This window comes from Streptomyces sp. 5-10, assembly GCF_014712245.1.
Taxonomy (GTDB): domain Bacteria; phylum Actinomycetota; class Actinomycetes; order Streptomycetales; family Streptomycetaceae; genus Streptomyces; species Streptomyces violaceusniger.
Genome location: NZ_JACVYG010000048.1, coordinates 1 through 57,671, shown reverse-complemented (window position 1 = coordinate 57,671; position 57,671 = coordinate 1). Strand labels below are relative to the sequence as shown.

The 57,671-nt window shown below is 71.3% G+C and carries 43 protein-coding genes and 1 pseudogene (1 of these 44 running past the window's edge); 21 read left to right on the top strand and 23 right to left on the bottom strand.

Translation table 11 applies throughout. From position 1 onward, the window contains the following. The 6 genes from IEJ02_RS37220 to IEJ02_RS37195 all read left to right on the top strand — a co-directional run. Positions 1-366: the end of a carbohydrate ABC transporter permease gene (locus tag IEJ02_RS37220; RefSeq protein WP_037953065.1), read on the top strand. Its footprint begins 507 nt before the window's first position; 366 of the gene's 873 nt are visible here — the last part of the coding sequence; the start codon falls outside the window, past its left edge; its stop codon occupies positions 364-366. 2 nt (positions 367-368) lie between these two features. Beyond that, entirely contained in the window at positions 369-953 is a 585-nt protein-coding gene (locus IEJ02_RS37215; protein ID WP_191068832.1) for a hypothetical protein, read from the top strand. Continuing rightward, positions 950-2,764 carry a hypothetical protein gene (locus IEJ02_RS37210; RefSeq protein ID WP_191068831.1) on the top strand — a complete coding sequence of 605 codons (1,815 nt, stop codon included), beginning with the start codon at positions 950-952 and terminating at the stop codon, positions 2,762-2,764. Before IEJ02_RS37215 ends, IEJ02_RS37210 begins: the two co-directional genes overlap by 4 nt. Before the next feature lie 114 nt (positions 2,765-2,878). Next, positions 2,879-4,039, top strand: a complete 1,161-nt coding sequence (locus tag IEJ02_RS37205; RefSeq protein WP_191068830.1) for a Gfo/Idh/MocA family protein — start codon at positions 2,879-2,881, stop codon at positions 4,037-4,039. A gap of 352 nt (positions 4,040-4,391) precedes the next feature. Beyond that, positions 4,392-5,555 (top strand): dihydrodipicolinate synthase family protein, encoded by a 1,164-nt coding sequence (locus IEJ02_RS37200; protein WP_191068829.1) that lies wholly within the window; start codon positions 4,392-4,394, stop codon positions 5,553-5,555. Continuing rightward, positions 5,555-6,385 (top strand): sugar phosphate isomerase/epimerase family protein, encoded by an 831-nt coding sequence (locus tag IEJ02_RS37195; protein ID WP_191068828.1) that lies wholly within the window; start codon positions 5,555-5,557, stop codon positions 6,383-6,385. Before IEJ02_RS37200 ends, IEJ02_RS37195 begins: the two co-directional genes overlap by 1 nt. Positions 6,386-6,547: 162 nt before the next feature. Here the strand turns inward: IEJ02_RS37195 and IEJ02_RS37190 are convergent, their stop codons facing one another. From IEJ02_RS37190 to IEJ02_RS37150, 9 genes are all read right to left on the bottom strand, one after another. Beyond that, the gene (locus tag IEJ02_RS37190; protein ID WP_191068827.1) at positions 6,548-7,111 is read right to left on the bottom strand and encodes a maleylpyruvate isomerase N-terminal domain-containing protein; all 564 of its coding nucleotides are present in this window, start codon (positions 7,109-7,111) and stop codon (positions 6,548-6,550) included. A 196-nt stretch (positions 7,112-7,307) separates the two neighbouring features. Then, positions 7,308-7,667, bottom strand: coding sequence for a hypothetical protein (locus tag IEJ02_RS37185; RefSeq protein ID WP_191068826.1), 360 nt, complete (start codon positions 7,665-7,667; stop codon positions 7,308-7,310). Beyond that, a complete protein-coding gene (locus IEJ02_RS37180) occupies positions 7,664-8,314 on the bottom strand; it encodes a sigma-70 family RNA polymerase sigma factor (protein ID WP_191068825.1) in 651 nt (216 codons plus the stop codon). The genes IEJ02_RS37185 and IEJ02_RS37180 overlap by 4 nt, the downstream gene beginning before the upstream one ends. 71 nt (positions 8,315-8,385) lie before the next feature. Continuing rightward, complete coding sequence (locus IEJ02_RS37175) at positions 8,386-8,802, bottom strand: hypothetical protein (RefSeq protein WP_191068824.1); 417 nt, start codon at positions 8,800-8,802, stop codon at positions 8,386-8,388. Positions 8,803-9,164: 362 nt separating this feature from the next. Further along, entirely contained in the window at positions 9,165-9,560 is a 396-nt protein-coding gene (rbsD, locus tag IEJ02_RS37170) for a D-ribose pyranase (protein ID WP_137978030.1), read from the bottom strand. Continuing rightward, positions 9,557-10,483, bottom strand: a complete 927-nt coding sequence (gene rbsK / locus IEJ02_RS37165) for a ribokinase (RefSeq protein WP_191068823.1) — start codon at positions 10,481-10,483, stop codon at positions 9,557-9,559. The genes rbsD and rbsK overlap by 4 nt, the downstream gene beginning before the upstream one ends. A gap of 19 nt (positions 10,484-10,502) precedes the next feature. Continuing rightward, the gene (locus IEJ02_RS37160) at positions 10,503-12,452 is read right to left on the bottom strand and encodes an ABC transporter permease/substrate-binding protein (RefSeq protein WP_191068822.1); all 1,950 of its coding nucleotides are present in this window, start codon (positions 12,450-12,452) and stop codon (positions 10,503-10,505) included. Then, the gene (locus tag IEJ02_RS37155) at positions 12,442-14,097 is read right to left on the bottom strand and encodes a sugar ABC transporter ATP-binding protein (protein WP_223865086.1); all 1,656 of its coding nucleotides are present in this window, start codon (positions 14,095-14,097) and stop codon (positions 12,442-12,444) included. Before IEJ02_RS37155 ends, IEJ02_RS37160 begins: the two co-directional genes overlap by 11 nt. Continuing rightward, positions 14,094-15,110: a LacI family DNA-binding transcriptional regulator gene (locus IEJ02_RS37150; RefSeq protein WP_191068821.1), complete on the bottom strand. Its 1,017-nt coding sequence runs from the start codon at positions 15,108-15,110 to the stop codon at positions 14,094-14,096. Before IEJ02_RS37150 ends, IEJ02_RS37155 begins: the two co-directional genes overlap by 4 nt. Positions 15,111-15,390: 280 nt before the next feature. On the opposite strand from IEJ02_RS37150, the gene recD2 reads away from it, so the two are divergent. Then, entirely contained in the window at positions 15,391-17,634 is a 2,244-nt protein-coding gene (recD2, locus tag IEJ02_RS37145) for an SF1B family DNA helicase RecD2 (RefSeq protein ID WP_191068820.1), read from the top strand. Positions 17,635-17,785: 151 nt separating this feature from the next. After that, positions 17,786-19,075 (top strand): citrate synthase, encoded by a 1,290-nt coding sequence (locus tag IEJ02_RS37140; protein WP_137978027.1) that lies wholly within the window; start codon positions 17,786-17,788, stop codon positions 19,073-19,075. A gap of 695 nt (positions 19,076-19,770) precedes the next feature. Here IEJ02_RS37140 and IEJ02_RS37135 read toward each other — a convergent pair. The 3 genes from IEJ02_RS37135 to IEJ02_RS37125 form a co-directional block, all read right to left on the bottom strand. Further along, a complete protein-coding gene (locus IEJ02_RS37135) occupies positions 19,771-22,080 on the bottom strand; it encodes a heavy metal translocating P-type ATPase (RefSeq protein WP_191068819.1) in 2,310 nt (769 codons plus the stop codon). An 87-nt stretch (positions 22,081-22,167) separates the two neighbouring features. Next, complete coding sequence (locus tag IEJ02_RS37130; RefSeq protein WP_137978025.1) at positions 22,168-22,392, bottom strand: heavy-metal-associated domain-containing protein; 225 nt, start codon at positions 22,390-22,392, stop codon at positions 22,168-22,170. A 210-nt stretch (positions 22,393-22,602) separates the two neighbouring features. Further along, the gene (locus IEJ02_RS37125; protein ID WP_317986017.1) at positions 22,603-23,262 is read right to left on the bottom strand and encodes a TetR family transcriptional regulator; all 660 of its coding nucleotides are present in this window, start codon (positions 23,260-23,262) and stop codon (positions 22,603-22,605) included. 167 nt (positions 23,263-23,429) lie between these two features. On the opposite strand from IEJ02_RS37125, the gene IEJ02_RS37120 reads away from it, so the two are divergent. Next, positions 23,430-25,832, top strand: coding sequence for an MMPL family transporter (locus tag IEJ02_RS37120; protein ID WP_191068817.1), 2,403 nt, complete (start codon positions 23,430-23,432; stop codon positions 25,830-25,832). Positions 25,833-26,046: 214 nt separating this feature from the next. Here the strand turns inward: IEJ02_RS37120 and IEJ02_RS37115 are convergent, their stop codons facing one another. From IEJ02_RS37115 to IEJ02_RS37090, 6 genes are all read right to left on the bottom strand, one after another. Further along, entirely contained in the window at positions 26,047-26,259 is a 213-nt protein-coding gene (locus tag IEJ02_RS37115; protein WP_191068816.1) for a helix-turn-helix transcriptional regulator, read from the bottom strand. A gap of 274 nt (positions 26,260-26,533) precedes the next feature. Then, entirely contained in the window at positions 26,534-27,553 is a 1,020-nt protein-coding gene (locus tag IEJ02_RS37110) for a Gfo/Idh/MocA family protein (RefSeq protein ID WP_191068815.1), read from the bottom strand. Between the two features lie 121 nt (positions 27,554-27,674). Next, positions 27,675-28,595, bottom strand: coding sequence for a sugar phosphate isomerase/epimerase family protein (locus IEJ02_RS37105; protein ID WP_191068814.1), 921 nt, complete (start codon positions 28,593-28,595; stop codon positions 27,675-27,677). A 141-nt stretch (positions 28,596-28,736) separates the two neighbouring features. Then, entirely contained in the window at positions 28,737-29,612 is an 876-nt protein-coding gene (locus tag IEJ02_RS37100; protein ID WP_191068813.1) for an ATP-binding cassette domain-containing protein, read from the bottom strand. 5 nt (positions 29,613-29,617) lie between these two features. Then, positions 29,618-30,688 (bottom strand): ABC transporter permease, encoded by a 1,071-nt coding sequence (locus tag IEJ02_RS37095; protein WP_191068812.1) that lies wholly within the window; start codon positions 30,686-30,688, stop codon positions 29,618-29,620. 7 nt (positions 30,689-30,695) lie between these two features. Beyond that, positions 30,696-31,706, bottom strand: coding sequence for a sugar ABC transporter substrate-binding protein (locus IEJ02_RS37090; RefSeq protein WP_191068811.1), 1,011 nt, complete (start codon positions 31,704-31,706; stop codon positions 30,696-30,698). A 281-nt stretch (positions 31,707-31,987) separates the two neighbouring features. Between IEJ02_RS37090 and iolC the strand changes: the two genes are divergently transcribed. The 5 genes from iolC (at position 31,988) to IEJ02_RS37065 (ending at position 38,256) form a co-directional block, all read left to right on the top strand. Beyond that, positions 31,988-32,935, top strand: coding sequence for a 5-dehydro-2-deoxygluconokinase (gene iolC / locus IEJ02_RS37085; protein WP_191068810.1), 948 nt, complete (start codon positions 31,988-31,990; stop codon positions 32,933-32,935). Positions 32,936-33,022: 87 nt separating this feature from the next. After that, positions 33,023-33,910 carry a Cgl0159 family (beta/alpha)8-fold protein gene (locus tag IEJ02_RS37080; RefSeq protein ID WP_137978020.1) on the top strand — a complete coding sequence of 296 codons (888 nt, stop codon included), beginning with the start codon at positions 33,023-33,025 and terminating at the stop codon, positions 33,908-33,910. 29 nt (positions 33,911-33,939) lie between these two features. After that, positions 33,940-34,848 carry a 5-deoxy-glucuronate isomerase gene (gene iolB / locus IEJ02_RS37075; protein ID WP_191068809.1) on the top strand — a complete coding sequence of 303 codons (909 nt, stop codon included), beginning with the start codon at positions 33,940-33,942 and terminating at the stop codon, positions 34,846-34,848. Next, positions 34,845-36,731: a 3D-(3,5/4)-trihydroxycyclohexane-1,2-dione acylhydrolase (decyclizing) gene (gene iolD / locus IEJ02_RS37070; RefSeq protein WP_191068808.1), complete on the top strand. Its 1,887-nt coding sequence runs from the start codon at positions 34,845-34,847 to the stop codon at positions 36,729-36,731. Before iolB ends, iolD begins: the two co-directional genes overlap by 4 nt. A 28-nt stretch (positions 36,732-36,759) precedes the next feature. Further along, a complete protein-coding gene (locus IEJ02_RS37065; RefSeq protein ID WP_137978019.1) occupies positions 36,760-38,256 on the top strand; it encodes a CoA-acylating methylmalonate-semialdehyde dehydrogenase in 1,497 nt (498 codons plus the stop codon). A gap of 158 nt (positions 38,257-38,414) precedes the next feature. Here the strand turns inward: IEJ02_RS37065 and IEJ02_RS37060 are convergent, their stop codons facing one another. The 3 genes from IEJ02_RS37060 to IEJ02_RS37050 all read right to left on the bottom strand — a co-directional run bounded on the left by IEJ02_RS37060 (position 38,415) and on the right by IEJ02_RS37050 (position 41,348). Next, positions 38,415-38,921: a hypothetical protein gene (locus IEJ02_RS37060; protein WP_191068807.1), complete on the bottom strand. Its 507-nt coding sequence runs from the start codon at positions 38,919-38,921 to the stop codon at positions 38,415-38,417. Positions 38,922-39,087: 166 nt separating this feature from the next. Then, a complete protein-coding gene (locus tag IEJ02_RS37055; RefSeq protein ID WP_191068806.1) occupies positions 39,088-40,908 on the bottom strand; it encodes an alpha/beta hydrolase in 1,821 nt (606 codons plus the stop codon). A gap of 8 nt (positions 40,909-40,916) precedes the next feature. Continuing rightward, positions 40,917-41,348, bottom strand: coding sequence for a hypothetical protein (locus tag IEJ02_RS37050; protein WP_191068805.1), 432 nt, complete (start codon positions 41,346-41,348; stop codon positions 40,917-40,919). A 252-nt stretch (positions 41,349-41,600) separates the two neighbouring features. On the opposite strand from IEJ02_RS37050, the pseudogene IEJ02_RS37045 reads away from it, so the two are divergent. The 3 genes and pseudogenes from IEJ02_RS37045 to IEJ02_RS50045 all read left to right on the top strand — a co-directional run bounded on the left by IEJ02_RS37045 (position 41,601) and on the right by IEJ02_RS50045 (position 47,533). Beyond that, positions 41,601-43,715: pseudogene (locus IEJ02_RS37045) on the top strand (FUSC family protein). A gap of 140 nt (positions 43,716-43,855) precedes the next feature. Then, entirely contained in the window at positions 43,856-44,617 is a 762-nt protein-coding gene (locus tag IEJ02_RS37040) for a thioesterase II family protein (protein WP_191068846.1), read from the top strand. Between the two features lie 102 nt (positions 44,618-44,719). Then, positions 44,720-47,533 (top strand): helix-turn-helix transcriptional regulator, encoded by a 2,814-nt coding sequence (locus IEJ02_RS50045; protein ID WP_191068804.1) that lies wholly within the window; start codon positions 44,720-44,722, stop codon positions 47,531-47,533. 6 nt (positions 47,534-47,539) lie between these two features. On the opposite strand, the gene IEJ02_RS37030 is transcribed toward IEJ02_RS50045, so the two are convergent. Both IEJ02_RS37030 and IEJ02_RS37025 read right to left on the bottom strand, forming a co-directional pair. Beyond that, positions 47,540-48,187 carry a response regulator transcription factor gene (locus tag IEJ02_RS37030; protein ID WP_191068803.1) on the bottom strand — a complete coding sequence of 216 codons (648 nt, stop codon included), beginning with the start codon at positions 48,185-48,187 and terminating at the stop codon, positions 47,540-47,542. Next, positions 48,180-49,424, bottom strand: a complete 1,245-nt coding sequence (locus tag IEJ02_RS37025) for a sensor histidine kinase (RefSeq protein ID WP_191068802.1) — start codon at positions 49,422-49,424, stop codon at positions 48,180-48,182. Before IEJ02_RS37025 ends, IEJ02_RS37030 begins: the two co-directional genes overlap by 8 nt. 167 nt (positions 49,425-49,591) lie before the next feature. On the opposite strand from IEJ02_RS37025, the gene IEJ02_RS37020 reads away from it, so the two are divergent. The 4 genes from IEJ02_RS37020 to IEJ02_RS50040 form a co-directional block, all read left to right on the top strand. Further along, complete coding sequence (locus tag IEJ02_RS37020) at positions 49,592-50,158, top strand: hypothetical protein (protein ID WP_191068801.1); 567 nt, start codon at positions 49,592-49,594, stop codon at positions 50,156-50,158. Positions 50,159-50,236: 78 nt separating this feature from the next. After that, positions 50,237-50,737 (top strand): PH domain-containing protein, encoded by a 501-nt coding sequence (locus IEJ02_RS37015; RefSeq protein WP_191068800.1) that lies wholly within the window; start codon positions 50,237-50,239, stop codon positions 50,735-50,737. Beyond that, positions 50,734-52,281 (top strand): PH domain-containing protein, encoded by a 1,548-nt coding sequence (locus IEJ02_RS37010; protein WP_191068799.1) that lies wholly within the window; start codon positions 50,734-50,736, stop codon positions 52,279-52,281. The genes IEJ02_RS37015 and IEJ02_RS37010 overlap by 4 nt, the downstream gene beginning before the upstream one ends. A gap of 313 nt (positions 52,282-52,594) precedes the next feature. Then, a partial coding sequence (locus IEJ02_RS50040) for a type I polyketide synthase (protein ID WP_370467180.1) occupies positions 52,595-57,671 on the top strand: 5,077 nt, incomplete at its 3' end.

Below are 57,671 nucleotides of genomic sequence, written 5' to 3'. Positions count from 1 at the left end.
ATCGTGCAGTTCATGCGCGGACTGCCGCGCGAGCTGGAGGAGGCGGCGCGGATCGACGGCTGCGGGCCGTTCCGCTCGTTCTTCAGCGTCATCCTGCCGCTGACCCGGCCCGCCCTGATCACCACCGCGATCTTCACCTTCATCTGGACCTGGAACGACTTCTTCACCCAGCTCATCTACCTCTTCGAGCCGGAGAAGTTCACCCTGACCCTGGCCCTGCGGTCCTTCGTGGACGCCTCCAGCCAGTCGGCCTTCGGCCCGATGTTCGCGATGTCGGTCTTCGCGCTGCTGCCCATCGTGCTCTTCTTCCTCGCCTTCCAGCGGTTCCTGGTCGAGGGCATGGCGAGCTCCGGACTGAAGGGATGAGCATGGCCACCGCCACCAAACGCGAACCCGGCGAGCTGTTCGGCCCGCGCTTCGCGCTCTTCGCCGACGTCCTGGCCGTGGGCCTGGCCACCGCCGCCGCCTCGCTGCCGCTGATCACCGCCCCGGCCGCGATGTCCACGGCCTGCGCCGTGCTGGACCGGCGGGTGCGCGAGGACGTGCCCACCACGGCGGGCGGCTACCTCCGCGCGCTGCGGGACCGGCTGCGCACCGGCGATCTGCTGGCCGGGGCGGGGCTGCTGGCCGGCGGCGCCCTGCTGCTGTTCAACGGAGCTGCGGCCGGGGCGGGGCTGCCGGGCGCGGTGGTCTTCCGGCCCGTGCTGCTGCTCGTGGGCGGGCTGCTCGCCGTCGTGCTGCTGCGGGCCTGCGCCCGCCCCGAGTCGGCCACGAGCTGGCGGGTGGCGCTGCGCTCGGCGGCGTACGACAGCGTGCGCAGGCCCCGGGCGAGCGGTGTGCTGCTGATGGCCGTGGCCACCGCCGCCGTCTGCGCCTGGGCCTATCCGCCGCTCGCCTTCCTCGTCCCCGGCCCCCTCGCCCTGGCGGCCCGAGCAACGGAGCACCACCTATGACCCCCCTGCCCCGCCGTCACTTCCTCGCCGGGACCGCCGCGGCGGGCGGACTGCTGGCCGTCGGCGCCCCGGGCGGCGCCTCGGCCGCGGACCGGGCCCCGGCCGAGGGCCGGGTCGACAAGCCGTTCCTGGCCCTGCTCACCGAGGCGGCCGACGCCCGGGTGGCCGGGGTGGTGGACGGGCTCGAGGCGGTCCTGGGCCAGCTGAACAACCTCGGCCAGGCCCGCCCCGCCGCCCGTAGCCTGCGGCTGCTCACCTCCGTCCACGTGTGGGGCGACGCCGCCCACCACCACGACGGCGCGCTCATCGCGCCGATGACCCGGCTCGTGGACGCGCTGGCCGCCGCCCAGTTCGACGACGGCCTCTACGACCAGGGCGCGGTCCACTCGCCCCCGGACACCGCCTTCTCGATCGTCGATCTGGGGCTGGTGTACGGCCTGCTGGACGCGGACGGCCACACCGATACCCGGGCGATCCGCGCCACCCTGAAGAAGATCCTGCTCAAGGCGGGCAAGGGCCTGTCCACCGGCGGGGTGCACACCCCCAACCACCGCTGGAAGGTGTGCGCCGCGCTGGCCCGGATCAACTCCTTCTGGCCCGACGCCCGCTACACCCGCCGTATCGACGCCTGGCTGGCCGAGGGCATCGACGGTTACGACAGCGGCCAGTACAGCGAGCGCAGCGCCACCTACGCGCCCATCGTCACCAACCCCTCGCTGCTGACCCTGGCCCGGCTCACCGAGCGCCCGGCCCTCTACGAGCACGTACGCCGCAACCTGGACGCCACCCTCCACCTCCTGGAACCGGATGGGGAGGTGGAGACGGTGCACTCGCGCCGCCAGGACCAGAAGACGGTCAAGCATCTGTCCGAGTACTGGCTGCAGTTCCGGGCCCTGGCGCTCCGGGAGCGGGACGGGCGGTTCGCGGACGTGGCCGCCACCATCCAGCGGCGCGGGGCGGATCAGACCTTCGACGAGACCCCGCTCGGGGACTTCCTCGCCGAGGTGCTGGACCATCCGGAGCTGGCCGCGCCGCTGCCCGAGGCCACGGCGACTCCGACGGAGTTCACCTGGCACGACAAGGACTGCGGGCTGGTCCGGATCGCCAGGGGGAGGACGCGGACCACGATCTTCGGCGGCACCGACTTCCCCGACGTCCACGCGATCTCCTCGGGTCTGTCCACCAACCCGACGTTCTTCAAGTGGCGCAAGGGCACGGCGATCCTTGACTCGCTCCGGCTGTCCCCACAGTTCTTCTCGCTCGGCCACTTCCGGGCCGAGGACGTGGAGCGCACGGCGGACGGCTGGCGGCTGTGGGCCGAGGTACGGGCCGGATTCCACCTGCCGCTGCCGCCCCAGCACCGCCGCCCCGACGGGCGGTATCCGCTGACCGACGACGGCCGGTTCTGGTCCGCGATGGACTTCCCGCACCGCCCCAAGGAGTGGCGCACCCTGCGCACCGAGGTGCGGATCGCGGAGGCGGACGGCGGCTGGAACCTGGACCTGAAGATCGGCGAGTCCGCGGTCCCGCTCGCCCTCGAACTGTGCTTCCGGAGCGGCGGAAAGCTGACCGGGGTCGACCCCGTGCCCGGCCAGAAGGACACGTACCAGCTGGTCAAGGGGTACGGGACCTATGCGTCCGGCGATGACGTGATCACCTTCGGGCCCGGCAACGGCAGCGGCCCGCGCCAGCCCGCCGTCGTGGACTCCGGCGAGCGCTACGGCTGGATGGGCGGCGATCTGACCCCGGCGGGGCAGCGGGTCCTGATCACCGGGCGTTCGCCGCTGCGCTACCGGCTGACCCTGCGCTGAAGCGCTGACCGCCCCCGCCCCGGTGTTCGGTCCTCTGTACAGGGGCGGGGCGGGGCGGCTAGCGTTGAGGCTTAGAAAGCGCTTACTATCACTCGCGGTGAGGAGAAGAACCCCGTGACACGCAAGACAGTGCGGATCGCCATGAACGGTGTGACCGGTCGGATGGGCTACCGCCAGCACCTCGTCCGCTCTCTCCTCGCCCTTCGCGAACAGGGCGGCCTGGACCTCGGCGACGGCACCGTGCTGTGGCCCGAGCCGCTGCTCGTCGGCCGCCGGGAGCACGCGCTCAAGGAGATCGCCGAGCACCACGGCCTCGACCCGGTCGCGGACGTCTCGACCGACCTGGACGCCGTGCTCGCGGACGACGGCGTCGACATCTACTTCGACGCGCAGGTCACCGCCGCCCGCGAGGAGGCCATAAGGAAGGCCATCGCGGCGGGCAAGCACATCTACACCGAGAAGCCGACCGCCACCGGCCTGGAGGGCGCCCTGGAACTGGCCCGGCTCGCCGAGGCGGCGGGTGTCAAGCACGGGGTCGTCCAGGACAAGATCTTCCTGCCCGGGCTGCTGAAGCTGAAGCGCCTCATCGACGGCGGCTTCTTCGGCAGAATCCTTTCCGTGCGCGGTGAGTTCGGCTACTGGGTCTTCGAGGGCGACTGGCAGGCCGCCCAGCGGCCCTCCTGGAACTACCGCGCCGAGGACGGCGGCGGCATCGTCTCCGACATGTTCCCGCACTGGGAGTACGTGCTGCACGAGCTGTTCGGCCCCGTGCGCACCGTCCAGGCCCAGGCCGCCACCCACATCCCGACCCGCTGGGACGAGCGCGGCAAGCCGTACGAGGCCACCGCCGACGACTCGGCCTACGGCGTCTTCCAGCTCGAGGGCGGCGTCATCGCCCAGATCAACTCCTCCTGGGCGGTCCGGGTGGCCCGCGACGAGCTGGTGGAGTTCCAGGTCGACGGCACCGAGGGCTCGGCCGTCGCGGGCCTGCGCAACTGCCGCGTCCAGCACCGCTCGGCCACCCCCAAGCCGGTCTGGAACCCCGATCTGCCCGCCACCGAGGCGTTCCGCGACCAGTGGCTGCAGGTGCCGGACAACGAGGAGTTCGACAACGGCTTCAAGGCGCAGTGGGAGCTCTTCCTGCGCCATGTCGCGCTCGACGAGCCCTGGCGCTGGGACCTGCTGGCCGGCGCGCGCGGCGTCCAGCTCGCCGAGCTGGGCCTGAAGTCGTCGGCGGAGGGCCGCCGTCTGGACGTACCGGAGCTGAGCCTTTGAACCCTCCACCGCCTGGACGGACGTACCGGAGCCGAGCCTTTGAACCCTCCCTCAGTCGAAGCAGAGGGATTCCTGGCTCAGGAAGCCCCGCAGGTCAGCGACCTGAAAGGTCTTACTCCCTCAACGCCAGCCGGGACGGAACCTGCCCGGTTGCCCGAAAGCATTGGGTTGCGCTGGCTTGGTTCTCGCTCAGCGCGTTGTGCGTGCTTGGTTCTCGCAACGCACGACACGCACCTTACCCGATCGCGTGGGGGTATTTCGCCCTGAAGGCGAATTACCGTTCCTTGCCCTGCTTTGCCGGGGTTCGATCCCTCCCCCGCCTGAAGGCGGGGGCATCCTCGAAGGAGGCCAAGTGATTCGACTGCCCGCCGGACCGGGGGAGTCGCGCGCGTACTCCCCCCGCACCGAACCGCTGTCCCCGACGACGGGCGCCCCGCTGACCTCCCGCGTCGTCTTCTCGGCCGCCCATGTCGTCGCCGACCCGTACGCCGACGTCAGCCCCGACAGCCCCGCGGCCGTCGACTGGGACGCCACCCTGGCCTTCCGCCGCCACCTGTGGTCCCACGGGCTGGGCGTGGCCGAGGCCATGGACACCGCCCAGCGCGGCATGGGCCTGGACTGGGCGGGCGCCGCCGAGCTGGTCCGCCGCTCGGCGGCCGAGGCGAAGGCGGTCGGCGGCCGGATCGCCTGCGGCGTCGGCACCGACCAGCTGTCCGCCACCGAGATCGGCTATCCGTACGGCCCGGACGAGGTCCGGGCGGCGTACGAGGAGCAGCTGGCCGTCTGCGAGGAGTCCGGCGCCCAGGCCATCCTGATGGCCTCGCGCGCCCTGTGCGCCGTGGCCAAGGGCCCCGAGGACTACCTCGAGGTCTACGGCCATCTGCTGCGCCAGTCCGCCGAGCCGGTGATCCTGCACTGGCTGGGCCCGATGTTCGACCCGGCCCTGGAGGGCTACTGGGGCAGCACCGACCTGGACGCCGCCACCCGTACCTTCCTCGACGTCATCGCCGCCCACCCCGACAAGGTCGACGGCATCAAGGTCTCGCTGCTGGACGCCCAGCGCGAGATCGACCTGCGGCGCAAGCTGCCGGACGGGGTGCGCTGCTACACGGGCGACGACTTCCACTACCCCGAGCTGATCGCGGGCGACGACCGGGGCTTCAGCCACGCCCTGCTCGGCATCTTCGACCCGCTGGGCCCGCTGGCGGCCGAGGCCGTGCGCAGGCTCGACACCGGCGATGTGGCGGCCTTCCGCGCCCTGCTGGACCCCACCGTGGAACTCTCCCGCCACCTCTTCCAGACCCCGACCCGCTACTACAAGACGGGTGTGGTGCTGCTGGCCTGGCTGGCGGGTCACCAGTCGCACTTCACGATGGTCGGCGGCCTCCAGTCGGCCCGTTCGCTGCCGCATCTGGCGCGAGCGTACGAACTGGCGGACGGGCTGGGCCTGTTCCCGGATCCGGCGCTGGCGGAATCGCGTATGAAACACCTGCTGTCCGTGTACGGAGTGGCCTGATGAGCGCGTTGTCCCGGCTGAGCCTCAACCAGGAAACGATCAAGCAGTGGTCGCTGCCCGAGCTGGCGGAGGGCTGTGCCAAGGCGGGCGTCACGGGCGTGGGCCTGTGGCGCGAGCCGGTCCAGAAGTACGGCGTGGCGGCCGCGGCCGAGCTGGTGCGGAACGCGGGCCTGACCGTCACCAGCCTCTGCCGGGGCGGCTTCTTCACCGCGACCGAGCCCGGGGCGCGCGCCACGGCCCTGGCCGACAACCGCCGGGCCATCGACGAGGCCGCCACGCTGGGCACCGACACCCTGGTCCTGGTCTCCGGCGGCCTCCCGGACGGCAGCCGCGACCTCTTCGCCGCCCGCGAGCGCATCGCCGACGCCCTTGGCGAGCTCGCCCCGTACGCCGCCGACCACGGCGTCCGCCTGGCCATCGAGCCCCTGCACCCCATGTACGCGTCCGACCGCTGCGTGGTCTCCACCCTCGCCCAGGCCCTCGACCTTGCGACGCGCTTCCCGGCGGAGCAGGTGGGCGTGGTCGTGGACACGTACCACCTGTGGTGGGACGACACCGTGGCGACCCAGATCGCCCGCGCGGGCGCGAACGGCCGCATCGCTGCCTTCCAACTCGCCGACTGGGTCACGCCCCTCCCGGAAGGCGTCCTGCTGGGCCGGGGCCAACTCGGCGACGGCTCGGTGGACTTCCGCTGGTTCCGCGAGCAGGTGGACGCGACGGGCTACACCGGCCCGATCGAGGTGGAGATCTTCAACCCGGACCTGTGGGCCCGGGACGGCGCGGAGGTCCTGGCAGAGGTCGCCGACCGGTACCGGAGGCTGGTGCTTTAGCGACTGGACCCGAGAACACCAGGGCCCCTCCCGCCGGGAGGGGTCCCTTCGAAGATGCCCTCGGCCGCTCTCCAGACGGTGAGCGATAAGGGCGGTTTGGTAGTCGGTGCCAGTGCCTCGTCGATGGATCACGACCCGATCAGACAGTCGGACATCATGAGTTCAACCGGAGTACTTCGTGGCCAACCAGGATATACGGTCGGCGGCCTGGCTTCGCATGGGTTCGGGCAACTCCAGCGGCTTGAAGGTGACAGGCCAGTCGGTCGGCCGATAGCCGGCGTTCAGGTCAACATGGTGCAGCTCGAGCTCGACAAGCTTGCGCAGGACAACTTGGCTGGCCGGGAACGGAGCGAGGTGCAGGATGGTGACACTGGTCGTCCACGCGTCATCGGGTGTTGCGTCGACGGCCGCCCGAAATGCCGCCGCCGTCCGTTCGATGTCAGCAACTTGCTCGGCGACCGGTCGGCTCGCACCGTTCTCGATGGATGCGTCGCGAGCTTCCTGGCTCGTGTAAGCGGGGATGTCGGTCCCAGTGCGGGCTGCATTCAACAGGTTTCGGTGAGCCTCGGCGGCGCGGGCAATGTGGGTGAGGACATGGCCGCGGGTCCAGCCGGGCAGCAACGACGGTTCGCTGACCTGTTTGTCGGTGAGGCCGTTGGCGGTTGCGATCAGTTTGGCAGTTGCCTCGTCGATCTGGGTGAGCAGGTTCTTCAGCCAGGATTCCATTTCACCAAACTAGCCGCGTCGAACAACGCTCGCTCTGTTGACCACGTCTCGTAGGCGTTGGTCATCGAAGTGGCGGTTTCGCCAGATGATGTAGCGGCGGATCATGCTGCTCTGCGCCTTGTGGCTGGGGTGTTCGGGGGCAGGGCGTCGGAGGGATGGTCCTGGGGCCGGTGGTGGGGGCGTGCGGGGCGGCCGGTCAGCGCTGGGTGGCGGTGGAGGTCGGGGGCGGAGTCGCGGGTGGCGAGGTGGGGGACGGCCGGGTCGGAGGGCCGGTGTTCGAGGACGGGACCGAGGTGGCCGGAGGGGAGGTGCGGGGGTCCCGTGCGGGTGGTGCCGGACGAGGGCGCTCCGGGGAGCCGGACAGCAGCAGGAAGGCGACGGCCGCCGCTGCCGCCACCGTCACCGCGACGGCGGACACGACCCGCCGGATCCGCCGCGCGCCCCAGGCCGGGCCGGTGGGCGGCCGGTACGGGGACAGATCGTGGGCGTCGATGAGCCGCGCACGGGCGTCGAGCGCGGCGCGCAGCCGTTCCTCGGTGGGGGAGGGAGTGCTCATCGGGCCGCCTCCAGCAGCTTCTCCAGGGTGACGAGCGCACGGCTCGCGGTCGACTTCACGGTGCCTCGGGAGACGCCCAGCGCCTCGGCTATCTGGGCCTCGGTCAGCTCCGACCAGTAGCGCAGCACCAGCACCTCGCGCTGGCGCGGGGTGAGCCGCGCCAGCGCGTCGAGGACCTGCCGGTGTTCCTCGGCGAGCAGCAGCGGCTCGTCCACGGGCGCCCCCGGCCCCTGGTACGGCGGGGTGTACGCGCGTGCCGTACGCCGTCGGCGCAGCACCGAGCGGGCGGCGTTGACCACGGCGGTGTGCAGATAGGCGTGGGCGTCCTGGAGGCTGTCCAGCTTTGAGCCGTGGCGGCGGCAGACGGCGGCGAAGGCGTCCTGGACGACATCCTCGGCGGTGTGCAGGTCGTCCACCAGGAAGACCGCCAGCCGGATCATGTCCAGCCGCCGGGCCCGGTACAGGTCGGCCAGGGTCGGGCCGGGCTCCCCGCCGCCCCGGCCGCCCACCGCCCGCAGCACCCGCGGCCGCCGCCCGGCGCGCGGTGTCTCCACCGGCGGTGTCGAGGCGGTCGTCCGGGCACGGCGGAGCAGCCGGGCCCACCAGGGCAGCCGGGCCCACCAGGGCAGGACAAGAGTGAGCTGCATCGTCCTCGTTCACCTCATCGGTGCGGCGGGACCGGCTCCGGATCCGGCCCCGCCCCACCCCTGGTCGACGGCTAGCGGCTGGGCTTGGTGTGCGGCGGGGTCGCGCCGGGCTTGGTGGGCTCCGGCGCGGTGGTGGGCGGCAGCGTGGGCGCGGGCTTGGTGGGCGCGGGCGTGCTGGCCGGAGGCTTGGTCGGCTCCGGCTTGCTGGTGGGCGGCTTCGTGGGCTCGGGCACGCTGGTGGGCGGCAGGGTCGGCTCGGGCCTGCTGGTGGTCGGCGGCTTCGTGGGCTCCGGCTTGCTGGTGGTCGGAGGCTTGGTCGGCTCCGGCTTCGAGGTCGCCGACGGGGCCGGCTTGGCCGGGCCGGAGTGGTCGGAGGTGGCCGCCTGGGCGGCGATGCCCCCGCCCACGATCAGGGCGACTCCGGCGGCCGACCCCACGATCCAGGGGCGCAGACGGCGGTTCGGCTTCTTGGCGCGGACGTGCTGCATACGGAACGACTCCAGATAAGGATTGAGCGAACGCTGAAGGGCGAGGCGTGCGCCGAGGATCCGAGGACCACGAGGACTACGAGGACCCGAGGACCACGAGGACCCGAGGACCACGAGGACCCGTTCCGGAACCCGCCTTCAACCCACCAGACGTGCGGCCCCACCCGAGGTTGTCGCGCCCCGGAAAAATCTTTCGCCGATCGCCGTGCAACCGTTCCGGCCCTTGGCGGGTCGTACCTGGCATCGGGCTTCCGGGGGGGGATCCGGGGGGGGATTCGAGAGGAAGCCCGGGGAGGGGAGAACGAGGGGCCCGGACCACGGCCGGGCCCCTCGAAACGTCACACCGTGAGAACGTCACACCCTCAGAACGGCACCCCGCACCGCAGCAGTACGTTCGCGTACGGCCGCGCCTCGCCCGTACGCACCACCAGCCGCGCCCCCGCCGTCAGCGTCTTCAGCTCCTCGTGCGGGACCAGATCCAGCGCGGGAGCCGGGAAGAGGCGGTCGAGCAGGGCGGTCGCCCCGGGGTTGTGGTCGCGCACCTCCCGCGCCGCCGTGGCCCCTTCGACCACCAGCTCGTCCAGCAGCCCGGTGAGCACCCGCTCGAACGACGGCACCCCGGCCGTGAAGGCGAGGTCCACCACGAACGGCCCGTCCGGTATCGGCAGGCCCGCGTCGCACACCATCACCGTGTCGGTGTGGCCCAACAGGGCGATGCCCGCGCTCAGATGGCGGTTGAGGATCCCGGACCGCTTCACAGCGCCGCCACCTCCTCGGCGCTCGGAAAGGACGCCTGCGCCCCGGCCCGGGTCACCGCGGCCGCGCCCACGCGCACCGCGAACCGCACCGCCGTCACCAGGTCGTCGCCGACGCCGAGGCGCCAGGCGAGCGCGCCGGTGAAGGCGTCCCCCGCGCCCGTGGTGTCCACGGCGGTCACCGCGGGGCTGGGCACCAGCACCGTACGGTCGCCGTCGGCGGCCAGCGCGCCCTCGCCGCCCAGGGTCACCACGACCGAGCGCGGACCGCGCGAGAGCAGGGCGTCGGCCCACTCCTCGGGGTCGTCGGAGGACCCCACCTGATCGTCGCTCAGCAGGAACCGCGCCTCGTGCTCGTTGACCACCAGCGGATCACAGGCGGCCAGCACATCGTTGGGCAGCGGCGCGACCGGCGAGGGGTTGAGCACCACCCGCGGCCCGGGGCGGCCGCCGAAGCCCGCGGCCGCCGTGCGGACCACCTCGGCGACCGACTCCAGGGGGATCTCCAGCTGCACCGAGACCACCCGCGCCGCGGCCAGCAGGCGTAGCGAGGCCTGGACGTCGCCGGGGGTCAGCCGGGCGTTGGCCCCCTGGGAGACCACGATGCTGTTGTCGCCCGAGGGGTCCACCGTGATCAGCGCGACCCCGGTGGGCGCGCTGCCGACCAGCACGCCCACCGTGTCGACCCCGGCCGACCGCTGCGAGTCCAGCAGCAGTTGGCCGTAGTCGTCGTCGCCGACCCGGGCCAGCAGGGCCGTCCGGGCCCCCAGCCGGGCGGCGGCGACGGCCTGGTTGGCGCCCTTGCCGCCCGGGTGGACCACCAGGTCGGACCCGAGGACCGTCTCACCGGGCCCGGGGCGGCGGTCGACTCCGATCACCAGATCGGCGTTGGCCGACCCCACGACCAGCAGTTCGTAGTCGTGCATCCGCACGTCCTTTCGTTTGTCACTTCGCGGTGACGACCTTCACCGGCACCTTCACCGTGCCGTCGATCTTCTGCCCCTTGGCGGCCTTGACGGCGTTCTCCACCACCATCCGGCCCAACTCCTTCGGCTGCTGGGCGACGGTCGCGGCGAGGGTGCCGTTCTCGACGGCCTTGAGCCCGTCCGGGGTGCCGTCGAAGCCGACGACCGCGACGGACTTGCCCGCCTTGGACCCGAGCGCCTTGACCGCGCCGAGCGCCATCTCGTCGTTCTCGGCGAAGATCCCGTCGATGCCGGGGTGGCCCTGGAGCAGGTTGGTGGTCACATCGAGCCCCTTGGCCCGGTCGAAGTCGGCGGTCTGCTTGCCGACGACCTTGATGTCCGGGTACGCCTTCAGGCCCTCCGCGAAGCCCTTACCGCGCTCACGCGAGGCCGAGGTGCCGGGGGTGCCCTGCAGCACCAGGATCGTGCCCTTCTTTCCGAGCCGCTCGGCGAGCGTCTTCGCGGCCAGCTTGCCCCCCGTGATGTTGTCGGAGGCCACCAGGGTCGCGATCTTCGCCTTGTTGACGCCGCGGTCGGCGGCGAGCACCGGGATGCCCGCCTTGTCGGCGGCCCGGACGGACGGGCCCGCGGCATCGGAGTCGACCGGATTGATGATGATCGACTTCATGTTCTGGCTGGTGAAGTTCTGGATCTGATTGGCCTGCTGGGAGGCGTCGTTCTGGGCGTCGGTGACCGTAAGGCTGACACCGGCGCGCTTGGCCTCCTCCTGGGCGCCCGCCTTCAGCTGCACGAAGAAGGGGTTGTTCAGGGTGGAGACCGACAGACCGACCTTGGTGGACGCGCCCCCGGAGGAGCCGGAGCGCCAGACGGAGGCGCCGAAGGCGATGGCGGCGACGACCACGGCGGCCAGCGCGAACTTGCCCGCGTTGACGGCCTTCTTACGGCCGCCACCGGACGGCCCGCCCGCCGCGGCCCCGGGCGCGCCCGGCCCGGCCCCGGCGCGCCGGCGCACCGTGTCCAGCAGCACCGCGAGCGCGATGACGACACCGATGACGACCTGCTGCCAGAAGGCGGACACCTCCAGCAGGTTGAGCCCGTTGCGCAGCACCGCGAGGATCAGCGCGCCGATGAGCGTGCCGGACGCCTTACCGACGCCACCGGACAGGCTGGCGCCGCCGATGACCACCGCGGCGATCGCGTCGAGCTCGTAGCCGACCGCCGCCTGGGGCTGCGCGGAGGACAGCCGGGAGGCGAGCACGATGCCCGCGACGGCCGCGAAACCGCCGGAGAGCGCGTAGATGACCAGCTTCTGGCGGGTCACCCGGATACCGGAGAGCCGGGCCGCCTCCTCGTTGCCGCCGATCGCGTACATCGCCCGGCCGGGGTACGTACGGCCCAGCACCCCCGCGGTGATCAGGCCCATCACGACCATCACGATCACCGGGACGGGCAGCCAGCCGCCGAGCGTGTCGCCGAGGCCCGACACCGAGTCGGGGACGGCTATCGGGCTGCCCTGGGAGATCACCAGGGCCAGGCCGCGGCCGATCGACAGCATCGCGAGCGTGGCGATGAACGGCGGCAGCTTCCCGAAGGCGACCAGCGCCCCGCTGACCAGGCCGCAGGCGACACCGGTGGTGAGCGCCAGGAGCGCCGCGAACCAGACCGGCAGCCCCTGTGAGGTCGCGGACCACGCGAGCACGGTGGCGGACAGCGCGGCCACCGAGCCGACCGAGAGGTCGATGCCCGCGGAGACGATGACGAAGGTGACGCCGAAGGCGAGGATCGCGGTGACCGCCGCCTGGACGCCGACGTTGAGGAGATTGTCGGTGGTGAGGAAGTCGCCGGACAGCAGCGCCATGGCGGCCACCAGCAGCACCAGGGCGCTCAGGGCGCCGTTGTCGAGCAGCAGGCGGCGCAGCGCCGCCGAGCCCCCGGGGTCCTTCGTGGCGTCAATCGTGTCAGTGGCCACGGGAGCCCTCCTTTTCCTTGCCGCCGACCTCTTCGTCGGCGTCCTTGACGTCCTTCACTGCCAGGGCCATCACGGCGTCCTGGGTCGCGTCGTGCGCGGTCAGCTCGCCCGCGATCCGGCCCTGGGCCATGACCAGCACCCGGTCGCTCATCCCCAGCACCTCGGGCAGATCGCTGGAGATCATCAGCACGGCGTGGCCGGACGCGGTGAGTTCGTTGATGAGCCGGTAGATCTCGACCTTGGCGCCCACGTCGATCCCGCGGGTCGGCTCGTCGAGGATGAGCACCTTGCTGTCGGCGAGCAGCCACTTGCCGATGACGACCTTCTGCTGGTTGCCGCCGGAGAGGGTGCGCACCCGCTGGTCGAGACCGGCCATCCGGACGGCCAGCCGCTCGGCGACACCGGCCGCCGAGCGCCGCTGGGCGGCCCGGTCCACCAGCCCGGCGCGGGTGGCGGCGCGCAGGGTGACCAGGCCCAGGTTCTCCTGCACGGAGCCGTCCAGGACCAGGCCCTGGCCCTTGCGGTCCTCGGGGACGAGGCCGATCCCGGCCCGCATGGCGGCCACCACGTCATGGCCGGGCAGCGGGCGGCCGAGCACCTCGACGGAGCCGGAGTCGTACGGGTCGGCGCCGAACAGCGCCCGGACGACCTCCGTACGGCCCGCGCCGACCAGCCCGGCCAGGCCCACCACCTCCCCGGCCCGCACCTCGAAGCCGATGTCCTGGAAGCTGCCGTTCCGGGTGAGCCCCCGGACCTTCAGCAGGGGCTCACCGGCGTCCCCGCGCTCGCGCGGGTACTGCTGCTCGATGGAGCGGCCCACCATCAGCCGCACCAGCTCGTCCTGGTCGGTGCTCGCCGGGACCTGGGTGACGCTGCGGCCGTCGCGCAACACGGTGACCCGGTCGCCCAGGGCGGCGATCTCCTCCAGGTGGTGGGTGATGAAGACGACGCCCACCCCGTCCGCGCGCAGCCTGCGCACGATCCGGAAGAGCTTGTCGACCTCCTCGGTGGTGAGCACGGCGGTCGGCTCGTCCATGATCAGGACGCGGGCCTCCAGGCTCAGCGCCTTGGCGATCTCCACCATCTGCAGCCGGGCGATGCCGAGGTCGCGGACGCGGGTCCGGGGCGAGACGTCCACCCCGACCCGGGCCAGCAGCTCGGCGGCCCGCGCGTCCATGGCCTTGCGGTCGATCATGCCGAAGCGGCGCGGCTGGCGGCCCAGGAAGATGTTCTCGGCCACGGTCAGGTCCGGGACGAGGTTGAACTCCTGGTAGATGGTGGCGATCCCGAGCCGCTCGGCGTCCTGCGCGCTGGTGATCCGCACCGGCTCGCCGTCGACCAGGATCCGCCCGCCGTCGGGGCGGTGGGCGCCCGAGACCATCTTGATCAGCGTGGACTTGCCCGCGCCGTTCTCGCCCAGGAGGACATGCACTTCGCCCCGGCGCAGATCGAAGTCCACCCCGTCCAGCGCCACCACCCCGGGGAAGGTCTTACGGACCCCCTCCAGGCGCAGCAGCTCCGCCCCGGCGCCACCCGTGGACGCGCCCTCCGGCGCCGGACCATGAGAGCCGGTGGCCGCGTTCGGCGCCGCCGAGGGAGCCGCCTCGGCGGCACGGGGGGAGGACGGCTCGGGATCGGAACTCATGGCTTGCTCCCTTCGGGCTCGCCGCACGAGCGGCGGGTGACCAGACGGGCGGACAGGGTCACCGACTCGGCGGGCCGCCCCTCGACGAGATCGATCAGCGCCGTCACGGCGGCACGGCCGAGCGCCCCGGTCGGCTGGGCGATGGCGGTGATCGGCGGATCGGTGTGGACGAACCAGGGGATGTCGTCGAACGCGGCGAGCGCCACGTCGTCCGGCACCCGCAGGCCCCGCGCGCGGATCTCGTCCATCGCGCCGAGCGCCATCAGGTTGTCCGCGGCGAAGACGGCGTCCGGGGGGTGCGGCAGATCGAGGAAGCGGGCGGTCACCCGGCGGCCGCTGTCGGCCTGGAAGTCCCCCTGGCCGATGTGGTCCTCGTGCAGCTCCAGGCCGAACTCGCGCAGCGCGGAGCGGAAGGCGTCCACCCGCTCGCGTCCGGTCGTGGTGGCCGCGGGGCCCGCGATGATCGCGACCCGGCGGTGGCCCAGGGCGCACAGATGGGCCACCAGAGCGCGGATGGCTCCCCGCCCGTCGGTGCGGATCACCGGCACCCGGTCCAGGCCCTCGTCCTCGATCCAGCGGTCGACGAAGACCATGGGGGTCCCGGCGCGGGCGGCGGCCAGCATCATCGGGGAGCCGCCGTCGGTGGGGCTGACCAGCAGTCCGTCTATGCGGCGGTCCATCAGGGTGCGCACATGGTGGTCCTGGAGGTCGGGCCGCTCGTCGGCGTTGCCGATGACCACGCTGTAGTCCAGCTCGCGGGCGGCGTCCTCGACCGAGCGGGCCAGTTCGGTGAAGAAGGGATTCAGCACATCGCTGATGACCAGCCCCAGGGTCCGGGTCTGGTCGGTGCGCAGCGAGCGGGCCACCGCGTTGGGGCGATAGCCGAGGTCGGCGACCGCGGCGAGCACCCGTTCGCGGGTGTCCGCGCGGACGGAGGGGTGGTCATTGAGCACCCGTGAGACCGTCGCCACGGAGACCCCGGCACGCCGCGCCACATCCTTGATGGCCGGCATCGTCCACCTCCTTGTGGAATCGATTACATGAGATTGGAATCGATTACATGGATGGAGGCAAGGGGTCGGCCCCTGGTGAAACCGGATCGTGATATTCCGCCACGGGCCACACGCGCGCGTTCTTCCCCGCGGGCGTTTCCGCGGGCGTTTCCGCGGGCGTTTCCGCGGGCGTGCTCGTGGGCGTGCTCACGGGCGTTCCACAGGCGTGCTCATGGGCGTTCCCACGGGCGTTGTCCACAGGCCCGAACCGCCTGTCGGCTCCCGGCGGTACGGTCGAGGCATGCTCAAACTCGCGGTGCTGGAAGGGGTCCTGGAGCGGATCACCTATGCCAATGAGGAGAACGGCTACACGGTCGCGCGGGTCGACACCGGCCGTGGCTCCGGCGATCTGCTCACCGTCGTCGGCGCGCTGCTGGGCGCCCAGCCGGGCGAGTCGCTGCGGATGGAGGGCCGCTGGGGTTCCCATCCGCAATATGGCAAACAGTTCACGGTCGAGAACTACCAGACCGTCCTCCCCGCCACCGTCCAGGGCATCCGGCGCTATCTCGGCTCCGGGCTGATCAAGGGCATCGGCCCCCGGATCGCCGACCGGATCACCGAGCACTTCGGCATCGACACCCTCGACGTCATCGAACAGGAGCCCAAGCGGCTGGTCGAGGTCCCCGGCCTCGGCCCCAAGCGCACCAAGATGATCGCCGCCGCCTGGGAGGAGCAGAAGGCCATCAAGGAGGTGATGGTCTTCCTCCAGGGGGTCGGCGTCTCCACCTCCATCGCGGTGCGGATCTACAAGAAGTACGGGGATGCGTCGATTTCGGTCGTGAAGAACGAGCCGTACCGGCTGGCGGCCGACGTCTGGGGCATCGGCTTCCTCACCGCCGACAAGATCGCCCAGTCGGTCGGCATCCCCCATGACAGCCCCGACCGGGTGAAGGCCGGTCTGCAGTACGCGCTGTCGCAGTCCGCCGACCAGGGCCACTGCTATCTCCCCGAGGAGAAACTCATCGCGGACGCGGTTAAGTTGCTCCAGGTGGACACCGGCCTGGTCATCGACTGCCTGGGCGAGCTCGCGGCCGAGGACGAGGGCGTGGTGCGCGAGCCGGTCCCGGGCCCGGAGGACGGCGAGCCGGTCTCCGCCGTCTATCTGGTGCCCTTCCACCGCGCCGAGATCTCCCTCGCGGGCCAGGTGCTGCGGCTGCTGCGCACCGAGGAGGACCGGCTGCCCGCCTTCCGGGGCGTGGACTGGGACAAGGCGCTGGGCTGGCTGGCCGGCCGCACCGGGGCCGACCTCGCCCCCGAGCAGAGCCAGGCGGTGCGGCTCGCGCTGACCGAGAAGGTCGCGGTGCTCACCGGCGGGCCGGGTTGCGGCAAGTCCTTCACCGTGCGGTCCGTGGTGGAGCTGGCCCGCGCCAAGAAGGCCAAGGTGGTGCTCGCGGCGCCCACCGGCCGGGCCGCCAAGCGGCTGTCCGAGCTGACCGGCGCCGAGGCGTCCACCGTCCACCGCCTGCTGGAGCTCAAGCCCGGCGGGGACGCGGCGTACGACAGGGACCGCCCGCTCGACGCGGACCTGGTGGTGGTCGACGAGGCGTCCATGCTCGATCTGCTGCTGGCCAACAAGCTGGTCAAGGCGGTCCCGCCCGGTGCCCATCTGCTCTTCGTCGGCGATGTGGACCAGTTGCCCAGCGTGGGCGCCGGGGAGGTGCTGCGCGATCTGCTGGCCCCCGGCAGCCCCGTCCCGGCGGTGCGGCTGACCCGGATCTTCCGCCAGGCCCAGCAGTCCGGGGTGGTCACCAACGCCCACCGGATCAACGAGGGGGTGCCGCCGGTCACCCAGGGCCTGTCGGATTTCTTCCTCTTCGTCGAGGACGACACCGAGGAGGCCGGGCGGCTCACGGTCGATGTCGCGGCCCGCCGCATCCCCGCGAAGTTCGGCCTCGACCCCCGCCGTGACGTGCAGGTTCTGGCCCCGATGCACCGCGGCCCGGCGGGCGCCGGCACGCTCAACGGACTGCTTCAGCAGGCCATCACCCCGGCCCGCCCGGACCTCCCCGAGCGCCGCTTCGGAGGCCGGGTCTTCCGGGTCGGCGACAAGGTGACCCAGATCCGTAACAATTATGAGAAAGGGGCCAACGGGGTCTTCAACGGCACGGTTGGCGTCGTCACCTCACTCGACACCGATGAGCAGCGGCTGACCGTGCGGACGGACGAGGACGAGGAGGTACCGTACGACTTCGACGAGCTGGACGAGCTGGCTCATGCCTATGCGGTGACCATCCACCGGTCACAGGGCAGTGAGTACCCGGCCGTCGTGATCCCGGTGACCACCGGGGCCTGGATGATGCTGCAGCGCAACCTCCTGTACACGGCCGTGACCCGTGCCAAGCGCCTCGTGGTGCTGGTGGGCTCGCGCCGTGCGCTGGGGCAGGCGGTGCGCACGGTCTCGGCGGGCAGGCGCTGCACCGCGCTGGATCACCGACTCGGCGGCGATGTGACAGTCGAGCGTGTCAGATGGGTTTCCGAACGATGACGAACGGGGCAGGATGGCCGTGAAGGCGGCACTGAGTGCCGCCAAAAGGCTCTTCGGCCGACCCCGAGTGCACGTTCGCTACCCGAGTAGGGGAAGGTGGGGGGAGTCAGGGCACCTCGAAGAAGAGAACCAGACGTCGGTGAGGGATGACGTGAGCGACAACTCTGTAGTACTGCGGTACGGGGACGGCGAGTACACCTACCCGGTGGTCGACAGCACCGTCGGCGACAAGGGCTTCGATATCGGCAAGCTGCGCGCCCAGACCGGTCTGGTGACCCTGGACTCCGGTTACGGCAACACCGCCGCGTACAAATCCGCGATCACCTATCTGGACGGTGAGCAGGGCATCCTGCGCTACCGCGGCTACCCCATCGAGCAGCTGGCGGAGCGCGCCTCCTTCCTGGAGACCGCCTTCCTGCTGATCAACGGGGAGCTGCCGACCGTCGATGAACTGGCGGCCTTCCGTGAGGACATCACCCGCCACACGCTGCTGCACGAGGACGTCAAGCGGTTCTACGACGGCTTCCCGCGTGACGCCCACCCGATGGCGATGCTGTCCTCCGTGGTCAGCGCGCTGTCGACCTTCTACCAGGACAGCCACAACCCCTTCGACGAGAAGCAGCGCAACCTCTCGACGATCCGGCTGCTGGCCAAGCTGCCGACCATTGCCGCCTATGCGTACAAGAAGTCGGTCGGCCACCCCTTTGTCTACCCGCGCAATGACCTCGGCTATGTCGAGAACTTCCTCCGGATGACCTTCTCGGTCCCCGCGCAGGAGTACGACCTCGACCCGATCGTGGTCTCGGCGCTCGACAAGCTGCTGATTCTGCACGCGGACCACGAGCAGAACTGTTCGACCTCCACGGTCCGGCTGGTCGGGTCCTCGCAGGCCAATATGTTCGCCTCCATCTCGGCGGGCATCAACGCCCTGTGGGGCCCCCTGCACGGCGGCGCCAACCAGTCCGTGCTGGAGATGCTCGAGGGCATCCAGGCTTCGGGCGGCGACGTCGACACCTTCATCCGCAAGGTGAAGAACAAGGAAGACGGCGTGAAGCTCATGGGCTTCGGGCACCGCGTCTACAAGAACTTCGACCCCCGGGCGAAGATCATCAAGTCGGCGGCGCACGATGTCCTCTCCGCGCTCGGCAAGTCCGACGAGCTGCTCGACATCGCGCTCAAGCTGGAGGAGCACGCGCTCGCGGACGACTACTTCGTGGAGCGCAAGCTCTACCCGAACGTGGACTTCTACACCGGTCTGATCTACCGGGCGATGGGCTTCCCCACGGAGATGTTCACCGTGCTGTTCGCGCTCGGCCGGCTGCCGGGCTGGATCGCCCAGTGGCACGAGATGATCAAGGAACCGGGCTCCCGCATCGGCCGCCCCCGCCAGATCTACACGGGTGTGGTGGAGCGCGACTTCGTCCCGGTCGAAGAGCGCTGACCCTCGCTTCTCCGGTGCCCCCGTGTCCCGCTAGGGCCGGGGGCACTTTGCGTATTGGGGTGCTTGGTCCCCGGCCGGGTACCCCTCTGGAACGGGCGGGCACGTTCGCGTCTCCGGGCTCCGGGGTCTTCCGGCTGGGGGTACCTCCCAGCGGTAGCTGGGGGCGAGCCGAAGGGGCGCGTCGCTGTCGTAAGGGAGAGCGCGCGCAGGGCCCGAGCACGGTCGACCGTCGACAGCGACTTTTGCGCCCCGGCGGGGGCACCTCCCAGCGGTAGCTGGGGGAGAACCGAGCCCAAAAAAAGGGGACCGGGTGCCAGAAGCGCCCCGCTGTCGATCCCCCCACGGGTCGGAGCGGGGCGCTTCCCTTGCCCCGGAGCGGATTCCCCCCACGGGATCCGGCCGGGCGTCCACGGGCCCTTGCGGGCCGTTTGGTGACGCGATCTGCCGGGACGCGTACCTACGGGAGGGCCGCTCAAAGCTCCCCGAGTACGTCGTCCCGGCTACGCGTAGCAGGATCCGTCCCCCAAGACGTATCCCCACCGTCCCATTAGACTCGCGACCCCCCTAGATGGTTACGTTGGGTTGTCTGTGATCTGCGTCTCTTGCCATAAGGGCCATAGAAGGGCAAGAGCCTCGATTTGAAGATCGAGGCTCCGCCGTATGGGTGTTGTGCGGCTTATGGGGACTTGGTGAATCTATGTGGACGGCGTGAAGGTCCGCAGTCGCAGACTGTTCGTCACCACGAACACGGACGAGAACGCCATCGCGGCTCCCGCGATCATCGGGTTCAGCAGCCCGGCCGCCGCGAGCGGCAGCGCGGCGACGTTGTAGCCGAAGGCCCAGAAGAGGTTGCCCTTGATGGTGCCGAGGGTTCGGCGCGCCAGCCGGATCGCGTCCGCCGCCACCCGCAGATCGCCCCGGACCAGGGTCAGATCCCCGGACTCGATGGCCGCGTCCGTGCCCGTGCCCATCGCGAGCCCGAGGTCGGCGGTGGCGAGGGCGGCCGCGTCGTTGACCCCGTCGCCCACCATGGCGACCGTACGGCCCTCGTCCCGCAGCCGCTTCACCACGTCTACCTTGTCCTGCGGCAGCACCTCGGCGATGACGTCGTCGATGCCGACGTCGCGGGCCACCGCCTCGGCGACCAGCCGGTTGTCGCCTGTCAGCAGGATCGGGGTGAGGCCGAGCGCCCGCAGCTGGGCGACCGCCTCGGCGCTGGTCTCCTTGACGGCGTCGGCCACCAGGAGGACGCCGCGCGCCTCGCCGTCCCAGGCCACCGCGACCGCCGTCTGCCCCTCGGACTCGGCCGCCGCCTTGGCGGCCGCGAGGTCCTCGGGCAGCTCGATGGCCCGGGCGCCGAGCAGCTTCTCGCGGCCGACCAGTACCGCGTGGCAGTCCACCGTGCCCTGGACGCCGAGGCCGGGCTCGGAGCGGAAGTCCGCGGGCGCCGGGAGGTCGCCGATCCGCTCGGCCGCGCCGTCCGCGATGGCCCGCGCGATCGGGTGCTCGGAGGCGTGCTCCAGGGCGCCCGCGAGCCGCAGCAGCTCCCGCTCGTCCACTCCGGGCGCCGTGACGGCCCCGCGCAGCCGCATCTGCCCGGCCGTCACCGTGCCGGTCTTGTCCAGGACGACGGTGTCCACCCGGCGCGTGGACTCCAGCACCTCGGGCCCCTTGATCAGGATGCCCAGCTGGGCGCCGCGGCCGGTGCCGACCATGAGCGCGGTCGGGGTGGCCAGGCCCAGGGCGCAGGGGCAGGCGATGATCAGGACGGCGACGGCCGCGGTGAAGGCGGCGGCCGCGTCGCCCGTGGTGAACAGCCAGCCCAGCAGGGTGCCGACGGCGATCAGCAGCACGATCGGCACGAAGATCCCCGAGACCCGGTCGGCGAGCCGCTGCACCTCGGCCTTGCCGTTCTGCGCGTCCTCGACCAGCTTGGCCATGCGGGACAGCTGGGTGTCCGTGCCGACCCGGGTGGCCTCGACCACGATCCGGCCCGACGCGTTGACGGTCGCGCCCGCCACCGTGTCGCCGACCCCCACGTCCACCGGCACCGACTCGCCGGTCAGCATCGAGGCGTCCACGGCGGAGGAGCCCTCGATCACCGTGCCGTCGGTGGCGATCTTCTCGCCGGGGCGCACCACGAAGCGGTCACCGACGGCCAGCTCGCCGACGGGGATCCGTACCTCTCGTCCTCCGCGCAGCACCGCCACGTCCTTGGCGCCGAGCTCCAGCAGCGCGCGCAGCGCCGCGCCCGCCCGCCGCTTGGACCTCGCCTCCAGGTAGCGGCCGAGGAGGATCAGCGCGGTCACCCCGGCCGCCGCCTCCAGATAGATCGAGGACGATCCGTCGGTGCGGGAGACGGTGAGGTCGAAGCCGTGCCGCATACCGGGCATGCCCGCGTGGCCGAAGAACAGCGCCCACACGGACCAGCCGAGGGCCGCCAGGGTGCCGATCGAGACGAGGGTGTCCATGGTGGCCGCGCCGTGCCGGGCGTTCGTCCAGGCGGCCTTGTGGAAGGGCGCGCCGCCCCAGACGACGACCGGCGCGGCGAGGGTGAGCGAGAGCCACTGCCAGTTGTCGAACTGGAGGGACGGCACCATCGCCAGCACCACGACGGGCAGGGACAGCGCGAGGGAGACGAGCATGCGGTGGCGCAGGGAGTCCGGTGCGGCCTCGCCGCGTGGGTCGGCCTCCGGCGCGCCGGCGCCCTCGGGGGCGCGGGGCTCGGGCACGGCGGGGCGCGGTTCCTCGGCGGTGTACCCGGTTTTGACGACGGTGGCGATCAGGTCGGCGACCTCGATCCCCGCGCCGTAGGACACCTTGGCCTTCTCGGTGGCGAAGTTCACCGTGGCGGTGACGCCGTCGAGCCGGTTGAGCTTCTTCTCGACGCGGGCGGCGCAGGACGCACAGGTCATCCCGCCGATGGCGAGCTCGACCTGCGAGGGCCCGCCGGCCGTCGCCGTGGTGTCGGCGGCGGACCCGGCGGGGGGTGCCGTGCTGGTCATGTCTGGTCTCCTGGGAGGAGGGCCGGGCCGTGCGGCGACTGTATGAGCAGGGCGGCACGGTCCGGCGGGGGTTTGGTGGGGGCTCGCTCAGGCCCGGCCGGCGAGCTCGTAGCCCGCCTCGTCCACGGCGGCGCGGACGCTCTCGTCGTCCAGCGGGGCGGCCGAGACCACGGTGACCTGTCCGGTGGACGCCACGGCCTTGACGGAGCTGACGCCGTCGAGGGCGCCGATCTCCTCGGCGACGGCGCCTTCGCAGTGGCCGCAGGTCATGCCGGTCACCTGGTAGACGGTGGTGACTGCCTCGGAGCTCATGGGTTCTCCTGTGTGGGGTGAGCGTGACGGTCGGTGTGCGGGAGGCACCGGAATGCCCCAGCGTCTCCTGACGATCCCCACTCTATACCCCTAGGGGGTATGGACGGAAGTCGGTGGTGCGCCGGTTGGTGACGGGTGCGGCGCGCCCGCGCGCACCCCTCCGCGGCCCGGGGCGGGGGAGGGGTGCGCGACGAGGGTGTGGCGCGGGGGTCAGGGCTGGGCGGGGATTCCCTCGGTGCCGAGCACCGGGGCGAGATAGCCGTACAGGGCGGTCTTCAACTCCGCGATGTACGCCTCCCGTTCGGTGCCCTCATGGCCGAGGATCAGCACCAGCCCGGCCTTGAACAGGGCGAACGCCATGTTCGCGGTGTGGGTGCGGCGCTCGGGGGAGAGGTCGGGGTTGCGGACGCCGATCAGCTCGTTGATGCGGTCCTGGATCGAGTCGTGCAGGGCGGCGTGCTCTTCGAGGAAGTGGCCGGGCGTGTCGGAGGACTGGAGCAGGGTCAGGAAGGCGGGGTTCGCGCAGTTGAACTCGATCATCGGGTCGAGGACCGCGTCGAGCAGTTCGCGCAGCGGCAGCGCGGCGTTCTCGAGGGTGAAGACCACCCCGTGGGTCTCCACCATCCGGCGGTTGAGGCGCTCGCCGAGCTCGACGGCGATGGCCTCCTTGTTCGGGAAGAACTGGTACAGCGTGCCGGGGGAGACCCCGGCCTCGCGGGCGATGGCGTTGGTGCTGGCCGAGGTGTAGCCGGTGCGGCAGAAGACGCTGGCGGCGGCGTCGAGCAGCTGCTGGATCCGGCGCTCGCCGCGTGCCTGTCTGCGGCGCGGCTTCGCCGTCTCGTCGGACTGGTCCGCCTTGCTCTCGCTCACCTGTTTTCCCCGGCTCTCCGTGTTCGATTGACAAACACGAGTGGCCGCTCGCATTCTTGAGAAACGCGAGCGGTCGCTCGTGTTTGCCGTCCATGGTAATCAGCGACCCGTGCTGCCTACGGACATTTGGTGGCGGCATGGGGCACAGGTGAAGGGGACACCGCGCCATGACCGATGTCAACCGCCCACCCGAGGACCGGATCGGAGGGTGGACCCGCCTGGTCACGGCGCGTCCTCGGCTGTCCCTGCTGATCGCTCTGATCTTCACCGCGCTGGCCGTCGTAGCGGGGAGTGGGGTCGCCGACCGGATGGGAAGCGGCGGCTGGGAGGACCCGGCGTCCGAGTCCGCGTATGCCACCAAGGCGCTGGAGAAGCGCTTCCCCGCCTCCCAGCCCAATCTGGTCCTGCTCGTCGACAGCGGTAAGAAGACCGTGGACGATCCGGCCGTCGCCGCCGAGGCCCGGGCACTGGCCAAGAAGCTCTCCGGCGAGAGGGCGGTCACCGGGGTCACCTCGTACTGGGCCACCGGCGCGCCCTCGCTGCGGGCCCGTGACCGGGGCGAGGCGATCATCGCCGCGCGGATCCTGGGCGACGAGTCGGCCGCGGGCAAGGCACTGGAGCGCATAGCGCCCCACTACCGGGGCGCCCACGGCCCGGTCGAGGTGCGGGTCGGCGGGATGGTGGCCGTCCGCCATGAGCTGCAGTCCACCATCCAGGAGGATCTGCTGCGGGCCGAGATGATCGCCCTGCCCATCACCCTGGTGCTGCTCGTGATGGTCTTCGGCAGCGCCGTGGCCGCCCTGCTGCCGCTCGGCGTGGGCATCATCGCGATCCTCGGCACCGACGCGGTGCTGCGCGGGCTCACCGAGTTCACCGATGTCTCGGTCTTCGCGCAGAACCTGACCACCGCGCTCGGCCTCGGACTCGCCATCGACTACGCCCTGTTCATCGTGCGCCGCTTCCGCGAGGAGCTGGGCCGGGGCGCGGAGAAGCTGCCCGCCGTCGCGGCCACGCTGCGCACCGCCGGGCGCACCGTGCTCTTCTCGGCGCTGACCGTCGCCGCCTCGCTCGCCGCCATGCTCGTCTTCCCGCAGTACTTCCTGCGCTCCTTCGCCTACGCGGGGATCGCGGTGGTGCTGATCGCCGCCACCGCCGCCCTGGTGGTCCTGCCCGCGGCGCTCATCCTCCTGGGCGACCGGGTCAACGCACTGGACCTCACCCGGCTGCTGCGCCGCGGCCGCCCGGCCCGGGGCGGTGAGCCCGGAGCGGGCTGGGCGCGGCTCGCCCGGCTGGTGATGCGGCGCGCCCCGGTGTTCGCGCTGGCCACCGTCGCCGGTCTGGTCGCGCTGGGACTGCCGTTCCTGAGGGTGGAGCTCGGCACCGCGGACGACCGCCAGCTGCCGTCGAGCGCCGAGTCCCATGTGGTGCAGCAGCACATCCGGGAGGGGTTCCCCGGCGGCCCCGGGGGTGCGGTGGAGGTCCTCGCCGAGGGCGGCACCGGCACCAAGGCCCTCGCCGACTACAGCGCCAAGGTCTCCGCCCTGCCCCAGGTGCTGCGGGTGGACAGCCCGGCGGGCCGGTTCGCCGACGGGCGGCGGGTGGCCGAGCCGGGGCAGGCGGAGGCGGCGCGGCTGGCCGATGGCTCGGCGGAGATCACCGTGCAGCCCAAGGGCGAGGCCGTGGACGCCACCAGCCAGGACCTGGTGCGGACGATCCGCGCCCAGGAGCCGTCGTTCACCACCTCGGTGACCGGCACCGCCGCCGTCCTGGTGGACACCAAGGACTCCATAGCCGACCGGCTGCCCTGGGCCGCGGCCATCATCGTCGCCGTCACCCTGCTGCTGGTCTTCCTGCTCACCGGAAGCGTGCTGATACCGCTTCAGGCCGTGCTGCTCAACGCGCTCAGTCTGACCGCGATGTTCGGCGCGGTGGTGTGGGTCTTCCAGGACGGTCATCTGTCCGGTCCGCTCTCCTTCACCACCTCCGGCGATATCGAGACCACCCTGCCCGTCCTGATGTTCTGCGTCGCCTTCGGGCTCTCCATGGACTACGGGGTCTTCCTGCTCTCCCGGATCAAGGAGGAGTACGACCGCACCGGGGACCATCAGGCGGCGGTGGAGTTCGGGCTGCGGCGCACCGGCGGTCTGATCACGGCGGCGGCGCTGATCCTCGCCGTGGTGATGGTGGGCATCGGCACCTCGCGGGTCACCAACACCAAGATGCTGGGGCTGGGCATCGCCCTGGCCGTGCTGATGGACGCGATGGTGGTGCGCGGGCTGCTGGTGCCGGCGGTGATGAAGCTGACCGGCCGGGCCACCTGGTGGGCCCCGGGCCCGCTGCGCCGGCTGCACACCCGGTTCGGGCTGAGCGAGGGGGAGCCCACAGATGCCGCCATCGGCGGCGAGGCCGACGACCACCGGTGCGGCGGCAAGCGCGGCGGGCCTCACGGCGAGGGCGGGCCTCACGGCAAGGGCGGTCCTCACGGTGAGGACGGGGTTCACGGTGAGGACGGGGTTCGGGGAGAGGGGGAGAAGGCGCGGGACCGGGACCGGGTGAGCACGGGCCGCTGAGCAGGTCAGAGGAAGTCCGCTACGGTTCGGGCAGCGCCCCGAAGGGGCGCGGGGCCGTGTCGAGGTGCGGCTCCGCCGCGCGGCTGTGTCGATATGCGGCTCCGCCGCGTGGGACCAGCCATGACGGCGCCGCAGTCGGCCGACGACTCATCGCGACCCTTCCAGCGGAGCGCTTAGCGGCTCGCACGGACGTCGTGGCCGCACCGCTAGTCCTTCAGTCCTTGCCATCATCGCGCCGGGCGCGACGGTTGCCGGGTCTGCGGACCACCCAGGAGCGGATCGTATCCGCGTACCAATACGGCTTGCCGCCCTCCACATGATCGGGGGGCGGCAGCAGGCCGTGCTTGCGATAGGACCGTACGGTGTCGGTCTGCACACCGATATGTGCGGCGATCTCCTTGTACGACCACAGCCTCCGGTCGGTCATCTCTCATGCCCTTCCGCAGGGCGCCGCGGTCACGGCCCGGTGGGGCCGTCGGGGGAGCCACGGCGCGCCCGCTCAGTTCCATCAGCCTGTGCCCGGTCAACGACGCAGAGTGAAGGGCGGCCCGGGGCTGTTGAACACCTGTGACGGAGGCGTGTGGAGATGTGACCGCTGTGACGCACGAGTGACGCACCGGACGAGACCCGGTGGCCATGACCAGAGCGGGCCGGCCGTGGGGAGACGGCCGGCCCGCTGGGCGTCAGCTGGAGACGGGGCGTCAGCTGTAGAAGGCGGGGCGCTCGATCATCTCGACTGCCGTGCGCTGACCCGTGGCCTGGGCCCGGACCCCCGCCTCGCTGACGGCGGCCGCGGCATAGCCGTCCCAGGCGCTGGGGCCCTCGACCTCACCCCGCCGGGTGGCGTTGACCCAGCTCTGCACCTCGCGGTCGTACGCCTCCTCGAAGCGGGCCACGAAGTCGGGGGCGATCTCCCCGCCCCAGGTGCCGGGCCGGTTGACCAGCATCCCGTGGGCGTCGCCCACGCGGGCGGTGCCGCGCTCGCAGACCGCCTCCGCCTGCACCTGGTAGCCGAAGCCGCAGGTGGCGAAGATCTCCACATTGACGATCGCCCCGCCGGTGGTTTCGAAGACCACCAGCTGGGGGTCGCTGAGCGGTTCGGGCGACAGCGAGCTGGGAGTCGGCTTGAGCACGGTGATGGCGGCGATCTCCTGCTCCAGCAGCCAGCGCGACTGGTCCATCTCATGCACCACCGAGTCGGTGATCAGCATCTCGTTGGTGAAGTACGAGTGCACCGAGGCATTGCGGTGGCGGCAGTGCAGCAGCAGCGGGCGGCCCAGCTCGCCCCCGGCCAGCAGCGCCTTGAGCTTCATGAACTCGGTGTCGTAGCGCCGCATGAAGCCCACCTGCACCCGGCGGTGGCCCAGCCGCTGCTCGGCCTCCAGCACCCGCAGCGCGGACGCGGAGTCCGGGGTGAGCGGCTTCTCGCACAGCACCGGCAGATCGCGCTCGAACGCGCTGAGCAGCGCGGCCTCATGCGCGGGCCCCGGCGAGGCGATCAGCACCGCGTCCACGCCGGGCGCGGCCATCGCGGCGGCCGGGTCGGTGAACGCCTGACAGCCGTCGGCGGTGTCGGCGACCGCCTTGGCCCGCGCCTCGTCGATGTCGACCACGGCGGCCACCCGGGCGCCGCTGATCACATCGTTGATGCGGCGGACGTGGTCGGCGCCCATCTTGCCGGTCCCGATGACGGCGACCCCGAGCGTTCCCTGCTGGGTCATAGACTGCTCTCTCTTCTCTCTCTGCTCTCTGGACGGTTCGAAGGCCCGTGGGGCGAAGGCCCGTGGGACGAAAGCCCGGGTGGGCGAAGGCCCGTGGGGGGCGAAACGGAGGGGTGAGGGGTCAGGCGCCGCAGGAGCGCAGGAAGCGCCGGGTGCGCTCGGCGATGGGGAAGGGCTGGCCGGGCGGGCAGGGGTACATGTCCTGCTCCACGATGGCGAACAGGTCCACGTCCAGGTTCTGGGCCGCGGTCAGGACGGGGCCCAGCTCCGGAACGCCGTTCGGCGGTTCGCACATCACACCGCGCTGGACGGCGGGGCCGAACGGCACCCCGTTCTTGACCACATCGGCGAGGATCTCCGGGTCGACCTGCTTGAGGTGGAGATAGCCGATGCGCTCGCCGTAGGTCTCGATCAGCTTGACGCTGTCGCCGCCGCAGTAGGCGTAGTGGCCGGTGTCCAGACAGAGGTTGACCAGGTCCGCGTCGGTGGCGTCCAGGAAGCGGGCCACGTTCTCCTCGGTGTCGATATGGGTGTCGGCATGCGGGTGGACGACGATGTCGAGCCCGAAGCGCTCCCGCACCTCACGGCCGAGCCGCTCCATCCCGGTGGACAGATGGCGCCACTGTTCGGCGGTGAGCGTCGGGGGCTCGATCAGCTCGGCGGTCTTGTCGTCCCGCCAGAAGGAGGGGATGACCACGAGGTGCCCCGCGTTCATCGCCCGGGTCAGCTCGGCCACCTGGGAGACGTGCTCCCAGGTGGCGTCCCAGACCTCGGGGCCGCGGTGGAGCGAGGTGAAGACGGTGCCCGCGGAGACCGTGAGGCCGCGCCGGCCGGTCTCCTCGGTGAGCCGGGCCGGGTCCGTGGGCAGATAGCCGTACGGACCCAGCTCGATCCACTCGTAACCGGCCTCCGCGACCTCGTCGAGGAAGCGCTGCCAGGGAACCTGCTGATCGTCGTCGGGGAACCACACCCCCCACGAATCGGGGGCCGAGCCGACCCGGATGCGGTCCAGGGCGGGTGCGGGGGAGGCGTCGGCAGTCATGGCAGAGGGTCTCCTCGGTGTGCTGGGGTGCCCGCGTCGTGCTGTTTTGGGCAGCTTCACCGGCCGGGCGGGCGGCCGTCAAGACTTCGTCAGGACATTCGGACGTCTTGTCAGGGAAAGACGTCGGAAGAATGGCGTCCGTCAGGGGGAAGGTGCTGTCACCTCCTCCGGCAGCTCGTCCACATCGACCCCGCGGACCTGGGCCAGCTCATGCTTGAGCGCGGCCAGTTCGGCACCGCCGGCCATGTGGTTGGTGAGCTCTTCGAGGCTGACGTCCTCGCGCGCCGCGTTCAGCTCCAGGGCGCCGAGCCGGAGCACCGCGAAGTGGTCGCCGACCATATAGGCGTGGTGGGGGTTGTGGGTGATGAAGATGACGCCGAGCCCGCGCTCGCGCGCCGCCGCGATGTACTTGAGCACCACACCGGACTGCTTGACGCCGAGCGCCGCCGTCGGCTCGTCCAGGATCAGCACCCGGGCGCCGAAGTGGACCGCCCGGGCGATGGCCACGGACTGCCGCTGGCCGCCGGAGAGGGTGCCGATGGGCTGCTCCAGGTTGTCGAGGTGGATGCCCATGGCGGACAGCTCCTCGCCGGTGATCCGCTTCATCCGCTGGATGTCCAGCCGCCGCACCGGCCAGGGGCCGCGGGTCAGCTCGGAGCCGAGGAAGAAGTTCCGCCACACCGGCATCAGCGGCACGGTGGCCAGGTCCTGGTAGACGGTGGCGATGCCCAGGTTCAGGGCGTCGCGCGGGGTGTTCAGCCGCACCGGCTTCCCGTCCACGAGGTATTCGCCCGCGTCGTGCTGGTGCAGCCCCGAGATGATCTTGATCAGGGTGGACTTGCCCGCGCCGTTGTCGCCGAGCACGCAGGTCACCCGGCCTGGCCGGACGGCCAGGTCGATGCCCTCCAGGGCGCGGATGTTCCCGTAGAGCTTGCCCACGCCCCGCAGCCGGACCACCGGCTCCCCGTCCGGCGTGGGGACCTGCGCCGCGCTGTCCTTGGTGACGTTCGTCGCCATTCCGATCACCTCCTGGCGGCCTGACGGCGCACCCACAGATTGACGAGGGTCGCGAGCAGCAGCATCACGCCGACGAAGAACTTGAACCAGTCGGGGTTCCAGTTGGCGTAGACGATGCCCTGGTTGACCATGCCGAAGATGAAGGCGCCGAGGACCGCGCCGATCGCGGAGCCATAGCCGCCGGTGAGCAGGCAGCCGCCGATCACGGCCGCGATGATGTAGTAGAACTCGTTGCCCACGCCCTCGCCGGCCTGCACGGTGTTGTACTCGAAGAGCAGATGCATGCCCACGAACCAGGCCGCGAAGCCCACCGTCATGAAGAGGGCGACCTTCGTGAGGTTCACCGGGACGCCCACGGCCCGGGCGCTCTCCTTCGAGCCACCGGCCGCGAAGATCCAGTTGCCGAACGTGGTGCGCAGCAGCACCCAGGTGGCGATGGCCGCGAAGATCAGCCACCACAGCACGGTGATCTTCACATCGACGCCGAAGACGTCGATCTCGGAGGCGAAGAGCGACTTGGCCTGGTCGAAGCCGTCCATGTCGCTGATGGAGTCGGTGCCGACATTGCCGGTCAGCAGCTTGGTGATGGCCAGGTTGGCGCCCTGGAGCATCAGGAAGCTGGCGAGGCTGACCAGGAAGCTGGGCAGCCCGGTCCTGATCAGCAGCAGTCCGTTGATCAGTCCCACGGTGAGCGAGACCAGCAGGGCGACGATCACGCCCACCCAGACATTGGTGGTGAGCTGGAAGCTGAACATGCTGGCGGTCAGCGCCGAGGTGGTGACCGCGACACCGGCCGACAGGTCGAACTCGCCGCCGATCATCAGCAGGGAGACGGCGAGCGCCATGATGCCCATGGTGGACGCCTGGTAGAGGACGGTGGCGAAGGAGTCGGCCTGCCGGAAGGTGGGGGCCACGGCGAAGAAGAAGAGATAGACGCCGACGGCCGCGACCAGCGCCCCGATCTCGGGCCGGGCCAGCGCCCGCCGGGCCAGCGAGCGCTCGGCGGCGCGGCTCTTCGGCGGGACCGCGGGGGAGACGGGCGGGGTGGCGGCCGCCGGGGTGGCGGTATGGGTCATGGCCGGCTCACCGCGTTCCCTTCTTGGCGAACGTGGCGATGGTGTCCACGTTGTCCTTGGTGACGAACGCGGGCCCGGTCAGCACGGGCTGCTCGCCGCCGCCGCTGAAGTTGCCGTTGTTCTTGTAGAGCCACAGGGAGTCGATGGACAGATAGCCCTGGAGGTACGGCTGCTGGTCGACGGCGAACTGGACGTCGCCGCTCTGCACGGCCGAGACCAGGTCCTTGTTGAGGTCGAAGGTGGCGACCTTGGCCTTGTCGCCCGCGTCCTTCGCGGACTGCACGGCGGTCAGGGCGAACGGCGCGCCCAGGGTGACGACGTAGTCGATGCTGGAATCCTGCTTGAGCTTCGCGGCGATCGTCGACTTGACCGACGGCATGTCGGTTCCGTTGACGTAGAGGATGTCGGTCTTGCCCTTGAAGGTCTTCTTCACGCCCGCGCAGCGGGCCTCGAGGGCGACATGGCCCTGCTCCTGGATCACACAGATGTCGTGCTTGGCGCCGACCTCGTTGAGGTGCTTGCCGAAGGCCTGGCCCGCGATGTTCTCGTCCTGGCCGAAGTACTCCAGCAGACCCATGTCCTTCCACTGGTCGAGTCCGGCGTTGAAGGCGACGACCGGGATCCCGGCCTTCTTCGCCTTGGCTATCGCGCCCTTCATGGCGTCGGGCTTGGCGAGGGTGACGGCGATGCCGTCGACCTTCTGGTTGATCGCGTTCTGGATCAGGTTGGCCTGGTCGGCTCCGTTGGGGTTGCTGGAGTAGACGAGGTCGACGTTGTCCTTGGCCGCCGCGGTCTTGGCGCCCTTGCGCACCGTGTCCCAGAAGGTGTCGCCCGGGGCCGCGTGGGTGATCATCGCGATCCTCATGCGCGGGGTGTCGGCCTTCCCGGCCGCGAGGCCGGCGTCGGCTTCCTGGGCCTTCTTGCCACCCTGACTGCTGCAGCCCGCCGCCAGGAGGGCGGCTGCGGTGGCGAGTGCGGCGAGGCCCGCTCTGCGGTGTCGATTGAGTCTGAGGTCCATCCGTTCCAGCACCTCTCAAGCCAGGTCCGTCGAATGTGCACGGCCGTTGCAGAACGGGAGCCTCTCCCCGTGGGTGGCCACTGTCAAGACTTTGTCATGACAACATTTCATCTGGACGTAACGAGCCGATAACGCGTCCAGCGGATCCGAATGGTTACGTCCATATGTAAGGACAAAGTCTTGACAGTGGGCGGGGCACACGTCTAGACCTGAAGGGCCGGGGTGGATCCCGGAGTTCTGAGCACCAGACCCTGAGCTGCGTCTTTCCCGAAGGGGCAGGCATGAGTGAGCCGTACGACCTGATCACGATGGGCCGCATCGGAGTGGACCTGTATCCACTGCAGACCGGTGTGCCACTGCCGCAGGTCGAATCGTTCGGAAAGTTCCTTGGCGGCTCGGCGACCAATGTCGCGGTCTCCGCGGCCCGCTTCGGCCGTCGCTCCGCGGTGATCAGCCGCACCGGGGCGGATCCGTTCGGCGACTACATCCACCAGGAGCTGCGGGCCTTCGGGGTGGACGACCGCTTCGTCACCCCGGTCGAGGAGTACCCCACCCCGATCACCTTCTGCGAGATCTTCCCGCCGGACGACTTCCCGCTGTACTTCTACCGCCGCCCCAAGGCACCCGATCTGGAGATCCACTCCGCTGAGCTGGACCTCGACGCCATCCGCGCCGCCCGGATCTTCTGGATGACCGGCACCGGGCTCAGCGAGGAGCCCAGCCGCACCAGCACCCTCGCCGCGCTCGCCGCCCGCGCCAAGAGCGGCACCACCGTCTTCGACCTCGACTGGCGGCCGATGTTCTGGGCCGACCCGGAGACCGCCCGCCCCTTCTACGCCGAGGCGCTGCGCCATGCGACCGTCGCCGTCGGCAATGTGGACGAGTGCGAGATCGCCACGGGCGCGCGCGAGCCCAAGGCGTGCGCGCAGGCGCTGCTGGACGCGGGCGTGGAGATCGCCATCGTCAAACAGGGCCCGCGCGGGGTGCTCGCCGTGCACCGCGACGGCACCACCGCGGAGGTCCCGCCGGTCCCGGTCGAGGTGGTCAACGGGCTCGGCGCGGGCGACGCGTTCGGCGGCGCCCTGTGCCACGGGCTGCTCTCGGCCTGGCCCCTGGAGCGCGTCATGCGGTACGCCAACGCGGCGGGCGCCATCGTCGCGTCCCGCCTCGCCTGCTCCTCCGCGATGCCCACGGAAGCGGAGGTCGAGGCTCTGCTGGCGGGGTTCTGACCCCGGGCGCCAGGCCCTCCCCTCGTCCGGTCATGCGGTCCCCGCGCTCCGTGTGCCCTTCATGAATCGCGAATGCGAGGAAGTACTTTGAGTATCAGCGTTTCCGACCTCGTGACGGTGCGGAGCCGCCACCCGGAGGCCATCGCCGAGGCGGCCGCCCGCCGGGTCCGCCGCCCCCTCATCGGTGACAGCGGCCGTCTGATGATCGTGGCCGCCGATCACCCGGCGCGCGGCGCCCTCGCCGTCGGCGGCCACAAGCTGGCCATGGCCAACCGGGTCGAGCTGCTGGAGCGGCTGTGCGTGGCACTGTCCCGGCCCGGGGTCGACGGGGTGCTCGCCACCGCCGACATCCTCGAGGACCTGCTGCTGCTCGGCGCCCTCGACGGCAAGGTCGTCATGGGCTCGATGAACCGCGGCGGCCTCGCCGGGGCCTCGTTCGAGCTCGACGACCGCTTCACCGGACACCGCCCCCAGGACATCGAGCGCCTCCGCTTCGACGCCGGCAAGCTGCTGCTGCGCATCGACTACGAGGACGCCGGTTCGCTGACCACCATGGCCACCACGGCCCGCGCCATCGACGACATGGCGGAGCGGCGGCTGCCCGTCTTCGTCGAGCCGTTCATCTCCCGGCGGACGGGCGGAAAGGTCGTCAACGACCTGTCCGCCGAGGCCGTCACCAAGTCCATAGCCATCGCCTCCGGCCTCGCCGGAACCTCCGCCTACACCTGGCTGAAGGTGCCGGTCACCGACGACGCCGACGAGATGGCGGCGGTGATGGAGACGAGCACCCTTCCGGCGGTGTTGCTCGGCGGCGACGTGGGCAAGTCTCCGCAGGACCAGGAGGAGGCGTACGAGAAGTGGCGCAAGGCGCTGGGCCTGCCCACCGTGCAGGGGCTGGTCGTCGGCCGCTCCTTGCTCTATCCGGCGGAGGGCAGTGTCGAGACCGCCGTGGACACCGCCGTCGGCCTGCTGTGACGCTGGAAGAAAGGCAGAGACTTCACGCCATGACCACCACCACCGATCCGTTCCCCGGCTTCCACGTACCGGCCGGCAAGGCGGCCGACGGCCCCTACGCCGTGGACATCGACCCCGAGCGGGCCGGCTGGGGCCACTCCAGCCTGCGGGTCCTCGATCTGCCGCCCGGCGGTTCGCACTCGCTGGCCACCGGGGACAGCGAGTGGATCGTGCTGCCGCTGAGCGGCGGCTGCACCGTGATCGCCGAGGGCGAGACCTTCGAACTGCACGGCCGGGAGAGCGTGTTCAGCGGGGTGAGCGACTTCGTCTATCTGCCGCGCGACTCCCACGCCCAGATCGCCAGCGGCGCGGGCGGCCGCTTCGCGCTCACCGGCGCCCGCTGCGAGCGCCGGCTGCCCGCACGCTACGGGCCGGCCTCCGCCGTCCCCGTCGAGCTGCGCGGCAGTGGCAACTGCTCGCGCCAGGTGAACAACTTCGGCGCCGCAGGCGTCTTCGAATGCGACAAGCTGATCGCCGTCGAGGTGCTCACCCCGGGCGGCAACTGGTCCTCGTACCCGCCGCACAAGCACGACCAGTGCCGCCCCGGCGAGGAGAGCGAGCTGGAGGAGATCTACTACTTCGAGATCGCCGAGGCCCACGGCAACGAGGGCATCGGCTACCAGCGGGTCTCCCCGTCCGGCCACGGCCGCGGCACCGATGTGCTCGCCGAGGTCCGCTCCGGTGACACCGTCCTGATCCCCGACGGCTGGCACGGCCCCTCCATCGCCGCCCCCGGGCATGACATGTACTACCTGAACGTCATGGCGGGCCCGGAGGCGGAGCGCGCCTGGCTCATCTGCGACCACCCCGACCACGCCTGGATCCGCGCCACCTGGCCGGACCAGCCCGTCGACCCCCGTCTGCCCCTCTATCAAGCACCCGCTGGAGACCCACGATGAACGGTTCGGCAGTGCGCCGCCTCACCGTCGCCCAGGCGCTGGTGGAGTTCCTGGCCCACCAGTACACCGAGCGTGACGGGCAACGGCATCGTCTGATCAACGCCACCTGGGGGATCTTCGGCCATGGCAATGTGGCCGGGCTCGGCCAGGCGCTGCTGGAGTCCGGGCCGGACACCATGCCGTACCTCCAGGGCCGTAACGAGCAGGCGATGGTGCACGCAGCGGTCGGCTACGCCCGGCAGAACAACCGGCTCGCCGCCCAGGCCGTCACCACCTCCATCGGCCCCGGCGCCACCAACCTCGTGACCGGTGCCGCGCTCGCCACCGTCAACCGGCTGCCGGTGCTGCTGCTGCCCGGCGACACCTTCGCCACCCGGCCCGCCGACCCGGTGCTCCAGCAGCTCGAAGTGGGCTACGCGGGCGACATCTCGGTGAACGACGCGCTGCGCCCGGTCTCCCGCTACTTCGACCGGGTGGCGCGCCCCGAGGCGCTGATCCCGGCCGCGCTGCAGGCCATGCGGGTGCTGGCGGACCCGGCCGAGACCGGCGCCGTCACCCTGGCCCTGCCGCAGGACGTCCAGGCCGAGGCGTTCGACTGGCCCGAGGAGTTCTTCGCCGACCGGGTCTGGCACGTCCGCCGCCCCGCCCCCGAGGCCGCCGAGGTGGCCGCCGCCGCGCGGACCATCCGCGCCGCCCGCCGGCCGCTGATCGTCGCGGGCGGCGGGGTCCACCACAGCGAGGCCGAGCAGGCACTGCGCGCCCTCGTGGACGCGACCGGCATCCCGGTGGCCTCCACCCAGGCGGGCAAGGGCTCGCTGCGCTACGACCACCCCGCCGACATCGGCGGGATCGGCCACACCGGCACCGCCGTCGCCGACGACCTGGCCCGCACCGCCGACCTGGTCATCGGCGTGGGCACCCGCTACAGCGACTTCACCACCGCCTCCGCGACCCTCTTCGCGGACCCGGCGGTCCGCTTCCTCAACCTCAACATCACGCCGTTCGACGCCCACAAGCTCGGCGCCACCACCGTGGTCGCCGACGCCCGCGCGGCGCTCGAAGCGCTCACCGCCGAGCTGGCGGGCCACCGCGTGGACGAGACGTACGAGGCCGAGTACCGCCAGGGGAAGACCGCGTGGGAGCGCCGGGTGGACGCCGCGTACGCCGCCGAGGACGAGACCGCGCGCCCGTCCCAGACCCAGGTGCTGGGCGCGCTGGACGCGGTCGTCGGCGACGACGACGTGGTGATCAACGCCGCGGGGTCGCTGCCGGGCGACCTCCACAAGCTGTGGCGCGCCCGCTCCCCGCGCCAGTACCACCTCGAATACGGCTACTCCTGCATGGGGTACGAGATCCCCGGCGCCATCGGCGTACGGCTCGCGGCGCCCGGCACCCCGGTCTGGGCGCTGGTCGGGGACGGTACGTATCTGATGATGCCCACCGAGATCGTCACCGCGGTCCAGGAGGGCGTCAACATCAACATCGTGCTGTTCCAGAACCACGGCTACGCCTCGATCGGCGGTCTGTCGGAGACCACCGGCGCCGAGCGCTTCGGCACCGCCTACCGCTTCCGGGCGGCCGACGGGCAGTACACCGGCGATCCGCTCCCGGTCGACCTGGCCGCCAACGCCGCCTCGCTGGGCATGGACGTGCTGCGCGCGAAGACCGTGCGCGAGCTGCGGGATGCGCTTGCCGAGGCCCGCGCCTCGGACCGGCCCACATGTGTCTATGTGGAGACCGAAACGGCCGACACAGTGTCCGGCGCACCCGAGGCACAGGCGTGGTGGGATGTGCCTGTCGCCCAGACCGCGACCCGTCCGGCCGCCGTGAAGGCCCGCGAGGACTACGACCGGCAGGCCGCCGCACGCCGCCGCCACCTCTGACGTTTTTCGAGAGAAAGGCTCCGCACCCATGAAGACCGTCAACCACTGGATCGGCGGAAAGACCGTCGAGGGCGCGACCGGCGCGTACGGGCCGGTCTACAACCCCGCCACCGGCGCCCAGGACACCCAGGTCGCCCTGGCCTCCGTGGACGAGGTCGACGCGGCCGTGGCCGCGGCCAAGGAGGCGTACCGCTCCTGGAGCACGGTGTCCCTGTCCAAGCGCGGCGCGATCCTCTTCAAGTACCGCGAACTGCTGGACGCCCACCGCGACGAGATCGCCGAGCTGATCACCGCCGAGCACGGCAAGGTCCACTCGGACGCGCTCGGCGAGGTGGCCCGCGGCCTGGAGATCGTGGAGCTGGCCTGCGGGATCGCCGAGAAGCTGAAGGGCGAGCTGTCCACCCAGGTCTCCACCGGGGTCGACGTCTCCTCGATCCGCCAGCCGCTGGGTGTGGTCGCGGGCATCACGCCGTTCAACTTCCCGGCGATGGTGCCGCTGTGGATGTTCCCGGTGGCCATCGCCTGCGGCAACACCTTCGTCCTCAAGCCCAGCGAGAAGGACCCCTCGGCCTCCCACCGGCTGGCCGAGCTGGCCGCCGAGGCGGGGCTGCCGGACGGGGTGCTCAACGTGGTCAACGGCGACAAGGTGGCCGTCGACCGGCTGCTGGAGCACCCGGACGTGGCGGCCGTCAGCTTCGTGGGCTCCACCCCGATCGCGAAGTACATCCAGTCCAAGGCCGTCGAGCACGGCAAGCGGGTGCAGGCGCTCGGCGGCGCCAAGAACCACATGCTGGTGCTGCCCGACGCCGATCTGGACTTCGCGGCGGACAACGCCATCAACGCGGCCTACGGCTCGGCCGGTGAGCGCTGCATGGCGGTCTCCGTCGTGGTCGCCGTCGGCGCCGCGGGCGACGAGCTGGTGAAGAAGATCGCCGACCGGGCCGCCCGCCTGCGGATCGGCCCCGGGAACGACCCGGCCTCCGAGATGGGCCCGCTCATCACCAAGGAGCACCGCGACAAGGTCGCCTCCTATGTGCACGGGGCCGCGGCCCAGGGCGCCGAGGTGGTCGTGGACGGCACGGGGTACACCGTGGAGGGCCATGAGAACGGCTTCTTCATCGGCGTCTCGCTGCTGGACAGGGTTCCGCCGACGGCCGACGCCTACCGTGACGAGATCTTCGGCCCGGTGCTGTGCGTGGTGCGCGCCGAGACCTACGACGAGGCCATCGCGCTGATCAATGGCTCGCAGTGGGGCAACGGCACGGCCATCTTCACCCGCGACGGCGGCGCCGCCCGCCGCTTCCAGCTGGAGGTGGAGGCGGGCATGGTCGGCGTCAACGTGCCGATCCCGGTGCCGGTGGGCTACCACTCCTTCGGCGGCTGGAAGGACTCGCTCTTCGGCGACCACCACATCTACGGCAACGACGGGGTGCACTTCTACACCCGCGGCAAGGTCGTCACCACCCGCTGGCCGGAGCCGTCGGAGGAGGTCGGCATCAACCTCGGCTTCCCGAAGAACCACTGAGGCGTATGTGACGTGTGATTCGCACGCTGGGGAGTGGTCGCCCCGCCCCCTGCCGGACCCGGTCCGGCAGGGGGTTTCGCCGTCCTCGACGGCAGCCGACCGCTCCACCTCCCCGACGCGGACCGCGAGCCCGGGGGCCGACTCCTCCAGGGCGCAGGCTAGGAGTGCTCGATCGTCTTTCCCGCAGGGACTTGGTAGCAGCCTGAGGTGACTTCGATGCCGATGCTTGGGGTCTCACGCTTGCTGTACCCGACGATCCAGACACTCATCTTCTTGGAGTCGTTGTCGGCGACGATATTGAGATTCTTGTTCGCACTGTTGTCGCGGTAAGAGCTCTTGATCACCCAATCGCCCGTACCGAGTTTCTCCTTGAGGTTCTTCATGGCGACGTCGTTGTCCGCGCCGGACTTGGGCTTGAAGTTCCACGGGTGGTAGACCTGGAAGTACTTGTCCGGGTCCTTGCCAGAACACGCCTTGACACCGGGCCCGGGTTGGGATGCTGTACCGGGCACGCCGATGAAGTCGTAGATCTGGCTGGAGACCGCTTTCACTGCGGCAACCGCCTCGTCGGTGCTGGCCGTGCCCGCGTGGGGAATCCCTGAGGCCGAGTCGCCCGACTCGCTGGTATTGGTGGCGGGAGATTCCGAGGTGTCGTCGTTGGTCATGCCGCATCCACTGAGAAGAAGGCCGGTCAATACGAGAGGGAACACGGCACTGCCCGGGCGACGCCGATGAGAGGTGGGGAGCGGTGCGCGGAGCATGCGAGTCCTTGGTGTTGTTCGGCAGGTCGATGGTGGGCCGGTGGGTGTTTGCGCGCCTGGGTGGGATGCGTTACCGGGGAGCGGTGACGTCGCCGTACTCGCCGACCACGACCAACGCTTGGTTCTTCAGCGCAGTCGTGCCCTTGTTCCAGTACTCACTGTGGCCTTCCGCTCCCGTGGTCGCTTGGGGGCCGGTGCCCTCGGCGTGCGTGTTCATCTGGTGCGCGCCGAAGGCATCGTCGCTGGGGATGAGGAATACGCCGCCGCCCATCTTCCACTGACTGCCGCCGTGACCCCAGCGGCCGATGTCCGGGACCTTGTCCCCGTCCGCTTCCTCGTTCCACACGTGCCCCTTCGGAACGTCCATCTCACTGGCCGAACCTACCTTTACCCCCGGGCTCCCGGCGAAGACCACATCATCCGCGTTGAGGTCGCCTGTCTGGGCCGCTGCCCCGATGAGGGTGGTGCCGTAGGAGTGCCCGATGGCCGTGCGGTGCGGCTCGCCGGAACCACTGTACGAGGCGTCGAGACCGTCCATGAACTTCCGATAGGCGGGCGCTCCGTCGTAGGCGTAGTGCTCGAATGGGGCATCTTTGACGATGCTCTGCGGGGCGTCGTAGCCGAGCCAGGTGATGGTCGACACGGAGGCATTCGGTGTCGCCTGCTGTGTCTGGCGCCACAGCTCGGTCATCCGGTCGACGTTGCCGCCGATACTGCCCAGGTTCGACGTCGTGCCGGGCACGTACACGGCCTGGTGACGAGCGGTGTCCGGGTTGCCGTTGGCCACGATGGCCCGGCCGTTGCCCTCCGGACTGAAGCCGAGTAGATACGCCTCGGGTAAGCCGCCCTTGCCGGTCTGGTCGAACCGGGTCTGGATGGCGTTCATGCCCTTGAGGGATGACTCCAGGTGCCGGTACTGGTCGCCGTACTTCCTGTCCCACTCCATCCACTCGTCGGTGTGCACCTTGGAGGGGAACATGCCTGCGGTGATCCACGTCCACTCGTTCGCGGGCGGCTTGGGGATCCCGTTCAGCTCCGTCTGGTACTGGCCCCGCTTCTCGTCGAGGACGATACGGTTGGCCTCGTCCCGAGCCGTGGCGGGCAGGCCATCGAGCCCGCCGACGGTGTTCGGCTGGAGCGCGGTCCAGGCCGCCTGCTGTTCGGGGTCGAGCCCCTTCCACCAGTCCGCGTTGGCCTTCGGGCTGCCGTGCTTCGGGGGCTGCGGCAGGGAGTCCAGATAGTCCTGGCCCGCCCTGCGGACGCCCGCCGTGTCCTTCCCCGCGTCCGCCCAGTCCTCGGCGGACACGACCAGGTCGTCGTCCGCCTTGAGCTTGCGCAGCTGCGGCGCCCACTTCTGGTCCGCGTCCGTGGCCTCCTTCAGGGCCTCCGCGATGCGGTTGGCGATGTCCTGGGCTATCGCGTAGTTCGGGTTCGGGTCGAAGTTGCCCGCCTGGCGCTGGACCGCCCGGACCTGCTCGGACAGGGTGCCGCTGGCCGAACCGGGCTGCGGCGGGGAACCGCCCGGGTTCTCACCGGCCGCCGGATAGGCCACCGAGCCATCGGCGCCCACCGTGAACTTGTGCTCAGCGGCCTCCGCCAGCGCCCGCTTCAGCTTGTCCTGCGCCGGGCGCATGTCCGCCGCGAAGGCGTTCAGGGCTGTGCCGATCAGGCCGCACTCTACCTGCACGTAATGGAAGTCCTTCGCCACCTCGCGCAGCTGGACGACCGCGGCATCGACCGCCTCACCCTTCAGCGCCTTCCGCATCTGGACGGTGATCCGCTGCTCCAGCGCGTCCTTCGCCTGGCTCCCCATGTCGCTGACCGAGCGGTAGCCGGTCGCCGCTTCCTCGAACTCGTGCAGCTTGAGCGTCTTCAGCGCCTCGATGTCCATGGCTCAGGTCACTTTCCCTCGCCGCCGACGGCCGGGGTGTCGCGGTACTGCTTTCCCATCTCCACGAAAAGGCCCTTGACGTTCTCGTCGGTGAGGAGCAGGTCCTTGCCCGCCCGCTCCAGGTTGCCCTGCAGCGTGGTGCATCGCCCGGACAGCTTGTCCAGGTACGTCTTCCAGCTCTGGTAGACCTCGGACTGCGCCGCCGCGGTCTCCACCCCTCCGTCGGTGGCGAGACCGTGCTGGCCGGTCTCGAGGGAGGTCAGCACCTTCTTCGTGTTGCTGCAAAGGCCCCCGACGGCGCTGCCCGCCGCCGTCCACGCGGTCTTGCTGGACTTCACGCCTCCCTCGGCGCCGCCGTCCCCGGCGCTCGCCAGCCGCATCCCGGGCCCGCCTGCGGCGCCGTCCTTGAGGCGCGCCCATTCCTCCTCGAACGAACCCATCTTCCCCCTCCACTACGGCTGAGCCGTGCATCACCCTTATCAGCTGCTGCCAGGCTAGAGGGAACAATACGGCGGCTCATGAGTACACGTCCTCACAAACCGGACCGCGTTTCCAGACGTCGGCTCGTCGTTAGGGCCAGCTCACGGCAGGTGAGGGGGCGATACGGAGGTGGTGGGGGATTTCCGGAGGCGACGTCCGGGGACCGGAACGGCAGGTTCAGTTCTCTCGGGGTCACCCCGTAGTCTCGCCGCATGACCTGGTCGCACGCGTTGAAGGAGACCGCCCGGACGGGCCTTGCGATCGAGCGCACCAGGACCGAGCCGCTGGTCGCGATCCGTGCCGCGTGCGGGGTGGCGCTCGTCGTCGGGACGGCGCTGTGGCTGGGCTCGCCGACGCTCGCCGTCTCGGCGGCCTTCGGTGCCTTCTCCGCCGGGATCGCCACCTTCCAGCGCAGTTGGCGCCCCCGGCCCTGGCTGGCGCTGGCCGCCGCGAGCGGTCTCGCGGTGAGCACCTTCCTCGGCTATCTGGCCGCCGCCCACACCCTCACCTTCGTCCTCATGCTCGCCGTGTGGACGCTGATGACGGGCATGTCGTGGGCGGTCGGCCCGGTCTCCGGGCTGGTCTCCACCCAGATGGTGGCCGTCATGCTGATCACGGTGACCCTGCCGACCTCGGTCATGGGCGCCCTGGGGCACGCCCTGCTGGTCGGGCTCGGCGGCGTGGTGCAGGCCGCGCTGATCGTGCTCTTTCCGGTGCGGCCGTGGGGCGTACAGCGCGACGCCCTCGCCGACGCGCTCGCCGCCGTGGCGGACTACGCCCGCAGGCTGCGCCACGAGCCGGTGGCCGCCTTCGACCCCAAGCCGCTGATGGACGCCCGCGGCGCCGCCGCCATGACGCCCCGTCAGGCCCGGCGGCGCCCTCGGCAGCTGAGCGGCTACCGGCTGCTGGCCGAGCGGATCCGCCCGGTGCTCGCCTCGCTGGCCGACCCGGTGGTCGGCGCCCCCGAGGAGGGGCCCGAGCGCGACCGGGTGCGGGAACTGCTCGCCGCCACCGGCACCGTGCTGGACGCGGTGGCCCACGCCATCCGCCACGGCACACCGGTGCGGGTGCCCTCCGAGGCCATGGCCGTCCTGCGGATGCCGGAGGACGGGCCCAAGCTGACCGGCGCCGCCCGCCGCGCCGCGCTGCGGCTCTTCTCGCTGGTGGCGGACGTGGTGGAGGCGTCCGACGAGCCGGTGGAGGAGGTGTCCGCCGAAGGCCGGATGGTGCACCGCTTCCTGCCCCGCCCCGGTCTCGGGGCCACCGCCGCCATGGCGCTGCGCGCCGTCCGCCGCGAGACCCGCTGGTCCTCGCCGGTGCTGCGGCACGCGGTGCGCCTGTGCGTGGTCAGCGTCAGCGGCTATCTGCTGAGCACGACGCTGCCGCTGGGACACTCCTACTGGGCGCCGCTGACCTCCACGATGGTCCTGCGGCCGGACTTCGCCCAGACCTACTCCCGCGGTGTCGCCCGCTTCCTGGGCACCCTGGCCGGGGTGCTGGTCGGCGGCGGGGTGGTGGCGCTGGTCAACCCCGGCTCGTATCTGAGCGCCGGGCTGGCCGTGCTGTCCGTCCTGTCGATGTATCTGCTGCTGCGCACCGGCTTCATCGTGACCTCCGCGTGCGTGAGCGCGTACGTGGTCTTCCTGCTCGGCATCGCGGGCGAGGCATGGCACCAGACCGTGCAGGCGCGGGTAGCGCTGACGCTGCTCGGCGGGGTGCTGGCGATGGTCGCGTACGCGGTCTTCCCCGCCTGGGAGACACCGCGGCTGCGGGACCGGCTCGCGGACTGGCTGGCCGCCAACGGCGCCTTCGCCACCGCCGTCTTCGACGCCTACGCCCGCCCCGCCGAGCGCCGCCCCCGCCAGGTGCGGGACGCCCTGCTGGACGCCCGCGCGGCGCGGGCGGCCTGGGAGCAGAGCGAGACCCAGGCGCACCGGGAACCGGTGCGCCACCGCGGGCTGTCGCGGCCCGCGGCACGGGCGGCGTAGACGGCGCTGTCCATGATGGGCCGGGTCGCCATGCTGCTGGAGGCGCATCTGCCGGAGCGGGACGCGCCGCCATCGGCGGAGGCCGGGGAGTTCGCCGCGGCACTGCGGCAGGCGCTGCCGGAGGCGGTGCGGGCGGTACGGGAGCGGCGGCCGCTCAACTGGTCGCCGGTGCACCAGTCGTTGGAGCGGTGGCGGCAGCGGTCCGGGGACCGTCCGGGGGTGGCGCTGCGCGACGCGGAGCAACTCGTCGACGCCCTGGACGATTTGGCGGAGGCGCTCAACAAGAGCGCACGGCAGTCGCGCACGCCCCGTGACCCCAGTCAAGGAGAATCCCCCTAGACTAGGGGTGCCCCCTACATCATTGGGCGTGTTAATCATGAAGGGGCAGTGCTGTGCCGACGCGCCTTGGGCGCGTGCCCGGTACGCTCTGCCGTCTGTCCCCCACATTTTGCTTGACGAGTGAAAGACTTTCCCTACGCATGGGTGCACAGCGAGAAGACAGCGTCTGGATACGACGATTCCATCCGATGCCCGAGAGTCGCGCCCGTCTGGTCTGTCTGCCCCATGCCGGGGGTTCGGCGTCGTTCTTCTTCCCGATGTCCCAAACGCTTTCGTCGTCCGCTGATGTCCTGTGCGTGCAGTATCCGGGGCGTCAGGACCGGCGGCAGGACCCGCTGATCGAGAACATCGACGAGTACGCCGACACCATCGCCGCGGAGTTGAAGCCCTGGCTCGATCTCCCGGTCGTCTTCTTCGGGCACAGCATGGGCGCCGTTCTGGCGTTCGAGGTGACCCGTCGGCTGGAGGAGGCCGACCCGGAGTTCTCCGCGCTCGCCCTCTTCGCCTCGGGCCGCCGGGCGCCGTCCCGTTACCGCGACGAGAATGTGCACCGGCGCGATGACGACGGCGTCGTACGCGAGATGAAGCTGCTGAGCGGCACCGATTCCCGCGTCCTCGGAAATGAGGAGATCCTGCGCATGGCGATGCCGGCGATTCGCGGTGACTACAAGGCGATCGAGACCTACCGCTCGGTGCCCGGCGCCGCCGTCCGCTCGCCGATCACCGTACTGACCGGCGACAACGACCCCAGGACCAGCCTCGAGGAGGCGGAAGCCTGGCGGTCGCACACCACCGGCGCGTTCGACATCCGGGTTTTCTCGGGTGGCCACTTCTTCTTGGCCGGGCATCAAGGGCCGATTATGAGTCTCGTCGCGACGGCGCTTTCGGGGTCGAGACCCTGAGCCGACCGCCTCAGGACCCTGCCCGACGCACTGGAAAACACCACTCGTCACGCTCGATGCCCCCGGCGGCCCGCTGGGGGCATCAGGTGGCTTCATCGGGGGATGAATTCTTTGCCTGCGAACCTCTTCGAATGGGAGAACCACCTCTCCGCGCTGCGCGAAATGCTGCACGGCGCGACGCAGGGCCGGGGCCGGCTGGCTCTGGTCAGCGGTGCGGTGGCCAGTGGTAAGACCACACTGCTGAACACCTTTGCCGAACAGGCCATCGAAAGCGGTGCGTTGCTCCTGGAAGCGACCGGTTCGCGGGCCGAGCGGGACCTTCCCTTCGGAATTGTCCGAAAGATTTTCGATAACGGTGCGATGCCCGCCGATGTGCGATCCGAAGTGATCGCGCTGCTTGACGGAAACGCGCTGGAATCCACCGCCGCGGGACGCATGCACGTGATGTCCCAGATTTCCTCGGCGCTGCTGCGGATGGTCGACGATCGCACTCTTGTCGTCCTTGTCGACGATGTGCACTGCGGCGACGACCAGTCGCTGCAATTCCTGCTCCACCTGGCCCGGCGGGTGCGTCAGGCGAAGGTTCTCATCGTCCTCACCGAATCCCCCCGACTTCGCCAGGAACAGTTCACCTTCCACGCCGAACTGCTCCGCCAGCCCAACTGTGTGCGCATGCGGCTGCACATGCTCACCGAGTCGGGCGTCGCCGAGGCGCTGTCCGGCACCCTGTCCGCCACCGTCGCCACCCGCCTCGCCCCCGAATGCCACCGCATCTCCGGCGGCAACCCGCTGCTGCTGCGCGCCCTGCTGGAGGACTGGCGGACCGTCGGCGAGCACGGCGAGGCCCAGCAGCGCCCGGCGCCCGGCGAGGCGTTCGCCCACGCCGTCCTCGGCTGTCTGCACCGGGGCGAGCCCGAGGTGCTGCGGATCGCCCGCGGGGTCGCCGTCCTCGGCGACGCCCGCTCCCCACGGCTGCTCGGCCAGCTCCTCGACCTGAGCGTCAACACGGTCCAGCAGGGCGTCCAGGACCTGCACCAGTGCGCCATCCTGGAGCACAACGCGTTCCGCGACGAGGTGGCCCGTACCGCGGTGCTCGACGCGATCCCCGCCACCGACCGCGGCGCCCTGCACGCCCGTGCCGCCCGGATGCTGCACGCCGACGGCGCCTCCGCGCTCGACGTGGCCCGCCAACTGGTCTCCGCCCGGCAGGACGCGGAAGCCTGGACCGTCCCCGTGCTGCGCGAGGCCGCCGAATTCGCCCTGGTCGAGGAGGAGTTGGAGTTCGCGCTCCGCTGCCTCGAACGCGCCCACCACGCCTGCGCCCCCGGTCCCGAGCGCTCCGCGCTCAAGGCCCGGCTGGTCAGCGTCGCCTGGCGGATCGGCCCGGCCGGCGCCGAGAGCCATCTGCCGGAGCTCACCGAGGACGCCGAGCGGGGCCGGCTCGCCCCGCGCGACGTCGCCCCGATCACCTCCTACCTCGCCTGGTCGGGACGGCTGGACGCGGCGGCCGGCGCCGTCGCCGCGCTGGCCCGCTCGGCCGCCACCGGCGACGACCCCGCGATGACCGCCGCCGTCTCCGCGTCCGCCCAGTGGCTGACCATGCTCAGCCCCCCGCTGCGCGACCGCCTCCCCACCGTCGGGACCGGCGCCACCGGGGCCACCGCCGGAGCCCCGCGCGACATGGCCGACCTGGCCCACGCCCACGCCGCCGCCACCATGTCCGCCGTGCTCACCGAGGGTCAGGCCGACCGGGCCGTCATCGAGGCCGAGCGGGTCCTGCAGCGCTACCACCTGAGCGACAGCACCCTCCAGCCGCTGGTCGTCGCGCTGATGGCACTCGTCCTGGCCGGCCGGCTCGACCTCGCGCTGTCCTGGTGCGAGCGGCTGCAGAGCGAATGCTCCGCCCGCCGCGTGCCCACCTGGCAGGCGCTGCTGTCCGCCGTACGGGCCGACATCGCGCTGCGCCAGGGCGATCTGCAGGTCGCCGCGCACCAGGCGCGCACCGCGATGTCACGGATCTCGGTCCAGGGCTGGGGCGTGGGTCTTGGGCTGCTGCTGTCCACCCTGATCCAGGCCGAGACCGGGATGGGCCACTACGACGAGGCCATGGCGCTGCTCGAACAGCCTCTGCCCGAGGAGCTCTTCCAGACCCTCCCCGGGCTGTTCTACCTGCGCGCCAGGGGCCGCTGCCACCTGGCCACCGGCCGCTACCACGCCGCGCTCGGCGACTTCACGGCCGCCGGTGAGCTGATGGGCGCCTGGCGGATGGACATCCCCCTGCTGACCCCCTGGCGGCTGGACGCCGCCGAGACCTGGCTGGCCCTCGGCGACCCCGCGCGCGCCCGCGCGCTGGCCGAGGAGCAGCTGCGGCTGGGCCCGGAGGACGCCCGGCTGCGCGGCGCCCTGCTGGTCGTGCTCGCCCGCACCGACGAGCTCAAGCGCCGGGTGCCCCGGCTCAAGGAGGCCGTGGAGATCCTGGAGGGCGGCGACGACCGCATCCAGCTGGCCGTCGCCCTCGGTGAACTCGGCCGCGCCTACCGCTCGCTGGGCGACTTCAACCGGGGCCGGGTGCTCGTCCGCAAGGCCTGGCACGTGGCCAAGACCTGCGGCGCCGATCCGCTCTGCCGTGAGCTGATGCCCCGCCACGCGGACCCCGGCGAGCTCGCGGCGGCCGCCGCCCAGCCGGGCCAGGGGACCGAGGCGCAGCGCGATGTGGAGGCGCTGACCGAGGCGGAGGTGCGGATCGCGGTGCTGGCCGCGCACGGCAACACCAACCGGGAGATCGCCTCCAAGCTGTTCGTCACCGTGAGCACGGTGGAGCAGCACCTGACCCGCATCTACCGCAAGCTGAACGTCAAGCGCCGCCGCGACCTCCCCGCGAAGCTCTCCGACAGCAGCCTGACGGGGACGGTGTAGAGGCCCTCAGTTCAGCAGGCCGTTTTCCATGGCCTTCATCACCGCGGCCGTGCGGTCGGACACACCGAGCTTCCGATACGAGCGCAGCAGGTGCGTCTTGACCGTGGCCTCGCTGACGAACAGCTCGGCGCCGATCTCGGCGTTGGTCAGCCCCCGGCCGACCAGCCGCAGCACCTCGCGCTCACGGCCGGAGAGCGGGGACGGCTCGGGTGCCCGGGTGCGGAAGAGCTTGCCCGCGAGGGACGGGGTGAGGACGGTCTCGCCACGCGCCGCGGTCTGCACCGCGTCGATCAGCTCCTGGCGTGAACTGCCCTTCAGCAGATAACCCGCGGCGCCCGCCTCCACCGCGCGCAGGATGTCGGAGTCGTCCTCGTACGTGGTCACGATGACCACCTTGCAGCCCGGCACCTGCCGCAGGATCTTCCCGGTGGCCTCGACCCCGTCCATCCCGCCCATGCGCAGATCCAGCAGGGTGATGTCCGGCCGCAGCGCGGCCGCCTGGACCACCGCCTCCTCACCGGAACCGGCCTGCCCGACCACCGTGATCCCCTCGGCGGACTCCAGCATGGCGCTCAGCCCCTCCCGCACCACGGGATGGTCGTCGGCCAGCAGGACCCTGATCGGGCTCGCCCCGCCCGGCGTACCCTCAGCCACGCGACTCCTCCCCGGCCAGCGCCGTCATCGGCACGCTCACCTCCACGGTGGTGCCCCGTCCGGGGCTGCTGGTGACGGACGCCACTCCGTCGATCTCCTCGACCCGGGCCTGCATCCCGCGCAGCCCGTAGCCTTCCTGGGTGCCGTCGGGGGTGAACCCCTCGCCGTCGTCGCGGACCAGCAGCCGGACCCCGCCCTGGTCGAAGACCACGATCACATCGACCGTACGGGCCTGTTTGGCGTGCTTGCGCACATTGGCGATGGCCTCCTGCACCGTACGCAGCAGCACCACGCTCACCGCCATCGGCAGCGACTTCTCCTCGCCCATCACCGAACACCGCACCTCCAGGCCGGTCTCGGCGATCAGCCCCTCCGCCTGCCGCCGCACCGCCTGGGACAGCGAACCGCCGCGCAGCGCGGGCGGGGTGAGGGCGGCCACGAAGTCCCGGGCCTCGGCAAGCGACTCCTTGGCCACCCGCCCGGCCAGCGACAGATGGTGCACCGCCTGGTCCGGGGCGCCGCGCACCTCCGACTCGGCCGCCTGCACCAGGCTGATGATGCTGGTCAGGCCCTGCGCCAGGGTGTCGTGGATCTCCCGGGCCAGCCGCTCGCGCTCGGCCGAGATACCGGCCTCGTGGGAGAGCCGGGCCACCCGCTCCCGGCTGTGGCGCAACTCCTCGATGAGCAGTCCGCGCTCCTTGCTCTGCCGCACCACCCGCTTGATCCACATCCCCAGCAGCACCGACAGCGCGATGCTCAGCAGCGAGATGGGCAGCACGCCCAGGACGCTCAGCCCCACATCCTCACCGGTGAACGCCACCACCAGCACGGGGCAGAGGTTGGCCACCGTGGCCAGCGCCACCGCCGAGGCCATCGGCAGGCTCATGATCAGCATCGGGATCACCGCGAACAGCGCGAACGCGCCGACGAGGTTGAACGCCGTGGTGAGACAGAACAGCGTCACCAGGCCCGCCGCGAAGACCAGGTTCCGCGGGCCGTAGGTGTCCTCGATCATCAGCGGCCGGCCGACCGCCGCGTACCAGGGCACCATCAGCGTCAGCGCGGCGATCGGGATGGGGTTGGTGGCCTGCGAGTCGCCGGAGAGGAAGAGCAGGACCGCCGTGACGAGATAGGAGACGGCGAAGAAGCCGTCCCACAGGCCGAACCAGCGGGTGCCGGACTCGGGACCGTAGTACGCCCCGGTCTGCGAGCCGTCCCCCGGAGAGTGATTGCGCACGGCTCAGTACTACCACGCGTGTCCACCGTGTCCACCGGACGGTTGACAGCCAGAACCCACCGTTCAGTCGTCTCGCGGTGGCGCGCCCGCTTCTAGCGTTGGGTCAGGTGGGACGGAGAACCGTCACACCGAACGCACATCCCCGTTCGGCTTGGAGAACGTCGCATATGCCACAGATGAGCCAGTTCCTGTCCGCACTGATCGCCAGTGGCACGATCCTGATCATCATCCTGGCGACCGACATCGGCCGCCGCCGCATCACCACGATGCGGATGGTGCGCTCGGTCATCGCCGTGGCCGTGGTCATCGCGATCTTCGTCGAGTCCTTCCCGACCAAGGGCAACGACATCTCCCTCCAGCTCGTGGGCGTCGGCACCGGCGTCATCTGCGGTCTGATCGCCGGAGTGCTGCTGCCCGCCTACAAGGACGCCACGTCCGGTGAGCTCTACACCATCGGTGGCATCGGCTACGCCCTGGTGTGGATCGTCCTCTCCGGCGGACGCGTCCTCTTCGCCTACGGCGCCGAGCACTGGTTCACCATGGACCTGGTCAAGTTCTCCATCGACTACAAGATCAGCGGCCAGGACACCTACGCCAACGCCTTCGTCTTCATGTCGCTGGCCATGGTGCTGACCCGAACCGCCGTGCTGCTGGCCAAGATGCGCAAGCTGAAGGACCAGAACACCGGGGCCGGTCAGCTGCCGCAGCAGACCGCCACCGGTGCGTCGGTCTGAGCGGCCTGATTTCATAGTCCACCAACCCCCGCCGGGCCCCGCCCCGGCACCCGTCAGACGCAAGAGCAGGGTGAAGCAGTGGAAAGCCATGACAACCTGAGGCTCCGACCGCCTCGGCACCGGGTCGACCGCCGTGCGATCGGCTGGTGGACGCTGCAGTCCGCACTCTTCGCCCTGCCCCTGCCGCTCGTCTTCGGGATCCTGTGGGCCTCCATTCCCCCCACGCGTGAGTTCTTCATGTGGGCCACGCTGATCTCGCTGGTCCCCGGGCTGCTCTACATGGCCGTCATGCCGGCCTGGCGCTACCGGGTCCACCGCTGGGAGGCCACCAACGAGGCGGTCTACGCGGCCTCCGGCTGGCTCTTTCAGCAGTGGCGGGTCGTGCCGCTGTCCCGGGTCCAGACGGTGGACACCCTGCGCGGCCCGCTGCAGCAGATGTTCGGGCTCTCCGGCGTCACCGTGACCACCGCCTCCGCCGCGGGCGCGGTGAAGATCAAGGGCATCGACCACAAGCTCGCCGGGGACCTGGTGGAGTACCTGGCCAAGTGCACCCAGGCCGTGCCGGGAGACGCCACATGAGCTCCGAGACCACCGTGCGGCCGTCTTCCCACGCGGCCGGCCGCGACTGGGGGCGGCTCAACGGGCGGCTGCTCCTGGTCAACCTCTCCATCCTCGCCGCGCCGGTGGCCATGTTCCTGGCCAGCCTCGCGGTCACCGGAGGCGAGACCAACCTCCAGGTCATCATCACCCTCGGCTCGCTGTTCCTGACCTTCCTGGTCATCAGCGGCATCGGGCTGATGCGGCTGTTCACCACCCGCTACCGGCTCACCGAGGACCGCTTCGAGCTCCACACCGGGCTGCTCTTCCGCAGCGAGCGCTCGGTCCCGATCGGCCGCATCCGCGGTGTCGACCTCACCGCCAACCCGGTCCACCGGATCTTCGGCCTCACCACGCTGCGCATCGACAGCGGGGACCAGAGCGACGCCGCCGCCCGCAGGCTCGCCCTCGACGGCATCACCAAGGCCGAGGCCCTGGAGCTGCGCCGCCAGATCATCGCCCTGCGCGACGCGGGCCGGGCCAGGCCGGTGGCCGACAGCGACGGGGTGCTCAGCCGGCTGGACTGGTCCTGGCTGCGCTACGGCCCGCTGACCGTCTGGGGCGTGGGCGGCGTCTTCATCGCCGCCGCCAGCGCGTACCGCACCCTGAGCGAGCTCCAGGTGAACCCGCTGGACCTCGGCGTCGTCAAGGACCTCGAGGACCGCTTCGGCACCATTCCGCTCTGGTACGGAATCCTGCTGGCCGCCGTCGTCATCGTCGTCCTCGGCATGATCGGCTCCACCGCCACCTACATCGAGAACTGGGCCGGTTACGAACTGCGCCGCGAGGACGGCGGAATCCTCCGCATCCGCCGCGGTCTGCTGGCCACCCGGTCCGTGAGCATCGAGGAGCGCCATCTGCGTGGCCTCGAACTCGTCGAGCTCGTCCCGCTGCGCTGGGCCAAGGGCGCCAAGCTCAACGCCGTGGCCAGCGGCCTGGGCAACCAGGAGGACAACCGCAGGCGCCGCGGGCTGACCCCGCCCACCCCGCGAGACGAGGCCATGCGGGTCGCCGCCCAGGCGCTGCCGACCGGCCCCGGGCTGGTCGAGCGCAAGGGTCTGCTCGCGCACCCCAGGGCGGCCCTGCGGCGCCGGATCAACCGCGCCCTCATGTGGTCGGCCCTGATCGCGGCCGTCCCGGTGGGCCTGGGCCTGTGGCTGGGCCGGTGGCTCGTCATCACCGGCGTGGTCACCGGTGTGGTGCTGGTGCCGGTCCTGGTGGCGTTCGCCTTCAGCGCGTACCACAGCCTGGGCCACGGGCTGCGCGGCCGCTATCTGGCCGCGTGCTCCGGTGCGTTCGCCCGCCGCACCGTCGCCCTCCAGCGCGACGGGATCATCGGCTGGAAGCTCTCCCGGACGCCCTTCCAGCGCCGGGCCGGGCTGATCACCCTCGGCGCCACCACCGCCGCGGGCGACGGCGTCTACCGCGTGCACGACCTGACCGAAGGCCAGGGGATCGCCCTCGCCGAGACCGCGGTACCGGGGCTGCTGGCCCCGTTCATCGAGAGAGCCCCCGACCGCGGCTGACCACCCCGAGACCAACTGGCGATCCCCCGAGAGGTGGAGGGGCGGACCGAAAGGCCGCCCCTCCACCTCTAAAAACTGAATAGTGGGCGCATTATTTGCTCGAGATCCTTGTCGCCACCGGAATTCTCATGCACTCTGGTGAATTAACGATGGCCATTGCGCCAGGCCCCTCGAATACGGGACCCCAAAGGGATGATAGGGGTCCATAGGGGGTTTGAAGGGGTTTCTGGTCGCCCTGCCCTGTGTAAAGCTGACGTACGGTCTTGGTGTTATGTCTGCGAGGGTAATGGGGCGCGCGATGGTGAGTGAGTCCGTGGATTTCACGCCCGAGCACACCGAAAAGGGGGGCACGAGCCCCGAAGGGGCGTCCCCGTGGCGCGACCGGCTCGCCGCGCTCCCCGAGGCCGAGCGCGCCGAAGCCCTCACCGCCTGGGTCGGCGAGATCGTCGAACAGGCCCTCAAGGACAAGGCGCCGGACGTCCTCGACCCCGAGCGTCCCTTCCTCGACCTGGGCTTCGACTCCCTCGCCACGGTCGATCTGCACGCCCGGCTGACCGCCGCCACCGGGCTGCGGCTGCCGGTCACCCTCGCCTTCGACCACCCCACCCCCGCCGACCTCGCCCGCCATGTGCGGGCCGAACTGCTCGGCGGGGACGGCGACTCCGACGCCTCTCCGGCCGACGCCGGAATGGGCCCGATCGCCGCCGACGAACCCATCGCCATTGTCGGAATGAGCTGCCGGTTCCCCGGCGGGGTCGGATCCCCCGAAGAACTGTGGGAAATCGTCGCGGGCGGAAAGGACGTCATCTCCGAGTTCCCGGTGAGCCGGGGCTGGGATCTCGCCGGGCTTTACGACCCCGACCCCGACCGGCCGGGCAGCAGCTATACCCGCGAAGGGGGATTCCTGCACGACGCCGATGAGTTCGACCCGGCGTTCTTCGGAATCTCCCCGCGCGAGGCGCTGGCGATGGATCCGCAGCAGCGGCTGCTGCTGGAGACCTCCTGGGAGGTCTTCGAACGCGCCGGTATCGACCCCGCGCTCCTCCGGGGCGGCCGGACCGGTGTGTTCGTCGGCGCCGAGACCCAGGACTACGGCCCCCGGCTGCACGAGGCCGAGCAGGGCTTCGAGGGCTATCTGGTCACCGGCAACGCCGCCAGCGTCGCCTCCGGCCGCATCGCCTACACCTTCGGCTTCGAGGGCCCCACCGTCACCGTCGACACCGCCTGCTCCTCCTCCCTGGTGGCGCTCCACCTGGCCGTGCAGGCCCTGCGCGCGGGCGAGTGCACCATGGCGCTCGCCGGTGGCGCCGCGGTCATGGCCAACCCCGGCTCGTTCATCGCCTTCAGCCGCCAGCGCGGCCTCGCGCCCGACGGCCGCTGCAAGCCGTTCGCCGCTGCGGCCGACGGCACCGCGTGGGGCGAGGGCGTCGGCATGCTGCTCGTCGAACGGCTCTCGGACGCCCGCCGATACGGTCACCGGGTCCTCGCCGTCGTCCGCTCCACCGCCATCAACCAGGACGGCGCCAGCAACGGCCTCACCGCCCCCAGCGGCCCCGCCCAGCAGCGCGTCATCCGCCAGGCCCTCGCAGGCGCCGGATTGACGCCCGGCGAGGTCGACGCGGTCGAGGCCCACGGCACCGGTACGACACTGGGCGACCCCATCGAGGCCCAGGCGCTGCTCGCCACCTACGGCCGGGACCGCGAGGCGGACCGCCCGCTGTGGCTCGGCTCGCTCAAGTCCAACATCGGCCACACCCAGTCCGCGGCCGGTGTCGGCGGCATCATCAAGATGGTCATGGCGATGCGCCACGGGGTACTGCCGCGGACGCTGCACGTGGACGAGCCGACCCCGCATGTCGACTGGACCGCCGGTGACATCGAGCTGCTGACCGAGGCGCGGCCCTGGCCGGAGAGCGACCGCCCGCGCCGCGCGGGCGTCTCGTCGTTCGGCATGAGCGGCACCAACGCGCACGCCATCATCGAGCAGCCCCCGGCCGACGGCGAGGAGCGGGGCGAGGCCGAGGAGCCCGACGGCGAGGGTTCCGCGGAACCCGCCGTGCTGCCCTGGCCGCTGTCCGCGAAGACCACCGACGCCCTCCAGGGCCAGGCCGAGCGGCTGCACGCGCTGCTGGAGGCCGACCCCGGCCTCGCCCTCACCGACATCGGCTACTCCCTGGCCACCACCCGGGCCACCTTCGAGCAGCGCGCCGTGCTCCTCGCCGGTGACCGCGACGGCTTCCGCTCCGCCCTGCGCACCCTCGCCGACGGCGGCGACGGGCCGTCCGTCGTGCGCGGCGCCCCCGCCGCCGGAAAGCTCGCCCTGCTCTTCACCGGACAGGGCAGCCAGCGCCTCGGCATGGGCCGCGAGCTCCACGCCGCCCACCCCGTCTTCGCCGAAGCCCTCGACGACGCCTGCTGGTACCTCGAGGAGCAGCTGGAACTCCCGCTCCTCGACGTGCTCTTCGCCGAGGAGGGAAGCCCCGAGGCCGCCCTCCTGGACCGCACCGACTACACCCAGCCCGCCCTGTTCGCCATCGAGGTCGCGCTCTACCGCCTCCTCGAGTCCTGGGGGCTGCGCCCCGAACTGCTCGCCGGACACTCCATCGGCGAGCTCGCCGCCGCCCATGTGGCGGGTGTGCTCTCCCTGGAGGACGCCGCCGCCCTGGTCGCCGCCCGTGGGCGGTTGATGCGGGAGCTTGCCGAGGGTGGCGCGATGGTCGCGGTGCAGGCGTCGGAGGACGAGGTGCTGCCGCTGCTCGCCGGGCGCGAGGACCGGATCGGCATCGCCGCGATCAACGGCCCGCACTCCGTCGTCGTCTCCGGCGCCGAGGAGGACGCGCTGGAGATCGCTTCCGGTTTCGAGGCGCGGGGTCGGAAGACCAAGCGGCTCACCGTGAGCCACGCGTTCCACTCCCCGCTGATGGACGGCATGCTCGCCGAATTCCGGCGCGTCGCCCAGGTGCTGGAGTACGCGCCGCCGCGCATCCCCGTGGTGTCCACCGTCACCGGGCGCGTCGCCACCGCCGAGGAGCTGTGCTCGCCCGAGTACTGGGTGCGCCACGTCCGCGAGGCCGTGCGCTTCCTCGACGGTGTGCGCACCCTGGCCGACAAGGGCGCCACCACCTTCCTGGAGCTCGGCCCCGACGCCGTGCTCACCGCCATGGCCCAGGACTGTCTGCCGGACGCCGACGGCACCGCGTACGCCGCCGCGCTGCGCGCCGGGCGCCCCGAGGCCGAGACCCTGACGGCGGCCGTGGCGCTGGCGTACGTCCGGGGCAAGAAGGCCGACTGGGCCGCGCCGTACGCCACCACCGGCGCCCGCACGATCGACCTGCCCACCTATGCCTTCCAGCGCCGGCGGTACTGGCTCAACGCCCCGGCCCCGGCCGGATCGGCGGCCGGGGCCGGGCCGGGCTCGGCGGTGGACGGGCGGTTCTGGGATGTGGTGGAGCGCGGGGATGTGGCCGCGCTGGCGGCGGAGCTCGCGGTGGATCCGGGGGTTTCGCTGGGTGAGGCGCTGCCCGCGCTGTCGTCGTGGCGGCGGCAGGAGTCGGTGCGTTCTGCGGTGGACGGCTGGCGTTACCGGGTGGCGTGGAAGCCGGTGACGGAGCGGTCGGCGGCCGGTGTTTCGGGTGGCTGCTGGGTGGTTGTGGTGCCCGGCGGTGAGGCTGAGGGTGCCTGGGCCACGGGTGTGGTGCGGATGCTGGCCGGGCGTGGCGTCGATGTGCGGGTGGTCGAGTCGAACGCGGTGGACCGTGCCGGGGTGGCGGGGGAGCTGCGTACGGCGGTGGGCGACGCCTCGGTGACGGGTGTGGTGTCGCTTCTGGCGCTGGGCGAGGGCGATGGCGCGTCGGGGTTGTTGCGTACGGCCGCGTTGGTGCAGGCGTTGGGTGATGTGGGTGTGGGTGCGCCGTTGTGGGTGGCGACGCGGGGTGCGGTGTCGGTGGGGCGTTCCGATGGTGTGGTGAGTCCGGGTCAGGCGTTGGTGTGGGGGCTTGGCCGGGTGGCGGCGTTGGAGTTGCCGGAGCGGTGGGGCGGTCTGGTCGATCTGCCGGAGTCGGTGGATGAGCGTGCGTTGGGGCGGCTTGCGGGTGTGCTGGCCGGGGCCGGGGCCGGTGGCTCGGGTGAGGATCAGGTCGCGGTGCGCGCCTCGGGCGTCTTCGGGCGTCGGCTGGTGCGGGCGGTCGGGTCCCGTACGTCGGGCGACGAGGGCTGGCGGGCGTCCGGTTCGGTGCTGGTGACGGGTGGTACGGGTGCGCTGGGTGCGCATGTGGCTCGCTGGCTGGTGGCGAACGGGGCCGAGCATGTGGTGCTCACCAGCCGCCGGGGGCCGGAGGCTCCGGGTGCGGCCGAGCTGCGGGATGAGCTCGTGGCTTCGGGTGCTCGGGTGACGGTGGCCGCGTGTGATGTGGCGGACCGGGACGCGCTCGCCGAACTGCTGGCGTCCATACCGGCCGAGTTCCCGCTGACCGCCGTCGTGCACGCCGCCGGTGTGCTGGACGACGGCGTACTGGACGCGCTCACGCCCGAGCGGTTCGCCTCGGTGCTCCGGGCGAAGGCGGACGCCGCGCTGCATCTGGACGAGCTGACGCGCGACCTGGACCTGTCGGCGTTCGTCCTCTTCTCCTCGATCACCGGGTCGGTGGGCGCCGCCGGTCAGGGCAACTACGCGGCGGCCAACGCCTACTTGGACGCGCTGGCCGAGCGGCGGCGCGCCCAGGGCTTGCCCGCCACCTCGATCGCCTGGGGCCCGTGGGCGGACTCCGGGATGGCCGGTGACGACGCCATGGAGCGGCGGATGCGCCGCGAGGGCATGCCGCCGATGGCGCCCGAGTCGGCCGTCGCCGCGCTGCGGCAGGCGCTGGATCTCGATGACACCGCCGTGACGGTCGCGGACATCGACTGGGAGAACTTCCCCCGCACCCTCACCGCCGTACGGCCCAGCCCGCTGATCGCCGAGCTGGCGGCGGAGGCCGGGCCGGGCGCCGCGACCGGCGCCGACACCGCCAGGGTCGTCACCGACGCCGACTCCGCCTCCCCGCTCGGCGAGCGCCTGAGCGGCCTCCCGAAGGCCGAACAGGACCGTGCGATCCTGGAGTTGGTGCGTGCGCAGGTCGCGTCGGTGCTGGGGCACGGCGGGGGCGAGGCGGTGGCGGCCGGGCGCGCCTTCAAGGAGCTGGGCTTCGACTCGCTGGCCGCGATCGAGCTCCGCAACCGGCTGAACGCGGCGACGGGCCTGCGCCTGGCCGCCACGCTCATCTACGACTACCCGAACGCGACGGCCCTGGCCGACCATCTGCGTGCTGAGCTGCTGGGTGCGGATGTTGTGGCGGCGGGTGGTGTGGTGGCTCCGGCGGTTGCGGTGGCCGACGATCCGATCGCGATCGTGG

Excerpts from the sequence above, each read along its gene's own strand:
- IEJ02_RS37215 (WP_191068832.1), top strand. The coding sequence starts at position 369 with ATGGCCACCGCCACCAAACGCGAACCCGGCGAGCTGTTCGGCCCGCGC.
- IEJ02_RS37210 (WP_191068831.1), top strand. The coding sequence starts at position 950 with ATGACCCCCCTGCCCCGCCGTCACTTCCTCGCCGGGACCGCCGCGGCG.
- IEJ02_RS37195 (WP_191068828.1), top strand. The coding sequence starts at position 5,555 with ATGAGCGCGTTGTCCCGGCTGAGCCTCAACCAGGAAACGATCAAGCAG.
- IEJ02_RS37190 (WP_191068827.1), bottom strand. The coding sequence starts at position 7,111 with ATGGAATCCTGGCTGAAGAACCTGCTCACCCAGATCGACGAGGCAACT.
- IEJ02_RS37185 (WP_191068826.1), bottom strand. The coding sequence starts at position 7,667 with ATGAGCACTCCCTCCCCCACCGAGGAACGGCTGCGCGCCGCGCTCGAC.
- IEJ02_RS37180 (WP_191068825.1), bottom strand. The coding sequence starts at position 8,314 with ATGCAGCTCACTCTTGTCCTGCCCTGGTGGGCCCGGCTGCCCTGGTGG.
- IEJ02_RS37175 (WP_191068824.1), bottom strand. The coding sequence starts at position 8,802 with ATGCAGCACGTCCGCGCCAAGAAGCCGAACCGCCGTCTGCGCCCCTGG.
- rbsK (WP_191068823.1), bottom strand. The coding sequence starts at position 10,483 with ATGCACGACTACGAACTGCTGGTCGTGGGGTCGGCCAACGCCGATCTG.
- IEJ02_RS37155 (WP_223865086.1), bottom strand. The coding sequence starts at position 14,097 with ATGAGTTCCGATCCCGAGCCGTCCTCCCCCCGTGCCGCCGAGGCGGCT.
- IEJ02_RS37150 (WP_191068821.1), bottom strand. The coding sequence starts at position 15,110 with ATGCCGGCCATCAAGGATGTGGCGCGGCGTGCCGGGGTCTCCGTGGCG.
- recD2 (WP_191068820.1), top strand. The coding sequence starts at position 15,391 with ATGCTCAAACTCGCGGTGCTGGAAGGGGTCCTGGAGCGGATCACCTAT.
- IEJ02_RS37135 (WP_191068819.1), bottom strand. The coding sequence starts at position 22,080 with ATGACCAGCACGGCACCCCCCGCCGGGTCCGCCGCCGACACCACGGCG.
- IEJ02_RS37130 (WP_137978025.1), bottom strand. The coding sequence starts at position 22,392 with ATGAGCTCCGAGGCAGTCACCACCGTCTACCAGGTGACCGGCATGACC.
- IEJ02_RS37120 (WP_191068817.1), top strand. The coding sequence starts at position 23,430 with ATGACCGATGTCAACCGCCCACCCGAGGACCGGATCGGAGGGTGGACC.
- IEJ02_RS37115 (WP_191068816.1), bottom strand. The coding sequence starts at position 26,259 with ATGACCGACCGGAGGCTGTGGTCGTACAAGGAGATCGCCGCACATATC.
- IEJ02_RS37110 (WP_191068815.1), bottom strand. The coding sequence starts at position 27,553 with ATGACCCAGCAGGGAACGCTCGGGGTCGCCGTCATCGGGACCGGCAAG.
- IEJ02_RS37105 (WP_191068814.1), bottom strand. The coding sequence starts at position 28,595 with ATGACTGCCGACGCCTCCCCCGCACCCGCCCTGGACCGCATCCGGGTC.
- IEJ02_RS37100 (WP_191068813.1), bottom strand. The coding sequence starts at position 29,612 with ATGGCGACGAACGTCACCAAGGACAGCGCGGCGCAGGTCCCCACGCCG.
- IEJ02_RS37095 (WP_191068812.1), bottom strand. The coding sequence starts at position 30,688 with ATGACCCATACCGCCACCCCGGCGGCCGCCACCCCGCCCGTCTCCCCC.
- IEJ02_RS37090 (WP_191068811.1), bottom strand. The coding sequence starts at position 31,706 with ATGGACCTCAGACTCAATCGACACCGCAGAGCGGGCCTCGCCGCACTC.
- iolC (WP_191068810.1), top strand. The coding sequence starts at position 31,988 with ATGAGTGAGCCGTACGACCTGATCACGATGGGCCGCATCGGAGTGGAC.
- iolB (WP_191068809.1), top strand. The coding sequence starts at position 33,940 with ATGACCACCACCACCGATCCGTTCCCCGGCTTCCACGTACCGGCCGGC.
- iolD (WP_191068808.1), top strand. The coding sequence starts at position 34,845 with ATGAACGGTTCGGCAGTGCGCCGCCTCACCGTCGCCCAGGCGCTGGTG.
- IEJ02_RS37065 (WP_137978019.1), top strand. The coding sequence starts at position 36,760 with ATGAAGACCGTCAACCACTGGATCGGCGGAAAGACCGTCGAGGGCGCG.
- IEJ02_RS37060 (WP_191068807.1), bottom strand. The coding sequence starts at position 38,921 with ATGACCAACGACGACACCTCGGAATCTCCCGCCACCAATACCAGCGAG.
- IEJ02_RS37055 (WP_191068806.1), bottom strand. The coding sequence starts at position 40,908 with ATGGACATCGAGGCGCTGAAGACGCTCAAGCTGCACGAGTTCGAGGAA.
- IEJ02_RS37050 (WP_191068805.1), bottom strand. The coding sequence starts at position 41,348 with ATGGGTTCGTTCGAGGAGGAATGGGCGCGCCTCAAGGACGGCGCCGCA.
- IEJ02_RS37040 (WP_191068846.1), top strand. The coding sequence starts at position 43,856 with ATGGGTGCACAGCGAGAAGACAGCGTCTGGATACGACGATTCCATCCG.
- IEJ02_RS50045 (WP_191068804.1), top strand. The coding sequence starts at position 44,720 with ATGAATTCTTTGCCTGCGAACCTCTTCGAATGGGAGAACCACCTCTCC.
- IEJ02_RS37020 (WP_191068801.1), top strand. The coding sequence starts at position 49,592 with ATGCCACAGATGAGCCAGTTCCTGTCCGCACTGATCGCCAGTGGCACG.
- IEJ02_RS37010 (WP_191068799.1), top strand. The coding sequence starts at position 50,734 with ATGAGCTCCGAGACCACCGTGCGGCCGTCTTCCCACGCGGCCGGCCGC.